Origin of the sequence: Pedobacter sp. ISL-64 (genome assembly GCF_018613605.1) — a bacterium.
Lineage (GTDB): Bacteria > Bacteroidota > Bacteroidia > Sphingobacteriales > Sphingobacteriaceae > Pedobacter.
The window spans coordinates 57,672-115,342 of the sequence record NZ_JAGGPU010000008.1 but is presented as its reverse complement, the minus strand read 5'-3'; the positions used below and the strand labels follow the sequence as shown (position 1 = coordinate 115,342).

General features: G+C 37.0%; 54 protein-coding genes (2 of these 54 cut by a window edge). 30 read left to right on the top strand and 24 right to left on the bottom strand.

Annotation, left to right across the window (positions count from 1 at the left end):
* From miaA to J7E57_RS12350, 5 genes are all read left to right on the top strand, one after another.
* Positions 1-815, top strand: the 3' portion of a protein-coding gene (gene miaA / locus J7E57_RS12370; RefSeq protein WP_215128851.1) for a tRNA (adenosine(37)-N6)-dimethylallyltransferase MiaA. Its footprint begins 109 nt before the window's first position; 815 of the gene's 924 nt are visible here — the last part of the coding sequence; its start codon lies beyond the left edge, outside the window; it ends in the stop codon at positions 813-815.
* 120 nt (positions 816-935) lie between these two features.
* Positions 936-1,454, top strand: a complete 519-nt coding sequence (locus J7E57_RS12365; RefSeq protein WP_215128849.1) for a hypothetical protein — start codon at positions 936-938, stop codon at positions 1,452-1,454.
* Between the two features lie 150 nt (positions 1,455-1,604).
* The gene (locus J7E57_RS12360; RefSeq protein WP_215128847.1) at positions 1,605-2,156 is read left to right on the top strand and encodes a hypothetical protein; all 552 of its coding nucleotides are present in this window, start codon (positions 1,605-1,607) and stop codon (positions 2,154-2,156) included.
* A gap of 95 nt (positions 2,157-2,251) precedes the next feature.
* Positions 2,252-2,782 carry a DUF3347 domain-containing protein gene (locus J7E57_RS12355; RefSeq protein ID WP_215128845.1) on the top strand — a complete coding sequence of 177 codons (531 nt, stop codon included), beginning with the start codon at positions 2,252-2,254 and terminating at the stop codon, positions 2,780-2,782.
* A gap of 133 nt (positions 2,783-2,915) precedes the next feature.
* Positions 2,916-4,205 carry a citrate synthase gene (locus J7E57_RS12350; protein WP_057934373.1) on the top strand — a complete coding sequence of 430 codons (1,290 nt, stop codon included), beginning with the start codon at positions 2,916-2,918 and terminating at the stop codon, positions 4,203-4,205.
* 321 nt (positions 4,206-4,526) lie between these two features.
* On the opposite strand, the gene J7E57_RS12345 is transcribed toward J7E57_RS12350, so the two are convergent.
* The 5 genes from J7E57_RS12345 to J7E57_RS12325 all read right to left on the bottom strand — a co-directional run bounded on the left by J7E57_RS12345 (position 4,527) and on the right by J7E57_RS12325 (position 9,680).
* A complete protein-coding gene (locus J7E57_RS12345) occupies positions 4,527-5,645 on the bottom strand; it encodes a DUF3667 domain-containing protein (RefSeq protein ID WP_215128843.1) in 1,119 nt (372 codons plus the stop codon).
* 14 nt (positions 5,646-5,659) lie between these two features.
* A complete protein-coding gene (locus J7E57_RS12340; protein WP_215128841.1) occupies positions 5,660-7,039 on the bottom strand; it encodes a nucleoside permease in 1,380 nt (459 codons plus the stop codon).
* Positions 7,040-7,226: 187 nt separating this feature from the next.
* Entirely contained in the window at positions 7,227-7,841 is a 615-nt protein-coding gene (locus J7E57_RS12335) for a bifunctional nuclease family protein (RefSeq protein WP_029275168.1), read from the bottom strand.
* Between the two features lie 71 nt (positions 7,842-7,912).
* Entirely contained in the window at positions 7,913-8,881 is a 969-nt protein-coding gene (locus J7E57_RS12330) for an electron transfer flavoprotein subunit alpha/FixB family protein (protein WP_215128839.1), read from the bottom strand.
* 61 nt (positions 8,882-8,942) lie between these two features.
* Entirely contained in the window at positions 8,943-9,680 is a 738-nt protein-coding gene (locus J7E57_RS12325; RefSeq protein ID WP_215128837.1) for an electron transfer flavoprotein subunit beta/FixA family protein, read from the bottom strand.
* Between the two features lie 131 nt (positions 9,681-9,811).
* On the opposite strand from J7E57_RS12325, the gene J7E57_RS12320 reads away from it, so the two are divergent.
* Positions 9,812-10,147: a tetratricopeptide repeat protein gene (locus J7E57_RS12320; RefSeq protein ID WP_108198752.1), complete on the top strand. Its 336-nt coding sequence runs from the start codon at positions 9,812-9,814 to the stop codon at positions 10,145-10,147.
* A gap of 40 nt (positions 10,148-10,187) precedes the next feature.
* Complete coding sequence (chrA, locus tag J7E57_RS12315) at positions 10,188-11,405, top strand: chromate efflux transporter (RefSeq protein ID WP_215128835.1); 1,218 nt, start codon at positions 10,188-10,190, stop codon at positions 11,403-11,405.
* Between the two features lie 570 nt (positions 11,406-11,975).
* On the opposite strand, the gene dnaB is transcribed toward chrA, so the two are convergent.
* Positions 11,976-13,538, bottom strand: a complete 1,563-nt coding sequence (gene dnaB, locus J7E57_RS12310; RefSeq protein WP_215128833.1) for a replicative DNA helicase — start codon at positions 13,536-13,538, stop codon at positions 11,976-11,978.
* Positions 13,539-13,738: 200 nt separating this feature from the next.
* Between dnaB and rlmB the strand changes: the two genes are divergently transcribed.
* A complete protein-coding gene (gene rlmB, locus J7E57_RS12305) occupies positions 13,739-14,506 on the top strand; it encodes a 23S rRNA (guanosine(2251)-2'-O)-methyltransferase RlmB (RefSeq protein WP_215128831.1) in 768 nt (255 codons plus the stop codon).
* 175 nt (positions 14,507-14,681) lie between these two features.
* Here rlmB and J7E57_RS12300 read toward each other — a convergent pair whose 3' ends face one another.
* Entirely contained in the window at positions 14,682-15,773 is a 1,092-nt protein-coding gene (locus J7E57_RS12300; protein WP_215128829.1) for a mannose-1-phosphate guanylyltransferase, read from the bottom strand.
* Positions 15,774-15,788: 15 nt separating this feature from the next.
* Positions 15,789-16,757: an SIS domain-containing protein gene (locus J7E57_RS12295; protein WP_215128827.1), complete on the bottom strand. Its 969-nt coding sequence runs from the start codon at positions 16,755-16,757 to the stop codon at positions 15,789-15,791.
* 91 nt (positions 16,758-16,848) lie between these two features.
* Between J7E57_RS12295 and recQ the strand changes: the two genes are divergently transcribed.
* The 3 genes from recQ to J7E57_RS12280 all read left to right on the top strand — a co-directional run bounded on the left by recQ (position 16,849) and on the right by J7E57_RS12280 (position 20,651).
* A complete protein-coding gene (gene recQ / locus J7E57_RS12290) occupies positions 16,849-19,038 on the top strand; it encodes a DNA helicase RecQ (protein ID WP_215129191.1) in 2,190 nt (729 codons plus the stop codon).
* 81 nt (positions 19,039-19,119) lie between these two features.
* On the top strand, positions 19,120-19,932 hold the full coding sequence (kdsA, locus tag J7E57_RS12285) for a 3-deoxy-8-phosphooctulonate synthase (protein ID WP_029275158.1): 813 nt from the start codon (positions 19,120-19,122) through the stop codon (positions 19,930-19,932).
* A 2-nt stretch (positions 19,933-19,934) separates the two neighbouring features.
* Positions 19,935-20,651 carry a YqjF family protein gene (locus tag J7E57_RS12280; protein WP_215128825.1) on the top strand — a complete coding sequence of 239 codons (717 nt, stop codon included), beginning with the start codon at positions 19,935-19,937 and terminating at the stop codon, positions 20,649-20,651.
* A 94-nt stretch (positions 20,652-20,745) separates the two neighbouring features.
* On the opposite strand, the gene J7E57_RS12275 is transcribed toward J7E57_RS12280, so the two are convergent.
* The 3 genes from J7E57_RS12275 to J7E57_RS12265 are packed head-to-tail and all read right to left on the bottom strand — an operon-like array spanning position 20,746 to position 23,741.
* On the bottom strand, positions 20,746-21,162 hold the full coding sequence (locus J7E57_RS12275; protein WP_215128823.1) for a DUF6526 family protein: 417 nt from the start codon (positions 21,160-21,162) through the stop codon (positions 20,746-20,748).
* A 31-nt stretch (positions 21,163-21,193) separates the two neighbouring features.
* Positions 21,194-23,080, bottom strand: coding sequence for an OmpA family protein (locus tag J7E57_RS12270; RefSeq protein WP_215128821.1), 1,887 nt, complete (start codon positions 23,078-23,080; stop codon positions 21,194-21,196).
* A gap of 37 nt (positions 23,081-23,117) precedes the next feature.
* The gene (locus J7E57_RS12265; RefSeq protein WP_029275154.1) at positions 23,118-23,741 is read right to left on the bottom strand and encodes a 7-carboxy-7-deazaguanine synthase QueE; all 624 of its coding nucleotides are present in this window, start codon (positions 23,739-23,741) and stop codon (positions 23,118-23,120) included.
* A 107-nt stretch (positions 23,742-23,848) separates the two neighbouring features.
* On the opposite strand from J7E57_RS12265, the gene J7E57_RS12260 reads away from it, so the two are divergent.
* A complete protein-coding gene (locus J7E57_RS12260) occupies positions 23,849-24,184 on the top strand; it encodes a Rieske (2Fe-2S) protein (RefSeq protein WP_215128819.1) in 336 nt (111 codons plus the stop codon).
* A 175-nt stretch (positions 24,185-24,359) separates the two neighbouring features.
* Here J7E57_RS12260 and J7E57_RS12255 read toward each other — a convergent pair whose 3' ends face one another.
* Together J7E57_RS12255 and lepA are read right to left on the bottom strand one after the other, a co-directional pair.
* Positions 24,360-25,241, bottom strand: a complete 882-nt coding sequence (locus J7E57_RS12255; protein ID WP_215128817.1) for a bifunctional 5,10-methylenetetrahydrofolate dehydrogenase/5,10-methenyltetrahydrofolate cyclohydrolase — start codon at positions 25,239-25,241, stop codon at positions 24,360-24,362.
* A 117-nt stretch (positions 25,242-25,358) separates the two neighbouring features.
* Complete coding sequence (gene lepA, locus J7E57_RS12250; protein WP_215128815.1) at positions 25,359-27,146, bottom strand: translation elongation factor 4; 1,788 nt, start codon at positions 27,144-27,146, stop codon at positions 25,359-25,361.
* 262 nt (positions 27,147-27,408) lie between these two features.
* Between lepA and J7E57_RS12245 the strand changes: the two genes are divergently transcribed.
* The 3 genes from J7E57_RS12245 to J7E57_RS12235 all read left to right on the top strand — a co-directional run bounded on the left by J7E57_RS12245 (position 27,409) and on the right by J7E57_RS12235 (position 29,133).
* Positions 27,409-28,035: an ABC transporter ATP-binding protein gene (locus J7E57_RS12245; protein WP_215128812.1), complete on the top strand. Its 627-nt coding sequence runs from the start codon at positions 27,409-27,411 to the stop codon at positions 28,033-28,035.
* A gap of 128 nt (positions 28,036-28,163) precedes the next feature.
* The gene (locus J7E57_RS12240; protein ID WP_215128810.1) at positions 28,164-28,757 is read left to right on the top strand and encodes a hypothetical protein; all 594 of its coding nucleotides are present in this window, start codon (positions 28,164-28,166) and stop codon (positions 28,755-28,757) included.
* Between the two features lie 10 nt (positions 28,758-28,767).
* The gene (locus J7E57_RS12235; RefSeq protein WP_215128808.1) at positions 28,768-29,133 is read left to right on the top strand and encodes a hypothetical protein; all 366 of its coding nucleotides are present in this window, start codon (positions 28,768-28,770) and stop codon (positions 29,131-29,133) included.
* A gap of 90 nt (positions 29,134-29,223) precedes the next feature.
* On the opposite strand, the gene J7E57_RS12230 is transcribed toward J7E57_RS12235, so the two are convergent.
* The gene (locus J7E57_RS12230) at positions 29,224-30,648 is read right to left on the bottom strand and encodes an MATE family efflux transporter (RefSeq protein WP_215128806.1); all 1,425 of its coding nucleotides are present in this window, start codon (positions 30,646-30,648) and stop codon (positions 29,224-29,226) included.
* 329 nt (positions 30,649-30,977) lie between these two features.
* Complete coding sequence (locus J7E57_RS12225; protein ID WP_215128804.1) at positions 30,978-31,397, bottom strand: acyl-CoA thioesterase; 420 nt, start codon at positions 31,395-31,397, stop codon at positions 30,978-30,980.
* 460 nt (positions 31,398-31,857) lie between these two features.
* Between J7E57_RS12225 and rpsO the strand changes: the two genes are divergently transcribed.
* Together rpsO and pnp are read left to right on the top strand one after the other, a co-directional pair.
* On the top strand, positions 31,858-32,142 hold the full coding sequence (gene rpsO, locus J7E57_RS12220) for a 30S ribosomal protein S15 (RefSeq protein WP_029275143.1): 285 nt from the start codon (positions 31,858-31,860) through the stop codon (positions 32,140-32,142).
* 179 nt (positions 32,143-32,321) lie between these two features.
* On the top strand, positions 32,322-34,457 hold the full coding sequence (pnp, locus tag J7E57_RS12215) for a polyribonucleotide nucleotidyltransferase (protein ID WP_215128802.1): 2,136 nt from the start codon (positions 32,322-32,324) through the stop codon (positions 34,455-34,457).
* 132 nt (positions 34,458-34,589) lie between these two features.
* Here pnp and J7E57_RS12210 read toward each other — a convergent pair whose 3' ends face one another.
* Positions 34,590-34,955: a hypothetical protein gene (locus J7E57_RS12210; protein ID WP_215128800.1), complete on the bottom strand. Its 366-nt coding sequence runs from the start codon at positions 34,953-34,955 to the stop codon at positions 34,590-34,592.
* Positions 34,956-35,308: 353 nt separating this feature from the next.
* Between J7E57_RS12210 and rpe the strand changes: the two genes are divergently transcribed.
* The 4 genes from rpe to J7E57_RS12190 all read left to right on the top strand — a co-directional run bounded on the left by rpe (position 35,309) and on the right by J7E57_RS12190 (position 40,797).
* Positions 35,309-35,980, top strand: coding sequence for a ribulose-phosphate 3-epimerase (gene rpe / locus J7E57_RS12205; RefSeq protein ID WP_215128799.1), 672 nt, complete (start codon positions 35,309-35,311; stop codon positions 35,978-35,980).
* Positions 35,981-36,065: 85 nt separating this feature from the next.
* Positions 36,066-38,492 (top strand): TonB-dependent receptor, encoded by a 2,427-nt coding sequence (locus J7E57_RS12200; protein ID WP_215128798.1) that lies wholly within the window; start codon positions 36,066-36,068, stop codon positions 38,490-38,492.
* Between the two features lie 218 nt (positions 38,493-38,710).
* Positions 38,711-39,784 (top strand): 3-phosphoserine/phosphohydroxythreonine transaminase, encoded by a 1,074-nt coding sequence (gene serC, locus J7E57_RS12195; RefSeq protein ID WP_131031950.1) that lies wholly within the window; start codon positions 38,711-38,713, stop codon positions 39,782-39,784.
* A gap of 62 nt (positions 39,785-39,846) precedes the next feature.
* The gene (locus J7E57_RS12190) at positions 39,847-40,797 is read left to right on the top strand and encodes a D-2-hydroxyacid dehydrogenase (protein WP_215128797.1); all 951 of its coding nucleotides are present in this window, start codon (positions 39,847-39,849) and stop codon (positions 40,795-40,797) included.
* Positions 40,798-40,905: 108 nt separating this feature from the next.
* Here J7E57_RS12190 and J7E57_RS12185 read toward each other — a convergent pair whose 3' ends face one another.
* The 3 genes from J7E57_RS12185 to J7E57_RS12175 all read right to left on the bottom strand — a co-directional run bounded on the left by J7E57_RS12185 (position 40,906) and on the right by J7E57_RS12175 (position 42,578).
* Positions 40,906-41,052 carry a hypothetical protein gene (locus tag J7E57_RS12185; RefSeq protein ID WP_215128796.1) on the bottom strand — a complete coding sequence of 49 codons (147 nt, stop codon included), beginning with the start codon at positions 41,050-41,052 and terminating at the stop codon, positions 40,906-40,908.
* A 53-nt stretch (positions 41,053-41,105) separates the two neighbouring features.
* Positions 41,106-41,630: a hypothetical protein gene (locus J7E57_RS12180; protein WP_215128795.1), complete on the bottom strand. Its 525-nt coding sequence runs from the start codon at positions 41,628-41,630 to the stop codon at positions 41,106-41,108.
* Positions 41,631-41,798: 168 nt separating this feature from the next.
* Positions 41,799-42,578 carry an S-adenosyl-l-methionine hydroxide adenosyltransferase family protein gene (locus tag J7E57_RS12175; protein WP_131031948.1) on the bottom strand — a complete coding sequence of 260 codons (780 nt, stop codon included), beginning with the start codon at positions 42,576-42,578 and terminating at the stop codon, positions 41,799-41,801.
* Between the two features lie 103 nt (positions 42,579-42,681).
* On the opposite strand from J7E57_RS12175, the gene J7E57_RS12170 reads away from it, so the two are divergent.
* From J7E57_RS12170 to J7E57_RS12155, 4 genes are all read left to right on the top strand, one after another.
* Positions 42,682-43,641, top strand: a complete 960-nt coding sequence (locus J7E57_RS12170; protein WP_029275135.1) for a PhoH family protein — start codon at positions 42,682-42,684, stop codon at positions 43,639-43,641.
* 104 nt (positions 43,642-43,745) lie between these two features.
* A complete protein-coding gene (locus J7E57_RS12165; RefSeq protein WP_215128794.1) occupies positions 43,746-44,690 on the top strand; it encodes a phosphoribosylaminoimidazolesuccinocarboxamide synthase in 945 nt (314 codons plus the stop codon).
* A gap of 43 nt (positions 44,691-44,733) precedes the next feature.
* The gene (locus tag J7E57_RS12160; RefSeq protein ID WP_029275133.1) at positions 44,734-45,111 is read left to right on the top strand and encodes an STAS domain-containing protein; all 378 of its coding nucleotides are present in this window, start codon (positions 44,734-44,736) and stop codon (positions 45,109-45,111) included.
* 69 nt (positions 45,112-45,180) lie between these two features.
* Positions 45,181-46,086: a ribonuclease Z gene (locus tag J7E57_RS12155; RefSeq protein ID WP_215129189.1), complete on the top strand. Its 906-nt coding sequence runs from the start codon at positions 45,181-45,183 to the stop codon at positions 46,084-46,086.
* A gap of 354 nt (positions 46,087-46,440) precedes the next feature.
* Here the strand turns inward: J7E57_RS12155 and J7E57_RS12150 are convergent, their stop codons facing one another.
* The 3 genes from J7E57_RS12150 to J7E57_RS12140 form a co-directional block, all read right to left on the bottom strand.
* Positions 46,441-47,394 (bottom strand): MlaD family protein, encoded by a 954-nt coding sequence (locus J7E57_RS12150; protein ID WP_215128792.1) that lies wholly within the window; start codon positions 47,392-47,394, stop codon positions 46,441-46,443.
* 168 nt (positions 47,395-47,562) lie between these two features.
* The gene (locus J7E57_RS12145) at positions 47,563-48,339 is read right to left on the bottom strand and encodes an N-acetylmuramoyl-L-alanine amidase (RefSeq protein WP_215128790.1); all 777 of its coding nucleotides are present in this window, start codon (positions 48,337-48,339) and stop codon (positions 47,563-47,565) included.
* 12 nt (positions 48,340-48,351) lie between these two features.
* Entirely contained in the window at positions 48,352-49,215 is an 864-nt protein-coding gene (locus J7E57_RS12140; protein WP_215128788.1) for an N-acetylmuramoyl-L-alanine amidase, read from the bottom strand.
* Positions 49,216-49,379: 164 nt separating this feature from the next.
* Here J7E57_RS12140 and J7E57_RS12135 point away from each other — a divergent pair, with 164 nt between their 5' ends.
* The 5 genes from J7E57_RS12135 (at position 49,380) to trxA (ending at position 55,772) form a co-directional block, all read left to right on the top strand.
* Complete coding sequence (locus J7E57_RS12135; protein ID WP_251029895.1) at positions 49,380-51,950, top strand: putative LPS assembly protein LptD; 2,571 nt, start codon at positions 49,380-49,382, stop codon at positions 51,948-51,950.
* A gap of 3 nt (positions 51,951-51,953) precedes the next feature.
* On the top strand, positions 51,954-53,198 hold the full coding sequence (locus J7E57_RS12130) for a competence/damage-inducible protein A (RefSeq protein WP_215128785.1): 1,245 nt from the start codon (positions 51,954-51,956) through the stop codon (positions 53,196-53,198).
* 56 nt (positions 53,199-53,254) lie between these two features.
* On the top strand, positions 53,255-54,607 hold the full coding sequence (locus J7E57_RS12125; RefSeq protein WP_215128783.1) for a dihydrolipoamide acetyltransferase family protein: 1,353 nt from the start codon (positions 53,255-53,257) through the stop codon (positions 54,605-54,607).
* Between the two features lie 72 nt (positions 54,608-54,679).
* Complete coding sequence (locus J7E57_RS12120; protein WP_215128781.1) at positions 54,680-55,294, top strand: hypothetical protein; 615 nt, start codon at positions 54,680-54,682, stop codon at positions 55,292-55,294.
* A 181-nt stretch (positions 55,295-55,475) separates the two neighbouring features.
* Positions 55,476-55,772, top strand: coding sequence for a thioredoxin (gene trxA, locus J7E57_RS12115; RefSeq protein ID WP_215128779.1), 297 nt, complete (start codon positions 55,476-55,478; stop codon positions 55,770-55,772).
* On the opposite strand, the gene pdeM is transcribed toward trxA, so the two are convergent.
* The gene (pdeM, locus tag J7E57_RS12110; protein WP_215128777.1) at positions 55,769-56,407 is read right to left on the bottom strand and encodes a ligase-associated DNA damage response endonuclease PdeM; all 639 of its coding nucleotides are present in this window, start codon (positions 56,405-56,407) and stop codon (positions 55,769-55,771) included. The two genes, trxA and pdeM, sit on opposite strands and share 4 nt — an antisense overlap.
* Before the next feature lie 77 nt (positions 56,408-56,484).
* Positions 56,485-57,671, bottom strand: partial view of a ligase-associated DNA damage response DEXH box helicase gene (locus J7E57_RS12105; protein WP_215128775.1) — the end only. It continues 1,291 nt past the right edge of the window; only the last 1,187 of its 2,478 coding nucleotides appear in the window; the start codon falls outside the window, past its right edge; its stop codon occupies positions 56,485-56,487.

Here is a 57,671-nt window from a genome sequence, read left to right as displayed (position 1 = left end):
GCCGTCAGATATTTAAACGAATGGATATTGGTACCGGTAAAGATTTGCAGGAGTACCATATAAACGGAAAAACAATTCCTTACCATTTAATTGATATTTTAGAACCTGGCGAACGTTATCATGTAGACGCTTTTAAAAACGACTTCTATCAAGCCTTTGAATCTATAACACAAAAGAACAAAATAACTATCCTTTGCGGTGGAACAGGAATGTATATTCACAGCCTTTTGCAAAATCAAACCTATACAGCTATTCCGGTAAATGAAAAATTAAGGGAAGAGTTGAGCTTTTCATCCAAAGAAGAACTGATTGCTAAACTAAAAAACACTAATCATCAAGACCACAGTCATGTCGATCTATCTTCTAAAAAGAGACTAATACGAGCCATAGAGATAGCAGAATATCTAAAAAACAATCAATTACCATTTATAAATAGGCCAGCGCTTAAACCCATTATTTTTGGTTTAAAGAATGAAGTCGAAATAACACGCTCCAAAATCCTGGCAAGACTCGATCAAAGATTTAAATCTGGCTTAATTGAGGAGGTAGCACAATTGCTTAAAGAAGGTATTAGTAAAGAAATATTGGTCTTTTACGGATTGGAATATAAATTTATCGTTAACTATCTGGATGGCCTATTCACTTTTGATGAGCTAAAGCTGAAACTTGGAACTGCCATTTGCCAATACGCTAAACGGCAAAATACCTTTTTCAGGAAAATGGAAAAGGACAGCATTGAGATCATTTGGCTGGATGCATCAGCACCTACAAACCTGTTACAACAGTTGGTAACTGAAAAAGTTTCACTTATTTAAAATTAATTTTTATTGGTCATATTAACGTTGGATTATGGTTAAATAGCATCAAAAAAGCCCTTTTGGCACAACCTTTGTACATGGAGAAGCATATAGTTTAACTCAAAAACAATTTTTATAATGAAAACAATTACTAAAATCATTGCTACTTCAGCAGCTGTCGTGGCTTTATTCTTTACCACAAATGCTAACGCGCAATCTTCTCAAAAATTAGGAATAGGTATTTTTGGTGGTATACCAACAAGCGATGCGTACAGCGTAGCGCTTGGTGCGGATTTACGTTACCAGTTTGATATTGATAAACAATTATCGATTCCTGTTACTGCTGGTTATACCCGTTTTTTAGGTAAAGAAATTGGTAATACTGGTGTTGATTATGCTGATTTTGGATATATCCCTGTAAAAGCTGGTGTTAAATATTTCTTTAATGAATCAGGTTCTGGTATTTATGGTTTAGCAGAGCTTGGTGCTGGTTTCGGTACAAACGAAGGTAGCGGAACATCATTTGTATATTCTCCAGCTGTTGGTTATGCATGGAGTAACGGTTTAGATTTAGGTCTTAAATATGAAGGTTTAGCTCAGAATGGAACTAGTACAGGATATGTTGGATTACGTTTAGCATACGGATTTAGCCTGTAAGTTTAATTACAGATCACATTGAAAGCCCCGACTTTGGTCGGGGCTTTTTTATTTCATAACATTCTGAAAAAAATGAAAATTTGAGAATCCACAATAGATATTTTAACGTATATAAACTAAACCCTTAATTAATAACTTAAAATATCTAAAATGAAAACAGTTACTAAACTTTTTGCAACTACATTAACGGCCTTTGCAATTTTAACATCAACGAATTTAAAGGCTCAAACCATGAGCACCACGGAGCCAATGACTACAGGAAGCGGAATGGCTTTTAAAATTGGTGTAGGGGTAAACTATGGGATATTTCCAGATAAATCTGAAATGGATTATGGTTATGGCGCAGATGTAAAACTTCAGTATGATTTAAGTCCGTTTGTAGCACTGACAGCTTCTGGTGGTTATACCCGTTTAAAATGGAAAGGTAGTCCACTTAAATTCGAATTTATTCCTTTATTAGGTGGTGTAAGGGTATTCCCGATTGAAAGAATGTACCTGGCTACTGAACTTGGCTCAGGTTTGGCCATTAAAGATGGCGCCAACATGAACTTTATCTATACCGGCGGTTTAGGTTACGAATGGAAAAATGGTCTTGATCTTGGCGTTAAATACGAAGGTTATGTAAACAATAGCGCTTCTGATCTTTACTTTATGAAAACCGGACAATTTAACCTGAGGTTAGCTTATAATTTCAAATTATAATTAAAACATCATATAATTTAAAGTCCCGACGAAAATCGGGACTTTTTTATTTATTTAACATTTTAATTGCTATTTTGAGCCGAAAACCAAATACAATGAAAAGAATATTCGGAATAGCAATACTTACCGCTTTAATGGCCTGCAATCAGGCAGAAAAAAAATCTACAGAAACTAAAGATTCAATAAAAACAGATTCAGCATCGGTTAAAAATGAGGTTTCTATAAAAGACAGGCAGAAATCTGAAATCTTTAACCAATATGTAGATCTAAAAAATGCACTGGTAAAATCAGATTCAGCAAATGCACAAAAATCTGCAGCACATTTACAAACGAGTTTGGCTGCTTATAAAGGTTGTGAGCCTACTGCAGCTGTTGCGGGCAAAATCGCGGCAAGCAATAATCTCGTTTCGCAAAGAAAAGATTTCACGGTTTTAAGTGCTGATTTAATTGCATTATTAAAGAATGCGGAAATAGAAAAAGGCACAATTTATGTTCAGCATTGCCCAATGGCGAATAAAGGAGACGGAGGTGACTGGTTATCAACCGAAAAGGAAATTAAAAACCCTTATTACGGCAAAGAAATGCTGGAGTGTGGGAGAGTTGCCGAAGAAATCAAAGCAAAATAAGATTTCAGATCCTGTTTAATTAAGCACGATTGTTACGTCATTTTGACTAATTATTCATATTAATTTAACAGATTTGTTATGCATGTATATTAATTTTATATAATTTAGAAAGCTATAAACACAATACAATAATATGTCAGATATTGCAGAGATCAAAGTTGATGGTAAGACAGTAGAATTGCCAGTAATTACAGGAACAGAAGATGAAAAGGCCATTGATATTTCAAAATTAAGAGATCTAACAGGTTTTGTTACTTTAGATACTGGTTTTAAAAATACTGGTTCTACAAAGAGTAAAATCACTTTTTTAGATGGTGAAAAAGGCATTTTAAAATATAGAGGTTATTCGATCGAAGAGCTTGCCGCAAAATCGAGTTTTTTAGAGGTCATTTATCTGATTATTTATGGAGATCTGCCAACACAAAAACAACTTGAAGATCTACAGGCTGACATAAGCAAGCATACTTTGATCCATGAGGACATGAAGAAATTTTTTGATGGTTACCCATCAAGATCTCATCCAATGGGTCAATTAGGTTCCCTGATCTTCTCATTATCTACATTCTATCCTGAGTGCTTAAAACCAAATCAAACTGCAGAAGAACAAGATTTGACCATTATCAAACTTTTGGCTAAATTCCCAACCATTGTTTCTTTCGTTTATAAAAAATCATTAGGTCATCCGCTTATTTATCCTAAAAATAAATACGATTATGTAACCAATTTCCTTTGGATGACATTCGGACAACGTACAGAGGATTATGATGTAAATCCGATTGTGGTTAATGCAATGAATAAATTGCTTATTCTGCATGCAGATCACGAGCAAAACTGTTCAGCATCTACCGTTCGTATCGTAGGTTCATCTGATTGTAATTTATATGCTTCAATTGCTGCTGGTATTGCTGCACTTTGGGGCCCACTACATGGTGGTGCTAACCAAGCTGTGATCGATATGCTTGAGTTGATTAAAGCTGATGGAGGTGATACAGAGAAGTGGATTGCAAAAGCGAAAGACAAAAACGATCCATTCCGTATGATGGGCTTTGGGCACAGGGTTTACAAAAACTTCGATCCAAGAGCTAAAATCATTAAAAAAGCTTGTGATGATATTCTGGAAAACCTAGGTATTGATGATCCGATTTTAGAAATTGCTAAGAAATTAGAAGAAGCGGCTTTAACTGATCAATACTTCATAGACCGTAAGTTATATCCAAATGTAGATTTCTATTCAGGTATTATTTACCGCGCATTAGGCTTCCCATCTGAAATGTTTACCGTTCTATTTGCTTTAGGCCGTTTACCAGGATGGATTGCGCAATGGAAAGAAATGCACGAGAATAAAGAGCCGATAGGTCGCCCTCGCCAGATTTATGTAGGTGAAACAGATAGAGAATTTGTTGAGCTTAAGGATAGAAAATAATTCATTAAACATAAAAAAAGCCACTCGATAATATCGGGTGGCTTTTTTTATGAGATTATTTTTAATAATCAATCGTCATCTCGACTGAAGCAGAGCGGAATGGAGAGATCTACTTTTAGTTAGATTTCTCCATTCCGCCACCATTGACAGAATCCATTAGTATAGTCGTCATTCTCGCGCAGGCGGGAACCTTAAAGCACTTGCATTAAGATTCCCAATCGAGTTGGGAATGACGATCTCTTGCAGCCTACCATTTGCCAAAAAGATCTGTCATTTAATTGATTTGTATGAAATAAATTACTCCTCGAAATGACGATCTAACTAAGTAGCCACATAATAAATTAAATTAACCATTACCACTTCAGATACACTGAATGCTATCCAATACATCACAAAAATCCAGAACATTTTAAAAACTATACTCCAGGGTTTTCTTTGATAAAATACTTTTAAAGCACTGTACATATACCAACAGATCCAAACTATAACACCTAGTTCAATAACAGTGGTAATAATGCCTTTCTTATCAAAAACATGCTTAATTATTGGGTCAGTAAAAATCTGCACAATGAAATAAGCAGTCATTCCGTGGATGGCAAAAATCAGGTGATTTAAATAATAAATATGATTTTTCCTGAAATTCCACATAATAAAAAGCGCCAATAAAGGCATTAACAAAAAGTATTGTTTTGGTCGGTTATGCTCTAGTGTTTCTTGAATTACTTCAGATTTTTCACCAATATTGATCGCTCTTTTTTTGATCATCCGCTCATACCAATTGTCTTGCTCGGTGGGTGGCAATTTCTTTTGCCTTACCAGATAAGCAGCATAGGTACTATCATTTCTTTCAATATGGATATCGCTAAAATCTTCGATTATATCGTTTATTGAATCTGATTTAAGTGAGGCATTTTCTACTTCAAGCCTTTTTAATTCTGCTTCTTGTTCTGCAAAACTAAGTCTCTTAAAGTCTTTTGTTTTTATTACTTTATTAAGCGATTTTGCAGTTCTATTTGCAATAGCTTTAGGCACTCCTGGAAGCATAAGTGCTTTGTTAACGCTATCAGCAACATTCTCATCCTTATGTCTTTCAACTTTAATCGATTCATGAGTATCTTTTTTTACATGTTTTGGTGAATACACAACCAAAAAATATACGATGGATACGAAGATGTACATACTCACCGGATTAATATACCTGGCTCTTTTACCAGCTAAATAATCGAGCGTAACCTGCCCGGGCTTTGTTAAAAGAGGAGAGAGGGTTTGAAAGAATTTATTGTCGAAATGAAAGTAATGCGCTATACTATGACTAATAAAGGCCCAGAAACTTTCTTTTAACTCTAAATTTGGTTGACCGCAATCGCTACAATAATGTTTTTCTACATGAGCGCCACAGTTTAGGCAATTGTGTTCTTTTCTATACTTACCAGCTGACATGGGATAAATCGAAATTATAAATGGTTAATGGCCTCTACTTCTGCTCGTGTATGTTTGTGTTTAAATATGACTACAAAAACTATGGCAATAACCAGAACATAAATGGTGAAAGATAACCAGATGTTGTGCCAGTCTTTCACATCTAATGCCCTGCTTAAATTTCCATTTTCTAATACACTGATTCCTTTATTTTTCAAAAATTGAAGGAGATGTTTATTGTCTGCTTCGCTTTTTACATATTTAGATAATGAATCAATACTGCTATAATAGGTAGTAAAATATTTATTGATCATCCAACCTGACACTAAACTTCCAAACACAGCTCCAAAACCGTTAGTCATCATCATAAATAAACCTTGAGCAGATGAACGTGTTTTTGGTGTGGTTGATGTTTCTACGAACAGGGATCCGGAAATATTAAAGAAATCGAATGCCATGCCGTACACAATACAAGAAGTAATGATCATCCATAAATTGGTAGAAGGATCGCCAAAGGCAAATAACCCGAAACGTAATACCCAGGCAAACATGGCAATTGCAATTACCCATTTAATCCCAAATCTTTTCAAAAAGAATGGAATAGCAAGAATAAACAGTGTTTCTGATATTTGAGAGATGGATAAAATGATCGTGGAATAGCGGATTACAAAAGATTCGGCAAATACAGGGAATAATTTAAATTCATCCAGAAAAACATCACCATAAGCATTGGTTAATTGCAATGCAGCCCCTAAAAACATAGAGAAGATGAAAAACAAGGCCATTTTATAATCAGCAAACAGCTTGAATGATTCTAACCCTAGTTTCTGTGCGAATGTTTTTTTCTCACTAATTAAATTTAAAGGTTTACAGGCAGGTAAAGTGAAAGAGTATATACCTAAAAATAAAGCACTTATACCAGCAATGTAAAATTGATTTGCACTTGCTTTATTCCCGGTTAAATTGGTAAGCCACATGGCGGCAATAAAACCAACTGTTCCCCAAACACGGATGGGCGGAAAGTTTTTTACAACATCGAAGTTGCTGTTTTTTAACGTTGTGTAGCTAATCGAGTTACTTAATGCAATGGTTGGCATATAAAAACACATAGACACCAATATTACCCAAAAGAAAGTGTGTGGATCTTCTACTTGAGGCAGATAGAACATGGTGGCTGCGTAAAGGATATGTAAAATAGCATATAACTTTTCTGCATTGATCCATTTATCTGCAAGAATGCCTGTTATGGTTGGCATAAATAGCGATGCAATGCCCATTGTAGAGAAAATTACCCCAAAATCTGCACCGTCCCATTGTTTGGTTCCGAACCAATAATTTGCAATCGTAATTAACCAGGCAGCCCATACAAAGAATTGCATGAAACTCATTATAGTTAAGCGAAACTTAACGTTCATAATAATAGTTTAGTTTGATTATTGAAAGTAAAAGCTGAATATAGAACTATTTTGAATGATAATTCAAAATGAACCTAAATTATTTTAAACAATTTGGCTCATTTTAGAATTTAGCTTTTTATAAAGGGAATTTGAGAAAAAATTTAGACATTTTTTTGAACGTAGAAACATTTTTTATGATACAATACTATGATGTTCCGCGTTTATTCAATTCATCTCTTAATCTTGCGGCCTTTTCATAGGCTTCTTCGGCAATCGCTTCCTGTAATTTTTGCTGAAGTTCTTCTAATGTTAAATCACCAAAACCTTGTTGCTGGGTTGAGGTAGGCAAGCTATCTGCTTCGGGCTCTTTTGCAATAGAATCCATATTTTCGAGAAAAAGGAAATCATTCCCTTCTATTACGATTCCGGCAGAAGCCAAAATAAATTCGTAAGTATAAATCATGGCGTTAAAGCGAACGGCCAAAGCAATGGCATCAGATGTTCTGGCATCAACTTCATGTGTATTTTTACCATCACTGCAGATCAACTTTGCGTAAAAAACACCATCAACCAGATTGTAAATGATAATTTCCTGGATATTGATATGAAAAGTATCAGCCATTGATTTGAATAAATCATGTGTTAACGGCCTACTAGGAGTCATTTTCTCAATTTCTATAGCAATGGCCTGTGCTTCAAATGCACCAATAATTATCGGTAAGCGGCGGCGTCCATTTACTTCTCCTAAAACAAGGGCATAAGCACCAGATTGAGTCTGGCTGTAAGATAAACCTACAATATCTAATTTAACTTTTTTCATATTTGTCGATGTCATGTTGAGCTTGTCGAAACATTTAATCTAATCCTTCGACAGGCTCAGGATGACAAAAATTATCCTTTATGTGCTTTTAATGCTTCAATTAATTTTGGTACAACCTCAAAAGCATCGCCAACAATACCATAATCGGCCACTTTGAAGAAAGGAGCTTCCGGATCTTTGTTGATTACTACAATCACTTTTGATGAACTAACGCCAGCCAAATGCTGGATAGCGCCAGAAATACCGATAGCAATATAAAGGTTAGGGCTAATGGCAATACCGGTTTGACCAACGTGCTCTGAATGTGGTCTCCAGTCTGCATCCGATACCGGTTTAGAACATGCTGTAGCAGCACCCAACAAACCAGCCAATTCTTCGATCATTCCCCAGTTTTCTGGTCCTTTTAAACCTCTGCCAGCCGAAACTACCAATTCTGCATCAGGTAATGAAACTTTATCAGTTGCCCTAACAATCTCTTTAATAACAGTTCCTAAGTCTGATTGTTTAACATCAGCAGTAAAGGCCTCTATTGCCGCATCTGTAGCATTTTCTTTAACGCCAAAAGCATTTGGATTTAAAGCAATTACTTTATTGGCCGATGTTAATTCGGTAATCGCAAATGCTTTACCTGAGAAAGCCGTTTTCTTAACCGAAAATTTACCGTCAGTATTCGGTAATTCTACGGCACCATCAGCTAAACCTGCTTTAAGTTTTACTGCAATACGTGGCGCTAAACCTTTACCAGAGAAAGAGTTGGATAAAACTACAATATCGGCACCTTCTTTTTCTGCAGCTGCAGCAATAACACTTGCATAGGCTTGATTTACAAAGGTTTTTAATTGATCGGCACTTACGTTTAGTACTTTTGATGCACCGTATTTACCTAATTCTTTTAATTCGCTGTCGGCTACATCGCCAATAGAAATTGCGGTTAAATTAGTCGATTGTTGATCGGCAATGGCTTTGGCATAAGATACGGCTTCAAATACAGATTTCTTAAATTTCCCCTCAGCTTGTTCTACGTATACTAATACTGACATATATTTATTTCTTTATCCTTAACAGGATGGTGTAAACGATTTGATTTATTATGACTTAAAACTAGATTACTTTAGCTTCACTATGAAGTAAGCCAATTAACGATTCTGTTTGATCGGCAGGAATTAACTTAACCGTTCCGCGAGGAGCAGGGGTTTCATATTTCGTAACCTTGGTTACTTCTTCAATAGCAACTGCATCTACTACAACCAATGGTTTTGTTCTGGCACTCATGATACCACGCATATTCGGGATTTTTGGCTCTGCTACGCCTTCAGCACAACTTGCAATAAATTTACCTGAAACGGTTAGCACTTCTTTACCGCCCTCAATTTCTCTTTCAATTGTTGCTGTATCACCATCAACATCTAATTTTTTAATAATCGATATAGATGGAATGTCTAAAAATTCGCCAACCATAGCGGCAACCTGATTACCATTATAATCGATAGACTCGCGACCGGTTAGAATAATATTGAAATCTTTATCTTTTGCATATTCTGCAATCTGTTTTGCCACAAAATAGGCATCTCTCGGTGCCGCATTAACCCTAACCGCATCATCTGCACCAATTGCAAGCGCTTTTCTAATGGTTGGATCGTTGCCTGCTTCGCCTACATTAATAACCGTTACCGTTCCTTTACCACCTTCGGTTAACTCAATTGCCCTTGATAAAGCGATTTCATCGTATGGATTAACAATATATTGCACTCCTGACGTATTGAATTCGGTATTATCATTAGTAAAAGTTATTTTTGTCGTTGTGTCTGGCACATTACTGATACAAACTAATATTTTCATATGTTAATAGTGGTTTTTATTGCTATGAAGCTATCGCAAGCCGAAATTTTTAGCTCATGATAATTTCATATGTTATATGTTTATTATATAAGGTCTTTCTGCAAATTTAATTAAAAAAGCAAGGAAATAAAATGTCATCAACCCGTTTAAGTAAGTTATTGGAATTTTTAGAAAGCGATCCTAACGATCCTTTTATACTATATGCCTTAGCCACAGAGTATAACGCACAAAATGATAAGGAAAAAGCTTATTCTTTTTACCTTCAGTTAACCGATAAACACCCGGATTATGTTGGCACATATTACCATTTGGGGAAATTGCTTGAAAAAGATGATCAAAAAGAGAAAGCTATAGCCATTTATCAGAAGGGAATGCAAGTAGCACGCAACAAAAGAGACATGCACGCTTTTTCTGAACTACAGGGCGCATATAATACAGCTGCCGGATTAGATTATGAAGACGATTAACCCCCAAACCCCTAAAGGGGCTTTTAGTCTACTATAATAAATGCAGACAAAACCTATTGCCACTAAAAAACAATGGCTGTTTATCAGAAATGTGATCTTTTTTACATTTACTTCTTTTGGAGGGGCACAGGCACACCTGGCCTTACTGCTTAAATATTTTGTACAGAGTACCAAGTTTATATCTGAAGAAGAGCTGTTAGAACTAAATGCATTAGCCCAGGTATTACCAGGACCAGCGTCGACACAAACATTAGTAGGGATAGCGTGGAAGGTTGGCAAGCTTAAGTTGGCCATCATCACCTTTTTGATCTGGATTTTACCCACAGCAACCATAATGACCTTTGCTGCAATCAGTTATGCTTTACTAGATCAAAAACAAAAATTTAACGATATTTTAGAATATATCCAGCCAATTGCATTGGGTATTGTAGCTTATGGTGCATGGAAACTTGGTAAAAAGGTTTTATCCTCTCAGGTTTCTATATTCCTTGCCATTGCTTCGGTTATTGCCACATTAGTTTTAAGAAATGCTTATGTGTTTCCATTGTCGATATTGATAGGCGGAATGATCTCTTCAGCCATCGAAACCCCAAAAGAGGAAGCAGAGTTAAGGGTTAAACTTTTTTCAAATATCAATCCTAAAAAACTGGTCTACTTTCTAGGTGCTTTGCTTTTATTTGCCTTGGTAGGTGCAATTATAAACAGAACATCGCCCTTTAGTTTACCGATTCGTTTGCTCGAAAACTTTTATCGTAACGGAATATTGGTTTTTGGGGGCGGACAAGTGCTTGTTCCTTTAATGTTTACCGAGTTTGTAGAGATGAAACATTATTTGCCTTCATCTGGATTTTTATCAGGTTTTGCATTACAGCAGGCCTTACCTGGTCCAACATTTTCTTTTACGAGCTACTTAGGCGCATTAAGCATGAAGAATTTTGGCTACGGATTATGGGGCCAAATTTTAGGAGGATTGATCGGGGTTATCGGCATCAACTTACCCGGACTAATCCTCGTTTTATTTATTGTACCGTTTTGGGACGATCTGAAAAAGATCTCACGGATCCGTCATAGCCTTTCAGGAATCAATGCCGTTAGCGTTGGATTTATTATCGCCGCTTTTGTGCTACTCTTAATACCAATGGGCTTTAACTGGATATTTTTAGGGATTATGGTCGCTACATTTTTGTTGTTAAATTTTACTAAAGTTAGTCCACCTGTTATTGTATTGGCAGGTATATTAATTGGGTATTTATTTTAGTATAAGATAAATATCAAGTTTATAGAAAAATTGTTAAAATTTGGAAAGCAAAGGCAGTAAACTTTGGGCTAATGCAGTCCCGCTATCGCTGCTGCTCCGATGAAACCTGTGAAAAAAGCAAGCACACAATAAAAAATAAAATATACAGTGCTTAAATCGGGAGCATTCGTTTTATCGGGTTTAGATTGGTTGGTTCACTGCTACTTCGATTTTCCGTACCAGTGCCTATATTTTTACACTTTATTGCAGCTGAAATACTTGTTTGTTATACTTAGGATAATTTATTGTATAAATTATAAATGACAGCGTTTTTTTTGATAGGATGTGAGGAATCGTCATTGCGACGAGGAACGACGAAGCAATCTTTCACGCTAGTGACCCTTGTCATAAAGATTGCTTCGTCGGCTGAAAAAGCCTTCTCGCAATGACGATTTTTCTATTGGGTCTGTCAATGCTAGCAGAGTAGAAGGTAAAAAAGATTAAGGCGTAAAGCACTTCAGAAAAGCTAAAATCTTCAACTATAAATAGAATAATTTTTTACTCAGATTAACTGATAGTCATTACCAATTCCTAAAACGGTGGATCGTCATCATTATAATCGTCCATTTTTGAAGGACGGATAATCACGTTGCTTTGTTTTTCAAAATCCTGTGATGGATACATACCAGCTGAAGGATCAGCAGCAAATGAATTTGGCGGTGCGTTAAAATCATCTTCCAGATCCACGAACTTCACAAACTTACCAATAAATTTTAGTGGTACAATTCCGGTTTCACCGTTACGGTGTTTTGCAATAATAACCTCGCCAATACCAGCCTGCGATCGCCCTTGTTCGTCTTCGGTAATTCCGTAATATTCAGGACGGTATAAGAACAATACCATATCTGCATCCTGCTCAATTGAACCAGATTCACGTAAATCGGATAACATCGGCCGCTTTCCTTGTAAACCTGGTCTACTCTCTACCGCACGACTTAACTGCGATAGTGCGAGCACCGGAACATCAAGTTCTTTCGCAACAGATTTTAGTGCTCTCGAAATACTACCAATTTCCTGCTCACGGTTACCACCACCTTTTCCTTCGCCTTTACCATGCATTAACTGCAAGTAATCGACAATTACCAATTGAATATCGTATTGTGATTTTAATCTTCTGCATTTTGCCCTGAACTCAAAAATATTTAGTGCAGGCGTATCATCAATTAATAGGGGAGCTTCGGTTAAACGGCCAATTTTACTGTGTAACTGCTGCCATTCCCATTCCTGTAAATTTCCTTTCCTGATTTTTTCCTGCTCAATTTCAGCTTCTCCAGAAATTAAACGATTAACGAGCTGAACTGAGGACATCTCCAATGAGAACACTACCGTCGGTTTTGCAAAATCGACGGTCGCATTTCTGGCACAGGTTAGTACGAAGGCCGTTTTACCCATCGCCGGACGTGCAGCAATAATTACTAAATCTTGCTTTTGCCAACCACCGGTTATTCTATCCAATCCTGTAAAACCTGTTGGCACACCAGTTAAACCATCTGTTTTAGTACGAAGTTCTTCAAGTGTGGCTAATGATTGTTTAATGATATCGTCCATTTTCTGTGTATCTCTACGCAGGTTATTCTGGGCAATTTCGAAAAGTCCTTTTTCTGCCTGATCTAAGAGATCGAAAATATCAGTTGTATCTTCGTAGGCGTTTGTAATAATTTCGGTTGAGATTCTGATCAGTTCGCGCTGAATATATTTCTGAGAAATAATACGTGCATGAAACTCAATATTCGCTGCTGAAGCAACCCTATTGGTTAAATTGGTAATGTAGTAAGCGCCTCCAACTATTTCCAGAGTACCTAATGTTCGCAGTTCTGCCGTTACGGTTAAAATATCAACCGGGCGCGATTTTTGAAATAAAATATGAATCGCTTCAAAAATTTTCTGATGGGCAATGTTATAAAAAACCTCTGGTTTTAAAACATCAATTACAGCAGAAAGTGCATCTTTTTCGAGCATTAATGCCCCAAGAACTGCTTCCTCAAGATCTAATGCCTGAGGGGGGATTTTCCCTTGCGAACTTATGGTATTACTTAACCTGCCTTTTCTAGCAGTCATACTGTTCTTTCCGCCTTGTTCATTATCGATACTCATTCCACAAAAGTAATTAAATTTTGATGCGGTTGTTCGAATTAGTTACTAGCTGTTTGTTAACAAATTGAAGCATAATCAGATTAAATTTTATTGGATTTATGATGCCGCAGAAATTTTTAAACAATTAAATGTTAATAAGGAGCACATAGTTTAGGGCTAAAACATTTTATTTGAATACTTTTGCCTAACAATTTCAAAACATGGATAATTTTAGAAGACCGCAACGAGCAAAAGAGAATAATGAGTTTGTATTCGGCATCAGGGCCGTAATAGAAGCCGTTAAAGCAGGAAGAGACATTGAAACCATTTATCAGCAACGCGGTTTGGGCGGGGAACTTTTTCTGGAGTTAAAAGCCCTTCTTAAAGATACTTTGATTCCTTTAAATTCGGTTCCGATTGAGAAGCTGAACCGCATGTCGCAGAAAAATCATCAGGGCGTAATTGCAGTTATTTCTCCAATTACCTATCAGAATATTGAAGACATTGTTCCAGCTGTTTTCGAAAAGGGCGAAGTTCCATTAATTTTGGTTTTAGATAGTGTTACCGATGTGCGTAACATGGGTGCAATTGCACGTACGGCCGCCTGTGTAGGGGTGCATGCCATTGTAGTTCCTTTAAAAAATGCTGCGCAGATCAATGCTGATGCCATTAAAACCTCGGCAGGTGCCTTATTCAGTATTCCGATTTGTCGCCATGCTAACCTGCACAAAACCTGTTTATTTCTGCAAGAAAGTGGTTTGCAGGTTGTAGCCTGCACCGAAAAAACCAGTGATTTTATTTATGCGCCAGATTTTACCATGCCTACGGCAATTGTAATGGGATCGGAAGATGAAGGAATTTCTAACGATCTTTTAAGGGTAGCCGATCATTTAGCTAAAATACCAATGGCCGGAAAAATCGAATCGTTAAATGTTTCTGTTGCTGCCGGGGTAATTTTATACGAAGCGGTTAGACAAAGAACAGTTTAGGCAAGCGAGTTAATAATATCAATAGCTATTAAAGCTTCATCCCGTCGAGCTTCGTCTTCCTGAACCCGATAGCTATCGGGTTGTTTCAGGATCTTTCACGATAAACTAGGATAAGAAATATAAAATGGATGATGAAAACTATGCTACATCATCCATTTTACATTTCATGTATCTATTAAATGAATTTATTTCCAAATCTCGATTTAACTTCAGCTACGAATTCTTTAACCTTTTGCTCTTCATTTCTTGGGCAGATCATTAGCATATTATTGTTTTCCACAACAATGTAATCGTGCAGCCCCTGTAAGATAACCAATTTATCTTCTGGAACATTTACCATACAGTTTGATGAATCGAACATCAGTACCTGTTGTGACGGGATAACGGCATTACCCACATAATCTTTCTCTGCCATCTCATAAATAGAGGCCCAGGTTCCTAAATCAGACCAGCCGAAATCAGATGGAAGTACGTAAACATTTTCTGCTTTTTCCATAATCCCAAAATCTATTGAAATGTTGGTGCATTGGAAATAAGCATTATTGATAAATTCTTTTTCGCCAGCTTTATTCAACTCAGATCTGCCGATATTAAATATCTCGTACATGTCTGGAAGGTGTTTCTCGAAAGCATTCAGTATCGCCCTGGCCGACCAGATAAAGATCCCTGCATTCCACAAGAAATCGCCACTTTGCAAGAATGATTTTGCCAATTCTAAATTTGGCTTTTCGGTAAAGGTTTTAACCTTATGCAGATCAGTATCGGTGTTGAGCACGTAATCTGTATGCTGAATATAACCGTAACCTGTATCCGGGCGGTTTGGTTTAATACCCAAAGTGATTAAACAATCATTTTTCGAGGCAGCCTCTAAAGATTGCTCTATAGATGCTATAAAGCCATCAATATCTGCGATGGTATGATCAGAAGGAGCAACAACAATCGTTGCATTAGGGTTTAACTCAGCAATTTTTAAACTTCCATAAGCAACACAAGGGGCTGTATTTCTCATTAAAGGCTCAGCCAAAATCTGGTTATCTGTTAATTGCGGTAATTGCTCTTTAATTAAATCTGAATAAATTTCGTTGGTAACGATAAATATATTTTCAGGAGGACAGATGTTTAGAAATCTTTCGTAAGTACTTTGAATCAGGGTTTTTCCAACGCCGAAAAAATCGATAAACTGTTTTGGATATTCCGTTCTGCTTACTGGCCAAAAGCGACTTCCGACGCCACCGGCCATAATTAATGCATAATAATCTTTATTCATTTTTTATTTTAAAAATTACACTATGCCTTCGTTAAGGAGATCGTGTAAATGGATAATGCCAAAGTAAGTATTTTGTTCTAGAACTAGCAACTGTGTAATGTTATTTTGCTTAATAATATCTAAAGCATCAACCGCCAAAGCATCAAATTGTATGCTCTTTGGCGTTCTGCCCATTATATCTTCGGCTTTTAAGTTTGCAATAGAATTGTTATTTTCTAACATCCGCCTTATATCACCATCGGTAATGATGCCAAGAACTTTATCATCGCTATCAACAACAACAACGGCACCCAAACGGTTTTTACTAATTTCTATTAACACATCTTTAACCGATGCGGATGGGTGTATAGAAGGTTTCTCATTAGACAAAGCCAAATCCCGGGCTTTTAAATAGAGTTTTTTACCTAATGATCCGCCTGGATGATATTTCGCAAAGTCGGATTCATTAAAATCTCTGCACTCCAATAAACAAATAGCTAAGGCATCGCCCAATGCCAATTGCGCCGTTGTACTGGTAGTGGGGGCCAAATTATGCGGACAGGCTTCTTTTTCGAAAGAAGTGTTCAGAATCAGATCGGCCTGTTCGGCTAAAAAAGAATTCAATTCACCAACCATCCCGATGAGAAGATTGCCAGATGTTTTCAACAAGGGGGTAAGCACTTTTATTTCTGGTGTGTTTCCACTTTTAGAGAGGCAGATTACAATATCATCTACCTGGATCATCCCCAGATCGCCATGAATAGCATCTGCGGCATGCATAAAAATAGCAGGGGTACCTGTTGAATTAAAAGTAGCTACCATTTTTTGCGCAATAATTGCACTCTTTCCAATACCAGTAACAATTACCCGTCCTTTGCCATGTAAAATGCTTGATACGACTTTTTCAAAATCGCTGTTAATATTCTTTGCAACATTTAATATTGCTGCTGCCTCAAGCTCTAATGTGCTTACAGCCGATTGGATTATTGATTTTTTACTTTTCAAAGAGAAAATAATTGTCTGTTAATACTTGAAATTCTTGTAAAATTATGTTATTTTGGATACAAAAATAGCATCGCATATTTTATTACACAAAATGGACGTGAAAAAGTCGTTATTTGATAACCTACAAAATTTCTTCGGGTTTGACAATTTCAAAGGTGATCAGGAGTCGATCATTACAAATATTTTAGAAGGCAATAACACATTTGTTATTATGCCAACAGGCGGAGGGAAGTCTATTTGCTATCAGTTACCCGCTTTAATGAGCGAGGGAACAGCAATTGTAATTTCTCCACTAATTGCCTTGATGAAAAACCAGGTTGACCAATTAAGGGCCTTTGGTGGAAATGACAGTATTGCTCACTTTCTTAATTCATCCCTAAATAAATCTGAAATTACTCAAGTTAAATCTGATCTTTTAAGCGGTCAGACTAAATTATTGTATGTTGCGCCAGAGTCTCTGGCGAAGCAGGATAATATTGAATTTTTAAATCTGATTAAAATCTCTTTCGTTGCCGTTGATGAAGCGCATTGTATCTCTGAATGGGGGCACGATTTCAGGCCAGAATACCGTAAGATTAAACAGGTTATCGCAGGATTGGGAAATAACATTCCAATTATTGCATTAACCGCAACTGCCACGCCAAAAGTACAGCAGGATATTATGAAGAATCTTGGAATGACGGAAGCAACATTGTTTAAGTCGTCATTCAACAGGCCCAACTTATTTTACGAAATCCGACCTAAAAGAGACATCACCAAAGAAATTATTAAGTATATCAAATCTAATCCGGGCAAATCTGGGATTATTTACTGTCTTAGCCGTAAAAAGGTTGAAGAAGTGGCAGAGGCATTAAATCTGAATGGAATTAGTGCCTTGCCTTATCATGCGGGGTTAGACCCAAAGGTTAGAGCTGAAACGCAGGATAAATTTTTGATGGAAGATGCTGAGGTTATTGTTGCAACCATTGCCTTTGGTATGGGGATCGACAAACCCGATGTTCGCTTTGTGATTCACCATGACGTGCCTAAAAGTATGGAGGGTTATTACCAGGAAACTGGCAGGGCCGGACGTGATGGTGGCGAAGGGGTATGTATTGCTTTCTACGCTCAAAAAGACGTAGACAAGCTGGCTAAATTTATGAAAGATAAACCAGTTTCGGAACGTGAAATTGGCACGCAGATATTAAAAGAAGTGATCGATTATGCTGAATCTGGCGTATGCCGACGTAAGCAGATCCTTCATTATTTCGGTGAAAACTTTAACGAAACGGGCTGTAACTGCATGTGTGATAACTGCAAAAAGCCTAAAAAGCAATTTGATGCAGAAAGTCAATTGTCAACCGTTTTGAAATTTATCGAAAAATCAGGCGAAAAATTTGATGATGCACACTTGTTAAACGTATTTTTAGGTTTAGAAACCGCTCAAACAATTGCTTACGAACACAGCAAGATTCCTGAATTTGGAATCGGTAAAGAAGAAGGCGAGCTGATGTGGAAATCGATTATCCGCCAGGCTGTTCTAAATAATTACCTTTTTAAGGATATTGACAATTACGGTTTATTAAAGTTAACCAAACAGGGAAGAGATTTTATTATCAACCCCTATAGCCTTAAATTCATACTAAACGAACCAATAGAGAACGGTGCTGATGACGATGACGATGATGTAAAACAAGGTACAGGTGCTTTAGATACCCATCTTTTATCATTGCTTAAAGAGCTACGTAAAAAAATTGCGAAGCAAAAAAGTGTTCCACCATTCGTAGTTTTCCAGGATCCATCTTTAGAGGAAATGTGTACACATTACCCGGTTACGACGGAAGAACTTCGCCAGATTTCTGGTGTAGGTTCGGGTAAAGCAATGAAATTCGGGACACCTTTTATCGAATTGATCAAAAAATATGTCGAGGATAACGATATCGAACGTCCAATCGATTTGATTATTAAAACTCAGGCCAATAAATCGCAGATGAAGGTTTCGATCATTCAAAATATCGACAGGCAGATTGGTTTGGAAGATATTGCCGATTCGAAAGGCATCACCTATGAAGAAATTCTGAAAGAAGTAGAATCGATTGTAAACTCTGGTACTAAACTTAACCTAAACTATTTCATTGATGAAGTAATTGATGATGATAGACAGGATGAAGTATTTGACTATTTCAGAGCTGCTGAAAGCGATTCTATTGATGAAGCCCTTAACGAGTTAGGCGAAACCGATTACACCCGCGAAGAAATTCAATTGATGCGGATTAAATTCATGTCAGAACTAGGAAATTAAAAATTAGGTGTGAGATAGGAGAAGCTAGATTTGAGACAAACTCAGATCTCACTCTCATGTCTCATATCTCAGATCTCAACTATGCTTAACTATTTAGATAAATTAAAAAATACAGATTCGGGAAATTTCTTTTTAATGGCTGGTCCATGCGCTATTGAAGGCGAGGATATTGCCATGAGAATTGCCGAAAAGATTATTACAATTACTGATAAACTTCAGATCCCATATATTTTTAAAGGTTCGTACCGAAAAGCAAATAGGAGCAAAGGAAGTTCTTTTACAGGCATTGGTGATGAAAAAGCTTTGCGCATTTTAGAAAGGATTGGTAGAGAATTTGGTGTGCCAACAGTTACCGATATCCATGAAAGTGGTGAGGCCGCAATGGCAGCTGCTTATGTAGATGTATTGCAGATCCCTGCATTTTTATGTCGCCAAACTGATTTATTAATTGCTGCCGCCGAAACTGGAAAAGTAGTAAACGTTAAAAAAGGTCAGTTCCTTTCTGCAGGTTCTATGAAATTTGCCGTTGAGAAAGTAAAAGAAGCCGGAAACAACAAAGTTATTTTAACAGATAGAGGTAATACTTTTGGTTATCAGGATCTGATTGTTGATTACCGTGGTTTACCCGAAATGCAGGGTTTCGGCGTTCCGGTAGTAATGGATTGCACACATTCCCTACAACAACCTAATCAAAGTAGTGGTGTTACTGGTGGTAAGCCAGAATTGATTTCGACTATCGCTAAAGCAGCAATTGCAGTAGGAGCAGATGGTTTATTTATTGAAACACACCCTGATCCTGCAAATGCAAAATCAGATGGTGCCAATATGTTACATTTAGACCTGTTGGAAGAAACTTTAACCAAACTGATCCGAATCAGACAAGCTATACTTTAATTTTGACTAGCCCGAAAGTATTTCTTACTGCAGAATGGCGTAAACTGGCTTTGGCACAATATGCTGTAGATAAAGAAATACTTTCGAAATACCTCCCTCCACAAACCGAACTAGATGATTGGCATGGTAAATATTATGTGAGTTTAGTCGGCTTTATGTTTGTTGATGTTAGGCTGCGAGGCTTTAATATTCCATTTCACACTAATTTCGAAGAGGTTAACTTAAGATTTTATGTTAAATTTAAAGATGGCAGTACCTGGAAGCGTGGAGTAGTTTTCATCAAAGAATTTGTACCCAAGCCTGCCATCACCTTTGTAGCCAACACCATTTATAAGGAGAATTATCAAACATTTCCGATGAAACATGTTTGGATTGAACAAGAACATCAGCTTGAGGTAGATTATCGCTGGAAGAACCGAACCTGGCATAATTTTTCACTTATTTCTTCTTCAAAAGCAGAAGAAATACGGATTGGTAGCGAAGAAGAATTTATTACAGAGCATTATTGGGGTTATACTAAAATTGGAGCGAATAAAACATCTGAATACGGTGTTGAACATCCGCGCTGGCAAACTTATTCGGTAAAAGATTATAAAATTGATGTCGATTTTGGAATTAACTACGGAAATGATTTTTCTTTTTTAAACGATGCTAAGCCTGATTCTGTATTCTTAGCTGAAGGCTCAGAAATAAGGGTGCTAAAAGGGAAGAAGTTTTAATCTAGATCGCTTACTCCATGCGTCACCCTGAATTTATTTCAGGGTCTCTATCAAACGGAAGATGCTGAAACAAGTCCAGCAAGACGATATTTTTTTATATCCTATGATAGTCTCCGCGCCAGTTTTTAATGGCTTTCTTAATCTCATCGGGAGATAACTTATCAACCACTGTTTTATCAACTAGGGCTATAAATTCTTCATCACTAGCAAAACGCAAAGCCATAATTTGCCCCATTCTCAGCTCACTCGGAAGTGCTTTACCAGCAAGAATGTAATAACGTAATTTTTCTTCGGCTCTTGCAGCTCTATCCTGTGCCTTAAGTGCAAACATCCGGGCCATTACAGCTATAATGGCAATCAGGAAAAATGCAAGCACAAGCAAGCCCGTAATTATAGTAGGTACGGCTATGCAACAATAAATGGCAAAACCTAATCCTAAAACCGCTAAGGGTATTGTAAAAAAATGAAAAGGTGGATAAAATCTCTTATGGTTTCCGTAATGCTGTGACATCTTGAGTTTTTTTAAGTAATACTTTATATGTTTATATTTTAGTAATTACAAACGATGTTCTACGATTGTTTTTTCTACCTGATTCCGTTTTATTATCAGCGATCGGTTTACTTGCTCCAAAGCCCTTAAAGGTAAGCCTTTTAGCATCAATACTATTTTTGATCAGGTACTCGTAAACTGCATTGGCACGGTTAAAAGACAACTTTTCATTCAACTTATCATCGCCCACATTATCGGTATGCCCCTGAATCTCAATCTGTACATTTTCGTTTTGGTGCAAAAAATCGATAAGCAAATCCAGTTCACGGATAGAGGCGGGCAAAAGATTAAACTTATTGGTATCAAAGAAAATGTTTCTTAAGGTTACATTTCCACCTTGCTTTATTTTTTCGATGTAAACTTCAATCTGGTAAGGTTTATTGATATCTCCTGCCTTGAGCTCAAAGTTTTCAGAGTAAAACATGTAACCTTCGGCATTTACATTAAACAGATAATTACTCCCAACAGGCATTACCGCTAAAAACTGACCAGTTTCTGGATCAGTATAATCGTCGAAAACAGTTTTATTACTTTTCAGATCAACCACCTGAACATTACTTTCGATCGTTTTTTTAGTATCTCGGTCCCTTACAATTCCTTTCACATAAGAAACCTTCAGCGGTTTAGCTACTTCAGGAATTCCAAAGCTATAAATATCCTGTAAGCCAAAACCTCCTTTTAAATTCGAAGAAAACAATCCGAAATTTCCATCGGCACTTACTACCAAACCACTTTCATCTTCGAAAGAATTGATCGGATAACCGATATTAACTGGCTTTTGCCACTTGCCATCATTATCCATTCTACTATAATAAATATCTTTGTTTCCAAAACCTGGCCAACCATCAGAAGAAAAATAGAAAGTTCTTCCATCAGCATGTAAAAATGGTGTATTTTCATCATAGACCGTGTTGATATCAGGCCCAAGATTAATGGCAGGTCCCCATTTGGCTTCATCGGTAATACTGCTTTTCCAGATATCATAACCTCCAGATCCGCCTGGTCTGTTGCTTATAAAATACAAAGTTCTTCCGTCAGGACTGATTGCTGGTTGTGATTCCCAATATTCTGAATTAACGGGCTTCCCAACGTTGTAAGGTTCGCCCCAATCTTTTCCTTCTCGGTGTGAAACATAAATATCACACCTACCTAGGCCATCTGGTCGGTTGCATCCCGTAAAAAAAAGGTACTTCCCATCAGGCGAAATGGTTTGGGCCCCTTCATTGTATCTGATAGTATTTATTTTGCTGGATAAGGGAGTAGCGGCATCCCATTTATTATTTTTAACCTGTGATGTCCAAAAATCTTCATTACCATTTAGCTGACGTGTAAAAACCAGGGTTTCGCCATCAGCTGTTATTGCAGGAAAGTATTCAGCATCTGTTGTATTTACACCTTCACCTAAATTTGCTGGGCTATATTTTACGGGTTTATTGATTGTTATGGCAGCAAAATCACAATCTAAAAGATATTTCTTTGCTCTTCTTGCTCTATCGGATGAAGAATCTAATATCAAAAATTCACTAAAATGCTGTTTCGATTTTAAATAATCCTGAGTCGCAAATTCGGTTTCAGCCAAGCCATAAATTACAGCCGGAGCTACAATTTTATTGATCAATATGGCTTTTTCGTAAGCGGCTTTGGCTTCAGCATACTTTTTTTGTGCTTTATAAACGCCAGCAAGCACAATGTAGGCATTCTGAAATAACGGATCAGCTTCAACCGCACTTTTTAATACCTGTTCGGCAGCAGCATAATCTAATTTATCAATAAATGGGCCGGATTTTTCAAAAAAAACCTGTGCTTTTTTATTTAGGGAACTTTGCCCAAAACAATAAATACTCAGTATGCTAAAGAAGAGGCCTAAACGAAATTTCATTACATTAACATTTGGTTATAAAGCTAATGTATTGTTTTTAAGGAATATTTAAAAATTTGTGCGTTTGCAAAGAAATTTCCCATTTTGGGTTTGCCATTACATAATCAATAATCAATGGTGTAATTTCTTTTGATTTAGACCATTCTGGTTGCAGATATAATTTACAGGTAGGAGACACCATAGCCGCGTATTCTTCAGCCCATTTAAAATCACTTTTATTAAAAACGATCACTTTTAATTCGTGCGCAAAAGGTGTAATATCTGGTCTTGGTGCTTTAAATTTCTTTGGTGATAAACAGATCCAGTCCCAATTTCCAGAAAGTGGGTAGGCACCAGATGTTTCTATAAAGGTAAGAATACCTCTTTCTTTTAGTTTGTTGGTTAAATAATCCAGGTTATAAATCAAGGGTTCGCCACCAGTAATTACAACAGCCTTACCCGGAAATTTATCGGCGTTTTCAACAATTATATCCGAAGCCGTAAGTGGATGCATTTCGGCATCCCAGCTTTCTTTCACATCGCACCAATGGCAGCCTACATCGCAGCCCCCTAAACGGATAAAATAAGCTGCTTTACCAGTATTAAATCCTTCGCCCTGTATGGTATAAAATTCTTCCATTAAAGGAAGTAATGTGCCGTCTTCTGGTATGTCTTGTTTCATTTTTGAGGATGCAAATATCCTAAAAAAATATGGTGATGCTGTTCCTCTTTTGAAATTTAATGTAAAGATGAAATAAGACTGATATTTATTTGCCGTATTTTAGCTGCATGAAGTGGTTTAAGGCGCTAAATAATAATCAAATTCCCCGTCCTGATACAATTAAAACAATAGAAGTTGCAGGAAAACAAATTTGTTTGATTAACAATGAAGACAAAATTACCGCAACCCAATCGCATTGTCCGCATGCTGGCGGTCATTTTAGTGGTGGTTGGTGCAAAAACGGGCATCTGGTTTGTCCAATCCATCGTTACGAATACAGTTTAACCACGGGAAGGGGAGCAGAGGGACAAGGTGATTATATCAATATCTATCCAACTGAGTTGCGAGAGGATGGCCTCTATATCGGTTTTGAAGAAAGCTGGTGGAGTAAACTTTGGAGTTGATTTTTAACCACAGCCTAAAAGGATGAACATAGATGTATTATATTGGTTCATTAGTCATTAGTTCATTGGTAAAGCAAATTGGCTATTGTATGTTGGGTATTGGCTAGCCACTTTTCAATTAACAAAAAAGCGATTCAATCTTCTTGAACCGCTTTTCCTTCTTTAGTCTTTAAGCTTAAGAATATATCTCTTTTCTAGCTGATGCTAACGTGTTTTTTAATAAACCAACAATAGTCATTAAACCCACACCACCAGGAACAGGCGTAATGTAAGAAGCTTTGGGTGCTACGCTTTCGAAATCCACATCACCATATAACTTAAAGCCGGATTTGGTTTCAGCAGAAGTTTCGCGGTTAATACCTACATCGATAATAATGGCACCAGGTTTAACCATATCGGCAGTAACAAAATTCTTTTTACCAATAGCAGCAATCACAATATCTGCTTGGAGAACCTGTTCTTTTAAATCTTTTGTGCGAGAATGGGTAAGTGTTACTGTACAATTGCCTGGGCTGGCATTGCGGGCCATTAAAATGCTCATTGGGCTACCCACAATGTTACTCCGGCCAACAACCACACAGTGCATTCCGGTAGTATCGATATTGTATTCCTGCAGCATCAATAAAATACCATAAGGTGTAGCTGGGATAAAGCAAGGCAGGTTGCGCATCATTCTACCCAAATTTACCGGGTGGAAACCATCCACATCTTTACGGTGATCGATCTTTTCGGTAACTTTCTCCGGATCAATGTGTTTTGGCAAAGGCAATTGAACAATTAATCCGTCTACATCATCATCCTGGTTAATTTCTTCAATTTTCGCCAATAATTCAGCTTCAGTTACTGAGTTATCATATCTATGTAACGATGATTTAAAACCGACTTTTTCGCAGTTTTTCATCTTACTGGCCACATAGGTTTCGCTTCCTCCATCGTTACCAACTAAAATAGCAACTAGGTGTGGCTTGCGACCACTTTTATGTAAAAATTCGGCAGCTTCTTCTGCAATTTGAACTTTAACTTTTTCTGATACGTATTTACCGTCTAATAATTTCATTCTAAAAGTATCGAGTAGTGAGAATCAAGTATCAAGACCAATGGTCAACTCAATCATCACTGTGCTTTAACTATATTTTTATCTTAATACCTAATACTGGCATCTTGATACTATGTATTAATCTAATTTCAAAACCGCCATAAATGCACTTTGTGGAATCTCTACGTTTCCAACCTGGCGCATACGTTTTTTACCTTTTTTCTGTTTCTCCAATAGCTTGCGCTTACGGGAAATATCACCACCGTAACATTTAGCCGTTACATCTTTACGTAAAGCACTCAATGTTTCGCGGGCAATAACTTTAGCACCAATTGATGCCTGTATTTTAATCTCGAATTGTTGACGAGGGATTAACTCTCTTAATTTCTCACAGATTTTCTTTCCAAAATCGTAAGCATTGCTACGGTGAATCAGTGAAGATAACGCATCAACAGGCTCATCGTTTAACAATAAATCAAGGCGTACCAAATCAGATTTGCGGTAACCAATTTGGTGATAATCAAACGAAGCGTATCCCTTGGAAAGTGTTTTTAACCTGTCATAGAAGTCAAATACGATTTCGGCCATTGGCATTTCGAAAACCAACTCAACCCTGTCTGATGTTAGATATGATTGATTAATAATCGCTCCCCGCTTTTGGATACAAAGCGACATTATTGGACCAACAAAGTCAGCCTTGGTAATAATATTTGCTTTAATGTAAGGCTCTTCAACTGAATCCAATTTACTTGGATCTGGCAAATCAGATGGGTTATTTACAATAAACTCATCACCTTTTGTAGTGTGTGCAATGTACGATACGTTGGGAACCGTTGTAATTACAGTCATATCGAACTCGCGTTCTAAACGCTCTTGGATAATCTCCATATGCAGCATTCCTAAGAAACCACAACGGAAACCAAAGCCTAATGCTGCAGAACTCTCAGGTTCGAAAACGATAGACGCATCATTCAACTGCAACTTGTGCATGGCTTCGCGCAGCTCCTCAAATTCATCCGTATCAACAGGGTAGATACCTGCAAAAACCATTGGTTTCACCTCTTCAAAACCTTGAATAGAATCCAGCGATGGTCTGGTGACAGTTGTAATCGTATCACCCACTTTTACCTCTCTGGCTTCTTTAATTCCAGAAATAATGTACCCCACATCTCCGGTTTTTACAACATTACGTGGTGACATATCCAGTTTCAGAATTCCAACCTCATCAGCCAGATATTCTTTGCCAGTATTAATGAATTTTACTTTGTCGCCTTTTTTAATTTCGCCGTTTACTACTTTATAATAAGCAATAATTCCCCTGAATGAGTTAAAAACAGAGTCGAAAATCAAAGCTTGCAAAGGTGCTTCCGGATCACCAACCGGAGCTGGAACGCGGTCTACAATGGCCTGGATAATATCAGGGATACCCATTCCGGTTTTACCCGATGCAGGAATAATATCTTCTCGTTTACATCCGATTAAATCAATAATCTGGTCTTTTACTTCCTCGGGCATTGCCCCAGGTAAATCCATTTTATTTAAAATCGGAATAATTTCAAGGTCGTGTTCAAGTGCTAAATATAAGTTCGAAATGGTCTGTGCCTGAATACCTTGCGAAGCATCAACGATAAGTAATGCACCCTCGCAGGCAGCAATGGAACGCGAAACTTCGTACGAAAAATCTACGTGTCCAGGTGTATCAATCAGGTTGAAATTATATTCAATATCACCAACTTTATAGTTCATTTGTATGGCATGACTTTTAATTGTTATGCCTCTCTCACGCTCTAAATCCATGTTATCGAGCAATTGTGCCTGCGCCTCACGCTTTGAAATTGTCTCGGTATATTCTAATAACCTATCAGCCAAAGTACTTTTACCATGGTCAATATGTGCAATAATGCAAAAATTACGTATATGCTTCATCTTTGCGCAAAGATATGCTTTTTAAGGTAATTTTTAATCTAGAAAATATCTACTCCAAGCACTTTGATTTGAAAAGCAAATACAGTGACTTTCTGCTACTGCAGACCTGCTTTCCACTTTACTCTGTTGCACTCCGTGTACGTTCCAATCCAGGTTTATTTTATCAGAGATAGTAGTGCTTTTGTTACTTTTCCGGCAAGATGCCTCAGTAAGTAACAAATCAAGTATAACGAAATCTAAAACAGAACTAAAATCAAACATCTTGCTCAGCTTAACCAACATCAATAAAAAATATGGCAGCCATGAAGTATTGAACTTTGGCGAATGGAAAATCGATAACGGAATCCATTGGTTAAAAGGAGGGAACGGAACTGGTAAATCGACCTTATTTAGGATTATATCAGGACAGATTCCATTCAAAGGCGAAGTAACACTCAATGAAATAAACCTTAAAAATGAACCCATAAAATTCCGTTCGAAAATTAGTTTTGCCGAAGCCGAACCACAATATCCCTTATTTGTAACAGGGCAGGAGCTGATCAGTTTTTATGTTGAAACAAGAAAAGCAGAAGGGAAACAAGCCGAAGACCTTGCAGCCTATTTCGAAATGGCAGCCTTTCTTGACAATAAAATTGGTAGTTATTCGAGTGGGATGCTCAAAAAGCTTTCTTTGATCTGTGCATTTATTGGTAGCCCTGATGTGTATATTTTAGACGAACCGTTGATTACCATTGATGTGGCTTCGGCAGATAAATTGTATCAGTTGATCACGGAAAAAGCAGTACAGGGAAGGAGTTTTCTTTTATCATCACACCAGGAAGTTCGCACCGATAAACTAAAATTGGATACCGTATTTCAGATCGTTGACAAACAAATCATTCAACTATAATGCTGAAGTTACTGATCAATAGCTTAGCCAAAGAATTTTACCAGCAACACGCAGGATTTTTTCTGGTAGGCATTTATATTTTATTCGGTGTGGTAGAGCCTTCGCAATTAATTGGCTACCAAAAAGCCTTGTTATTAGCAGGTATTTCATCGCCTGTTGGAATTGCTATTGTATTTGTTTCATGGTTTTTATACGCTACAAAAGTTCATTTCTTTATTAAACAAAAATTAGCATCAGCCAAGTATAATTTTATTAAAGAAACAGCTGCTCTGAAGAAAAATATGCAGCTAAAAATGTGGCTAAGATTATATTTTACCATTCTTATACCGGTTATTATTTATGTTTTTCTGCTTATTGGTTTAAGCATCAAATACAGTCTTTTTATTAGTGCCACTTGTATCCTGATTGTTTTTTCGGCTTTAATTTTTGGCTTATCGTGGCTAACTTATCAATCGGTAACATTAAGTTTTTTAATTAATGAAAGGGAACCGGTTCGTTTTGGAATAAAATTTAAAAAACCATTCTTCAGCTGGCCGTTATTCCATTTACTCAAAGAACAACCCTTAATGTTATTGATGTGTAAGCTGTTGTCATTTGTTTTCTTTAAAGCAATGGCTGTGGATGTTTGCCGATGTTGGCTACGATATACGTATATTATTAGTTGCTTTATTGGCATCTGTTTTGTGCCATGCGGTTTTGATTTTTACTTTGCTAAAATTTGAAACTGAATACATGAATTTCAGCAAGAGCCTTCAGCTATCAACCTATAAAAGAATATTCAACTGGTTATTAATTTTCGCCATCATATTAATCCCCGAATGGATATTTTTGATTTCAGCCGCTCACTTTAACCTCTGTGCTATAGCCAATGGGCTTCTGTTTAGTTTATCCGGGCTATTTTTCCTATTGGCGTTAGTGTATATCGTTCGGTTAGATATGGACAATTACCTCAAATGGTTGCTGTTTTTCTTTTTTATTGCCATGTGGTCAATCCTTGCGCATTATTATCTTTTGTTCAGTTTGGTGTTGTTAGCCGGTTATATTTTATACTACTTGCATATGTTTAATAAAATCGATCTGAAGGGGATGGAAGAATAAGAATTTTAACCACAGATGTTCATAGAGAATACAAATATAAATTCATCTGTGCTCATCATTGATCTGTGGTTAAATTCTGTTATAGATTACCTAAACCATCGTTTTTTTCCATTTACCCTTTTTAAACAAGATATAGGCAGCTATCGCAATACCTGCTTCAGCTGTTGGAATGGCAATAAAAACACCTGTTGGGCCCATTTCTAAAAATTTGGCTAAAAAGTAAGCCAAAGGAATCTGGAACAACCAAAAGGCAAAAACATTAATTTTCGTAGGTGTCCAGGTATCGCCAGCACCATTAAACGCACTACTGAATACCATTGCAGCTCCATAAATCACAAAACCAATGCTTAAAATTTTTAAAGCTTCGCTTGCAACGGCAATCACATTTTCATCTGACGTAAAAAATGCCGCGAACAAATGCCCGCAGGTTAAGAACAGCACACTTACAACTGCCATGAAAATAATAATGTATTTCAAGGTTTGGAATACCGATTTTTCAGCGCGATCTATATGGCCTGCGCCCAAATTCTGGCCAACCAAAGTAGCAGCCGCGTTACTTAATCCCCAGGCTGGTAACATAAAAAACATCATCAGTCGCAGTGCTGTTTGGTAACCTGCCGATCCTGTATCACCTCCGGTAGTGGCAACAAGTTCTGCTAAAAACACCCAGCTACAGCTCGCAATTACGAACTGGAAAATAGCTGGAGCGGCAATCTTAACGATAGCTTTAATCTGGGCAAAATCAGGCAAGAAGTGACTAATGCGTATTTTTAATATATTTTTACCACTAAACAAATTGTAAACCTGATAAGTAACGCCTAAACCACGACCAATTGTTGTGGCAATTGCTGCGCCTGTTAAACCAAATGCCGGTACTGGCCCAAAACCATTAATAAAAATAGGGCAAAGGATGATGTTCGCAATATTGGCGATCCACAAACTCCGCATTGCGATGGCCGCATTACCTGCACCACGAAAAATCCCGTTGATTAAGAATAAGAGTACAATAATGATACTTCCACCCATCATAATCCGGACAAATGGAATACCTTGATCAGCTGTTTCGGTTGAAGCTCCCATAAGCAATAGAATATCTCTGGCGTAAATTAAACCCAGGATACTAATTATAATGTTAACGAAAACCGCAATTACAATCGTCTGCATACCGGCTTTTGATGCCGCTTCTGGATTTTTCTCGCCAATTCTCCTCGCAACGACCGCTGTTGCAGCCATACTCAACCCGATGGCCAATGAGTAAATAATGGTTAACACGGATTCCGTTAAACCAACGGTTTGTATAGCATGGCTACTGTTTTCTAAATGACCTACAAAATATAGATCGACTAAGGCAAAAACCGACTCCATAGCCATTTCCAGCATCATCGGAATGGCCAATAAAATAATTGCGCGTTTAATACTAATTGAAGTTAAATCAACCTCATGACCTTTTAAAGATTGAACGAGGATATCGAAAAAAGACGAAAGTTTGCCCTGCGTCTTTGTTGACTGTGACATATAATAATAAAGTAAAGTGTGATGTATAAACCAATGATACGCCTTTATGCGTACATATCTAAAAATTGTAAGGGAGGGAATCCTCGGTTATTTAGAACCTCAAACGGATTGCAGATACTATCATGGCTCTGGTCTTTTTGATGCAACAAAGATAGATAAAATTTCGAATTGTCAAATTTAGATGACTAATTTTTGTTGAAGTGATTAATTTTTTATTGTTGATCCATGGTCTGTGTCTCATAGACCATCCAGATTGGATTTACGACTGTTTTTTTTCACGGAGACACTTACTCGGGGATCTATAATCCCTAAATCGGTGTAATCATCTTCTATATACTGTAGGCTTTAATCATTTCTTCCGAAACCTTTGTTCCACGACCAGTAGTTAAATCAATCAATACGTAATCAAAAATACCATCTGAAGCCACTTTTCCAGTTTTTCGATTAATGATTTCGAATTGAACCGAACAGCCTTTATCGTTCATCGTTAAAATACCGGTCCTGATCAGCATTAAATCATTCATCAGCAGGGGACGTTTGAAATTAATATCGACATGACTTACTACCCAGCCCAGGCCCTGTTTGGTAAAATGTTCCCAAGGCATACCGTAGAATTTTTCCATTTGCTCATAACGAGCTGCCAGTACATAATCTAAGTATTTACTATTATGTACATGGTTAAACATATCGATATCATCCGGGCGGACACGTAATTCACTTTCGAAAATGCTGTATTGATTCTTTTCCAAGGGTAAATGTTTTTGCAAAAGTATTAATAAAGCTTGATTGTAAAGTATTGCATGCAAAATGTGGAAGAAAATGTAATCCGCAAGCTAAACTTATAGGCGAATTTACACTCATAATATTTAACGTAGTTTTTATGGCTATTGGTTTTGAAATCATGTCCTTTGTTCTTAAACCCGATATTGCCAGATAGCCCCGACCCGATTTTTCATCGGGGAGGACTATGGGCTATTAACGGGACCACAGGCCGCCATAAATGCAGTACCTACATTTCAAAAAGAACAACTTAATTTTAGAGTACATTAATCTATATGGCTATAGCCCTTTCTAACTGATGAAAGAACGTACTTTGCCGAAAAGTGAGATAAACCATAACTTTAAGCTTTCCTATTGTTTATAAATAAAAATAGCCTTATCTTTGCGCCACAATTAATTAATTTTTTATTGCTTTAATATTATTCAAGAATGTATTTAAGTCCAGAGAAAAAAGCTGTAATCTTTAAAGAACACGGCAAAGTAGAAACCAACACTGGTTCTGCAGAAGGTCAAGTAGCGTTATTTACATACCGTATTGCGCACTTAACAGAACACTTAAAGAAAAATCGTAAAGATTTCTCTACTCAGTTGTCACTTCAAAAATTGGTAGGTAAACGCCGCGGTATTTTGGCTTATCTATACAAAAAAGATATTGAGCGCTATCGTGCTATCATCAAAGCTTTATCGCTTCGTGATATCATCAAACAAAAATAAGCGCAAGTTTATCAATAAAAGCCATTCTTTAGGGAATGGCTTTTTAATTCCCTGTTAATTTTTTTTTAACAGGTTTTATTATAGATAGGCTTTTTTAATCCTATCTTCGTTTGCAAAAACAAATACATATATAAACAACGGTGTGTAGAAAGAGGAAAACACACCATAATTCTATTTAAATGAATGTAATAAAAAAATCGTTCGATTTGGGCGATGGCAGAATTGTAGAAATTGAAACTGGTAAATTGGCTAAACAAGCTGATGGTTCGGTTGTAGTAAAAATGGGCGATACCATGTTGTTAGCAACTGTAGTATCAACCGTTGGTGCTAAACCAGGTACTGATTTTTTACCTTTATCGGTTGATTATCAGGAAAAATATGCGGCTACAGGCCGTATTCCAGGAGGCTTTTTACGTCGTGAAGCAAGATTATCTGATTACGAAGTGTTAATCTCTCGTTTAGTGGATAGAGCTTTACGCCCAATGTTCCCAAGTGATTATCACTCTGATACGCAGGTGATGATTTCTCTAATCTCTGCTGATAAAGATATAATGCCGGATTGTTTGGCAGGTTTAGCGGCATCTGCTGCATTATCAGTTTCTGATATTCCTTTCAATGGTCCAATTTCTGAAGTACGTGTGGCTAAAATTGATGGTAAATTAATTATCAATCCGAAAGCTAGCGAACTAGAACGTGCAACTTTAGAGTTTATGGTTGCTGGCTCAGCTAACGATATAGGCATGGTTGAAGGTGAGTGTGATGAAATTCAGGAAGATGAAATGGTTGAGGCTTTAAAATTTGCACACGATGCAATTAAAGTTCAATGTGCTATTCAGGTTGAATTAACTGAGGCTACAGGCAAAACGGTTAAACGTGAATATAGCCACGAAGACCACGATGCTGACTTAAAAGCTAAAGTTTATGCTGATACTTATGATAAAGTTTACGCTGTAGCAAAAGCTGGTGGCAATAAAGATGTTCGCAAAGAAGGTTTCACAGCCATCATTAACGAATTCTTCGAGGCAATGCCAGAAGATACTGCAGATTTAACTAAAGCAATGGCTAAACATTATTATCATGATGTTCAGTACGATGCCATCAGAAATCTATTGTTAAATGAAGGTATCCGCTTAGATGGTCGTAAGACTACAGAAATCCGTCCAATCTGGAGTGAAGTTGGTTATTTACCTGCTGCTCACGGTTCGGCTGTATTTACACGTGGCGAAACACAATCATTAACTTCAGTTACTTTAGGTAGCAAAGATGATGAGCAAATGATTGATGGTGCTTTCTATAATGGTTATAACAAATTCTTATTGCACTATAATTTCCCTGGTTTCTCAACTGGTGAGGTTAGACCAAACAGAGGCGCTGGCCGTAGAGAAATTGGTCACGGTGCTTTAGCACAACGTTCATTGAAAAAAGTATTGCCTCAAGGTGAAGCTAATCCATATACAATCCGTATCGTTTCTGATATTTTAGAATCTAACGGTTCTTCATCAATGGCAACTGTTTGTGCGGGTACACTAGCACTTATGGATGCAGGTATTAAAATCAAATCGCCAGTATCTGGTATTGCAATGGGTTTAATCACCGATGAGAAAACTGGTAAATATGCAATCCTTTCTGATATTTTAGGTGATGAAGATCATTTAGGTGATATGGACTTTAAAGTAACTGGTACTGAACACGGTATTGTTGCTTGTCAGATGGATTTAAAAATCAATGGTTTATCTTACGAAGTTTTAACTAAAGCTTTATTACAAGCTAAAGATGGTCGTTTACACATCTTAAACGAGATGAAGAAAACCATTAGCTCACCTGCCGAAGATTATAAACCACATGCACCACGTATTGTTTCTTTAACTATTGATAAAGAATTTATCGGTGCAATCATCGGCCCTGGAGGTAAAATTATCCAGGAAATGCAACGCGAAACCGGTGCTTCAATCTCTATCGAAGAAGTTGATGGCAAAGGTATTGTAGAAGTATTTGCAGATAACAAAGCAGCAATCGATGCAGCGGTTACCCGTATCCGTAATATCGTAGCTAAGCCAGAAATTGGTGAAGTTTACCAAGGTAAAGTAAAATCAATTATGCCATTTGGTGCATTTGTTGAAGTTATGCCAGGTAAAGATGGTTTATTACACATCTCTGAAATTTCATGGGAACGTTTAGAAACTATGGACGGTGTATTAAAAGAAGGTGATAAAATCGAGGTTAAATTGTTAGACATCGATAAACAAGGTAAAATGAAACTTTCTCGTAAAGTTTTATTGCCAAGACCAGAAAAACCAGCAGCGCCACAAGCGTAATAATCAATACGCATGCTGAACTTGATTCAGCATCTGTTTGATAGAATCTGAAATAAATTCAGAGTGACGCACAAATAATAAGACCCTTTCAGTGTAAAACTGAAAGGGTTTTTTGTTAGGTAATATGTCTTTTTAACAAGGAGTCGCTGCCCCCATAACAATACCATTGATGACAAAATAAGAATTGCCTGTTGTAATATTTGTTATTATTCCATTCGGCCATGGAGTTGTTAAATGTGAATTCGTAAAAATTGGTGTGCCAGTTATAATTTTATCCGTTGAATTAGCTACAAAAACAGCCACAACCTCTGCACAATGGTAATCACCATAATCACTCCCGGCCATTGCAGTGATGAGAATGCCTGGTCCGGGTGGACGTACTGTTTTTTTAATAGTACCAACTTTGAGAAGTGTTTTAGGTTTATTCATGGTAAAACCAAAAGCTACGCTCATGATAAGAATCGCGAGCCCAGCAAAAATTAATTGTTTTGTTTTCATAAGATATAGTTTTTATTTTTTTTACTAAAATAACTGATTCTTTTTTCAATAAAGCTATTCTTGAAAAGCAGAACAGATAGTATTATTTTGATCGACATGGTTTTTGTTGCAACCTAATTTGTTTAAAATGATTTTGTAACTTGCATTCTTACTATAAAAGCAGCTAAGTTTACAGAAATATTGGACATTTATCCGATATATATGTACACGCTTCGTCATGCTGAATTTATTTCAGCATCTTTCTTGTTGTTAGGACCCTGAAATGAATTCAGGGTGACGATCGTTTTTAGATTTTGCTGATACAAATTATGATAACAATTTATTTACCGAATTAAAAGGATTAAAGCTTAAATATGAAATACATTATTGCCCCATCCATACTTTCTGCCGATTTTGGCAACTTGCAACGCGATATTGAAATGATTAATCAAAGTGAGGCCGATTGGTTCCACGTTGATGTGATGGATGGTGTTTTTGTGCCAAATATTTCTTTCGGTTTCCCGGTAATGGCTGCTGTAAAAAAGCATGCTAGTAAACCATTAGATGTTCATTTAATGATTATTGATCCTGATAAATTTATCGGAGATTTTGCCAAAGCAGGAGCGGATAGAATCACGGTACATTACGAAGCCTGCACACATCTGCATAGAACCATTCAGTTAATCAAAGCATCAGGCTGCAAGGCCGGTGTGGCTTTAAACCCGCATACTCCGGTAACCTTATTGCAGGATGTAATTGCAGATCTTGATCTGGTACTTATTATGTCGGTTAATCCCGGTTTCGGTGGACAAGCTTTTATCCATAATACCTACAAGAAAATAAAGGATTTAAAAGCTTTGATTAAAGGGGTAAATGAAGACCTAATAATTGAAATCGATGGTGGTGTTGGTTTGCAAAATATTGCTACATTAGTATCAGCAGGTGCCAATGCTTTTGTGGCTGGAAATGCAATTTTCGCAACAGATAATCCAACGGAAACCATTTCTAAAATGAAAAGCTTGACAACTAGCGCTATAAATATTTAAATTGTTAAATGTTTTATTGCTAAATTGTTTTTAGGGTGGGGCGCATACAGTCTTTATACCTGATACTTTTGTCTTGATACTAAAAATGCTCAAATTTCGGCTAACCCTTCTCCTTTTAATTGCTGGTTGCAGTTTTGCTGTGGCGCAGCCTTTAGTTAGGGTTTCAGGAATAGTTTATAGCGATGAAAAGTTACCCTTGGCACAGGTTACGGTAATCGTTTTAGGGCAGGCACAATCAACTGTTACTGATGAATTTGGTGTATATACCATTTATTCAAAATCAAAAACGTTTAGCATTAAATATTCGCTTTTGGGCTATCAGCCACAAACCGTAAAATTTAGTGAGCGCTCGGGGGCTCGGATTATCAAACAGGTAAGTTTAATTGCCAACATCAATGAATTAGAGCAGGTTAATATAACCAACAAACAGAACCAGTTAAGTAACACCACCACTATTAATATTGCCGATGTTTCTTCAATGCCATTGGTTTCTGGCAATTTTGAAACCATGCTCAAAACCCTGCCAGGTGTATCTACAAATAACGAATTAAGTGCCCAGTACAGCGTTAGGGGAGGTAACTTCGACGAAAATCTGATTTACATCAATGATGTGGAAATTAACCGGCCAGTGTTGATCCGCAATGGGCAACAGGAGGGATTAAGTTTTATCAATTCAGACTTGGTGAGTAAAGCAAAATTCTCTGCAGGTGGCTTTGAAGCAAAATACGGCGATAAACTTTCTTCAATCTTAGATATTAGATACGATAAACCGGATAGCAATCAAGCCATTTTTAGTACCAGCCTTTTAAACACCTCATTAACAACCAAAAAGACATTCAAAAACAGCTTCCTTTTGGCTGGTTTACGCTATAAAAACAACTCTAGTGTACTGATTAAACAAGATGAAAAGGGGAGTTATAGCCCAAATTTTGCCGATGCTCAATTGCTGTATCAATATGATTTTTCATCAAAATTCAATATCAATTTTTTGGGCAGTTTTAATCTTGGTCAGTTTAAATTGGTGCCCACCAATAGAGAAACACAGTTTGGAACTTTAAGTACAACACTAAGGTTAAATGTTGATTATACCGGACAGGAGATTGACGATTACCAAACTGTAGGAAGTGCTGTTACCGCTACTTATTCTCCTAAACCAAACCTGGTGATCAAGTTTATCAATAGCTATTTCAACACCATTGAAAGGGAGCGTTTCGATATTAATGGAAGTTATACCTTCGATGAATTAGACAATACTTTTTCTCCTGAAAATTTCGGTGTGATCAAGAAAAACAGGGGCATTGGCAGCTATTATAATTACGGAAGAAATAGTTTAAATACCCAGATTTTCGCTTCTGAAATAAAAGTAGATCAGAATTTTAATAATCATGTTTTTTCCTGGGGGATAAAATTTGATAAGTCTAATTACGACGATCAGTTGAATGAGTATAATTATACCGATTCTGCCGGCTTCATTTTGCCCAACAATTCGAAAAATATCACGTTACAAAATGTAATCAACATACAAAACAATATCGATATTAAAAACTACAGTACTTACATTCAGGATAGCTATTCGCTTTCCAATTCTGCAGAGTTGCAATTAGGAGCGCGCGCCACATATAGTTCGTTAAGCAAACAGCTATTGATCAGTCCGAGGATGTTAATTGCTTACAGGCCCAATTCAAACAATAAAATTTTAAGGTTTTCTGCCGGTGTTTATAAACAGCCACCCTCATACCGGACCATTCGTGATTTTTCCGGAGTATTAAATATCGATCAAAAGGCACAGAGTTCTTATAACACTTCTCTGGGTTATGAATACGCTTTCGATGCTTTTGGAACGCGGCTAAAGTTTACTTCTGAGGCATATTTTAAATATTCTGACCGACTGATTCCGTATAAAATAGATAACCTGAGAATTAAATATCTGGTGAATGAAGTCTCGCGCGGTTATGCTTATGGCGCCGATTTTAGTATAGGCGGTGAGTTTGTTAAGGATCTGGTTTCTTATTTCAGAATGTCGGTTATGCATGCCAATGAAGACATTATCGGAGATAGTTATATCCAGAATGGAACTACAATTTATCCTGGCTATCTAAAAAGACCAACTGATCAGCGTTTGAATTTCTCTATATTTTTCCAGGATAAATTATTAAATAGTCCAACTTATAAAGTACACTTAAACGCACTTTATGGCTCAAGATTACCGATTGGTCCATCACAAACACCACGGTATTTAGATAAGTTTTTTATCCCATCATACAAGCGGGTAGATATCGGTTTCTCTAAAGATTTCCTTGATGACGCCGCTTTGCACAAACCCAAATTTTTGGACAAAAATTTCAGTTCGGTTATTCTATTCTTTGAGGTTTTTAATATGTTGAATATCGACAATACAGTTTCCTACTTATGGCTTAAGGATGTAGATAATGTGCAATATGCCATTCCAAATTATTTAACAGGCAGGCAGTTTAACCTCAAGTTGATTGTGAAGTTGAAGAATAAGCCATAAACTACTAAACCTATCAGTTTTTAAAAATTAATAGGTTTGACAAAAATCAGTCTTTATCTTTTTGTCTTTCTGATTAACGAATTCTTTTGCAAAAACTGCAACAAAATGCTCAATTTTGTCGAGATTTTTAACAAAATTTAATTTTTTATGATACGATTTTGTGGGCATAACTGCTTTAAAAATTTTACATTTACGCCCATAAAACATTATATAATAAGATGAAGCATAATTTTGGCGCAGGCCCTTGTATTTTACCTCAAGAAGTGTTTAAACAAGCAGCTCAGGCTGTTTTAGATTTTAACGATGGATTATCAATTTTAGAAATTTCGCACAGGACAACCGAATTTGAGGCAGTTGTTGCTGAAGCTGATAAGTTGGTAAAGGAATTATTAAATGTGCCGTCGGGTTATTCCGTTTTATTTTTACAAGGTGGTGCAAGTTTACAGTTTGCAATGGTTCCGATGAATTTATTGGGCGATGGACAAACAGCAAGTTATTTAGACACTGGCGTTTGGGCAACCAAAGCATTAAAAGAAGCTAAATTTATCGGTAATGTGAATGTAGTTGCCTCATCTAAAGATGCGAACTATACTTTCATTCCAAAGGATTTTGAAATCCCTGCTGATAGTGCTTATTTCCACTATACTTCAAACAATACCATTTACGGAACTGAGCTTTTCGAAGTACCTAAAACAAACATTCCGGTTGTTTGCGATATGTCTTCTGATATTATGAGCCGTGTAATCGATGTTTCTAAATTTGATTTAATTTATGCCGGAGCTCAAAAAAATGTAGGCCCTGCTGGTTTAACTATCGCTATTGTTAAGAATGAAATTTTAGGAAAAATTGACCGTAAAATTCCATCTATGTTGAACTATCAATCGCATATCGATAACGATTCGATGTACAATACACCTCCGGTTTTCTCAATCTATGTAGCTTTATTAAATCTACGTTGGTTAAAATCGAAAGGTGGTGTTGCTGAGATTGAAAAAGAAAACAAACAAAAAGCTGAAGCACTTTACAGAGAAATCGACCGTAATCCATTGTTTAAAGGAACTTGTGCAGTTGAAGACCGCTCTAGAATGAACATTTGTTTCGTAATGGAAAACCCAGAATTGGAAAAACCATTCTTGAAATATGCTGAAGAGCAAGGTATTGTGGGTATTAAAGGGCACAGAAGCGTTGGTGGTTTCCGTGCATCGATGTATAATGCATTGCCAATTACAAGCGTACACGCTTTGGTAGATGCCATGCAGGTATTTGAAGAACAACAAGCAAAAGCAAATTAAGAATTAATTATAACTGCAGATTATCAACCTAATCGTTTTAATCTGTGTAATCATAAATAACAATGATTAAAATATTAGCAAACGATGGGATTGATCCGATCGGAAAAGAATTATTAGAAAAAGCAGGTTTCCAGGTTGATACTGAAACCGTTCCTCAGGATAAATTAGCTGAAGCATTAAAAAACTATGATGCCATTACTGTACGTAGTGCAACAAAAGTTAGAAAAGAATTAATTGATGCTGTACCCAATATCAAATTAATTGGTAGAGGTGGGGTGGGAATGGATAATATCGATGTTGAATACGCACGTAGTCAAGGTGTTAATGTTGTAAACACACCAGCTGCATCTTCATTATCAGTTGCCGAATTGGTGTTTTCTCACTTATTTACAGGTATCAGATTCTTACAGGATGCTAACCGTAAAATGCCTGTAGAAGGTTCTACTCAATTCAATAACTTGAAAAAAGCTTATGCTAAAGGAACTGAATTAAGCGGTAAAACCATCGGTATTATCGGTTTCGGTCGTATCGGTCGCGCTACTGCAAAAGTGGCTTTAGGCTTAGGTATGAATGTTTTGGCTTACGATTTATATCCTTCAGAATCTGAAATTACTTTAAAATTCCAAGGTGGAAAGTCAGTAAGTATTCCAATTAAAACGGTTTCATTGGAGGAGGTAATTACAGGAAGTGATTTCTTTAGTTTACATACTCCATTTGCTGATAAACCGATTTTAGGTGCAGAAGAATTTGCTAAAATGAAAAACGGAGTAGGTATTGTAAACTGTTCACGCGGTGGAACAATTGATGAGCCAGCTTTAATTGAAGCGCTAAATTCTGGTAAAGTTTCTTTCGCTGGTTTAGATGTTTTCGATAACGAGCCTACACCATTGGCAGAAATTTTAACCCATCCAAAAATCTCTTTAACACCACATATTGGCGCATCAACCAACGAAGCACAAGAACGTATTGGTACGGAACTGGCAACGTTGATTATTGAGCATTTTAAAAAATAAACATTATTGCCGTCACCCCGAACTTGTTTCGGGGTCTTTCAAAACAGATGCTGAAATAAATTCAGCATGACGAGTTTTATAAAAGACCAATCTAAGATTGGTCTTTTTTTAATCTAACGCATTCGTTAGCACCCAATAACGGTAACCCAAAATCGCCTTCTGAAAAGTAGTAAGCTTATTCGGATCTTTTTTATACAAACTTGGTAAAAGCGCCTTATTTATCTTCACCAAGATTTTAAACAGTCCTTTTTTCATAATTTGTCTATTGCTTTTACTGGTTGCAAAGCGGCTAAAATCCGATTGGAATTTTAAGAGCTGATTTTAGCAGTTTTATATCCCTGAAGTTTTTTACTGAAGAAATAAAATCCACCTGCCATTACTAAAATCAAAAAGGCGATGATGTAGGTTGATAAACCTCCTTTATTCTTTTTCTCTAAATCTTCTTTGAGCTGCGCGTTCTGATCCTGTAGTTTTCTAATGGTTTGCATATAACGTTCCAAGCGTTCCTGAGAATTATCCGCCACAGCTACTTTCTGCTGGTTCTGCAAATCTTTATAATCCATCAATACTTTCAGCTCTTTGAAAATATTGTTGTCGGTTAAAACTACCTGGCGAAGAATTTCATTGGAATTTTTAATATCACGTTTGGTTTGCCATCCGAATATTCCAGTTCGTTGATTTAAACTTTCATCATACTGGCCAAACTTGGTACTTCTTTCTGCAAGTAACGAATTTACTTTAGCACGCTGAGCAGTATAGGCAGTGGTATCTTGCTGTGCAAAGACATGCAGGTTCAGCATTAAAAAAGAGAACAGATAAAAATATTTCTTCATGCGGTATAAACGTGAAAAGGGTAGTAGTTGTTTTGTTGTATTTCGTCACTCTGAATTTATTCCAGAGTCTTTTCAAGATAGATGCTGATCCCGAAAATTCGGGACAGCATGACGACCACTTTTTATTATTTGCTAAATCTAGCCTCAGTGTTTCTGCTTTGACCACATCTAAGGATGAAACTCCACCCGTACAATATCACCTAAATGCAAACCTAATAAACCACTGGCTTTACCTTTATTAATCGCAATTTCCAAGTGGTTACTAATCCCGAACAGGCAAAGTTTTTCGCCTTCCTGTACTTCATTGTAATGCCAGCTCAATTGCGTAATGGTTTCGCTTTTTCTAAAGTATAAAGTAAAGTCCCTGTTCTTCTGTATTTTGGTGAAAAGATCTTTAGTAATGTTGGTGATTACATTGCAAAAAGTATCAATATATACCACACTACCACGGATCACATCTCGTTCTATCACAGGGTGTAAAAGCATCTTCTGTTCAATTTCTGCTACAGGTAAACCGATGTCTTTCAGTTTGCCACCTTTGGCTAAATGCGTTGCTGCTTTAACAAAAATATCAACCAGGGGAAAGTGTAGATATTTCAAATCCTGCATAATGTTCAGCTCTACCACATCTTCTGGAACATCGTCAAAAAGAAGGGAAAAAATACCATTATCAGCCCCTACAAAAAAGTGATCACGGTGCTTTACAGCAATATATTTGGTGTTTTCACTGTATACAGAATCGATACCGATTAAGTGCACCGTATTCTTCGGAAAGTAAGGATAAGCGTTTTTTAGCACAAAGGCTGCGTACGAAATATTGAATGATGGAACCTCGTGAGTAATATCAACTAAATTAACATTAGGCATAAGACTCAACAGACTACCTTTAAGGGCACTCTGGTAAAAATCTTTTGAACCTAAATCTGTTGTTAAAGTAATTATCCCCATTAAAAATTCATTATTATTGCTTATTCTTGTGTACGGGCCTAAGCGTCTGCAAATATTCAAATTTTAATTAATATACCCCGATAACTTTTTAAAATACTACAGTTTGAACGAATTAAAATTAACTCTGGATACCGTAAATCCTGCTCACTTTTGGGGGCCGAATAACGAGAATTACGAAATGATTAAAGGTGCTTTCGCGAAGTTGAAACTGGTAGCGAGAGGTAGTGATGTTAAGGTTCTCGGTGATGAACAGGAACTTAAGGCTTTCGAGGATAAGTTTAACCAGCTTATTGCACACCTCGAGAAATATAGCTCACTCACCAATAACGACGTAGAATCTATACTAGGTGCAAAAGCAGCCGGTGTAGTAAAAAAAGATGTAGAACAACCTACCGGAGGCGGTGGAGAAGTAATTGTTTTTGGTACCAACGGCCTTTTAGTTAAGGCAAGAACCGCTAATCAGCGCAAAATGGTAAGCAGTATTGCTAAAAATGATATCCTATTTGCAATTGGGCCCGCTGGAACCGGAAAAACATATACCGCCGTTGCTTTGGCTGTTAGGGCATTAAAGAATAAAGAAATTAAACGGATTATTTTAACCCGTCCGGCGGTCGAAGCAGGGGAGAACCTTGGTTTCTTACCTGGCGATTTAAAAGAAAAAATCGATCCATATTTACGTCCACTTTACGATGCCTTGGATGATATGATTCCTGCAGAGAAATTGAAATTCTACATCGAAAACCGTACGATAGAAATTGCGCCACTGGCATTTATGCGCGGACGTACTCTAGATAACTGTTTCGTTATTTTAGATGAGGCGCAAAATGCCACCGATATGCAGTTGAAAATGTTTTTAACCCGTATGGGACCAACAGCTAAATTTATTGTCACTGGCGACGTTACACAGATCGATTTGCCTAAAAAACAGATGTCGGGTTTATTTAACGGCTTAAGGATCTTAGAAGATATTAAAGGCATCGATATTATTTACTTAAGCGGTGAAGATGTGGTAAGACATAAACTAGTGAAAGATATCCTGAAAGCTTACGGCGATATTCAATAGAAGAGTCCCGAGTCAATAGTCTATAGTCTTGAGTCTAAATCGACTGTGGACTATGGACTAAAGACTTTCCGACTTTCGGACTTTTTTCCTATTTTTATCCCCTCATGAAAGCACTAAAAGAAACTCATTTCAATTTCCCAAATCAAAGTAATTTTTACAAAGGTAAAGTTCGCGATGTATATACTATTGCCGACCAGTTTATGGTAATGGTGGTGTCAGACCGTATTTCTGCTTTTGATGTAGTATTACCTGAAGCCATTCCATTTAAAGGACAGGTATTAAATCAAATTGCAGCTAAATTTTTAGCAGCTACCCAGGATATCGTTCCTAACTGGGTTTTAGATGTGCCAGATCCAATGGTTACGATTGGCCGTATCTGTGAGCCTTTTAAGGTTGAAATGGTAATTAGAGGTTACTTGGCCGGTCATGCATGGCGCGAATATAGCGCAGGAAAACGTTCAGTGTGTGGTGTTTCTCTACCTGATGGATTAAAAGAAAACGATAAACTACCTCAGCCCATTATTACTCCAACCACAAAAGCTTCGGTAGGGCATGATGAAGACATTTCAAAAGAAGATATTTTAGCAAAAGGCATTGTTTCTATAACAGACTACGACAAATTAGAAGAATATACTTACGCACTATATCAACGCGGAACTGAGATTGCTGCAAAAAGCGGATTGATTTTAGTGGATACGAAATACGAGTTCGGCACTGCTGATGGCGTAATTTATTTGATTGACGAAATACATACACCAGATTCTTCACGCTATTTTTATGCAGAAGGATATCAGGACCGCCAGAATAATAATGAGCCACAAAAGCAACTTTCAAAAGAATTTGTGAGAAAATGGTTAATCGAAAATGGTTTTCAGGGGAAAGATGGTCAGGTTGTGCCAGAAATGACACCTGAAATTGTAAATTCAATTTCAGAACGTTACATCGAACTTTACGAACAAATTGTAGGAGAGACCTTTATAAAAGCTGATGCTGATGCAATTTCTAGCCGTATTGAAACCAATGTTTTAAAGGCTTTAGAAACACTTTAAATTCGAAAGAAATTTATACATTAGTAAAATAAAGATTAGAGAGATGAAATTTTCAGTAGATAAACACGATAAATATGTAACCTTAAAGTTAGAAGAGCCTAAGTTTACAAACGATAATGCTCCGGGGTTGAAATCAGAATTCTATTTGCTCAACGCAGAAGGATTTCAAAATATAATTGTTGATTTAAGTCATGTTACCGAGTGTAGCGATGCGCAGGATTTAAGCTGCTTATTGGTTGGCGATAGGCTTTGCAAATCGGCAGGTGGGTTATTTATTGTAACCGGAATTAATGATGAATTGGCATCGATTATCGAATTATCAAACATATTCCAATCTGTAACGTTTGTTAATACAATAGACGAAGCAACTGATTTTATCTTCATGGATGAGTTGGAGAAAGAGTTTAGAGGCGCTAAATAACAAATATTTAAATAACATTCCGGCCTCGTAGTTTCTAAAAATCTACGAGGCTTTTTATATCTTATCATGATGAAATTTGAAGTTACAATTTTAGGAAGCAGTTCTGCAACTCCTGTATTTAACAGGAACCCATCGGCTCAGCTTTTAAATTGTAATGAAAAATATTACCTCATCGATTGTGGTGAAGGCACACAACAACAATTGACCAAGTACAACCTTAAAGCCGCCCGCATCGATTATATCTTTATCAGCCACTTACATGGCGATCATTATTTCGGGTTAATAGGCTTGCTTTCCAGTTTGCATTTAAACGGCAGGATAAAACCCATACAGATATTTGGCCCCAAACCTTTATTGGAAATTTTAGAGATTCAGTTCAAATATTCTGATACAGTATTAAGATATCCAATTGAGTTTTTCCCGATTGAAGCCGATGAGTCCAGACAGATATTCGAGAATAGTGATTTAACAGTTAAAACTATTGTTTTAAATCACCGTATCCCTACAACGGGTTTTATTTTTCAGCAGAAGAAACGACAACGGAAACTCATTAAAGATAAGACTGATGAAGTGCCTATGGCGTATTATACGGCTTTAAAAAAGGGAATTGACGTAGAACTGCCAAATGGCGATATTTTACGCAGTGAAGATTATACCACCGAAGCAGATGCACCAAGATGTTACGCCTATTGCTCTGATACCTTGTTTGATGAGCGTTACTTTGCTACCATAAAAAATTGTGATACCTTATACCACGAAGCTACCTTTATGCACGATTTATTGGATAGGGCTAACGAAACACATCACACAACCGCTTTACAGGCAGCAGAGGTGGCCAAAATCAATGGTGTAAAGAAATTACTTATCGGCCATTTTTCTTCACGTTACAAAACCTTACAAATGCTTTTAGAAGAAGCACAATCTGTTTTTGAAAATACGGAGTTGGCTGTTGAGGGGAGGACTTTTCATCTTTAGGGATTTTTATCTTTTTTACCGCAGAACACGCAGAGGATTACACAAAGAATCACAGAGTTGGGTGCAAAGAAAAAGTTAAATACAATTTGCGTCTATCTTCTTAAATCTGCGGGAACCTATAGCAGAAATTTTTCCCGCGGATAATGTAAATCGGCGATGAATTAATTCTATCCCATCTTATGTTTCCCATCATTTAAAGCCCCTTCATTGCATTCAGGATGACTAAAGAATAAGCCGTCAATTTTCCGTGCCCTCTGTGCTTCCGTGGCAAAAAATAGGCATATTAGAACTTCACAACCATAAAAAAAGCCTTACAATTTAAAACTATAAGGCTTTCGATTTTATAAAAATTAATTACTTGTCTTTTTTGTTGCCACCTCCAAATACCGAGAAGTGTACATAACGTTTAGGATTGGCTTTCAAATCGATCATTAATTCATCAAGATTTTTTGAAGCATTATTTAAATTCTGATACATTTTATCATCGTTTAACAACAATCCTAAACTGCCTTTCCCATCTTTAATTCCTGAAATTACACTTTGTAAATCAGCAATAGCATTGTTTGCATTATCCAAGGTTTGTTTAAAGTTAGCTGCTGCAAACTTATCGGTAACGGTATTAATGTTGGTTAAGATATCGCTGATTTTTTGATTATTGTTATTAAGGTTGGCCGTTATACCTTCAACATTTTTAAAAATCGCTTCAATACGTGCGCTTTCTGAACCTACTAAACCATCAACTTTTTTCGATGTGGTTTCTAACGAAGCCAATGTACCAGCAATACTGTTAAAGCTTTTATCAACGTTTTTCTGGAAGTTAGGGTTCAGAATAGAGTTTACACTACTCAGAATAGAATCCATTTTACCGATAATTAATTCCGCTTTCTTTTGAACCGGTTGTACCTGTTCCATTAAGCCCTTTTCTACATTTGCGTTTAAGGTGTAACCATCTTCGGCCATCTTTTTTGAATTACCTAACGACATTACAATGGCCTTACTGCCTAAAAGATCTGTACCTTCTAAGCGGGCAATACTATTTTCGGGAATTTCATATTTGCTGTTTACACTTAAGGTTGCAATAATACTACCGTCTGGCTGTAGCTCCAATTTGGCCACCCGGCCAATCTGATAACCATTGATCAGGATAGGTTTTGAAACACTTAAACCATCAACCCTTGTATATTTTGCATATAATGTAGTTTCATTTGAGAAAATTGAATTTCCTTTTAAAAAATTATATCCAATTATTAATAAAGCAATGGCAAATGCAGCTAAAATACCTACTTTGGTTTCGTTCTTAATCTTCATGAGTGTTTTATTTAATGGCTACAAGCGCTGAAGGTATCTTTTCTTCACTTGTTAGAGCGTAATTAATTCTTGTGCTAAACCCTATAAATACACAAAGGCTGCACTATTTGTTTGGTATCTGTTTTATATTTTTTCCAAAGGTAAAATAAACATCATTTATAATGCCACTTATTTAACCTCAATATTTTTTTTGTATGTTTTTATTGCTTCCAAAATAGAATTGGCAATTTCATTCTGTCCATTTTGGGAATTAATATATTTTTCTTCCTCTGTATTCGAGATAAAACCTACTTCTGTTAAAACGGCCGGCATACCACAGCGCTGCAATACCAAAACGCCCTGTTCTTTAACACCACGACTTAATCGCTCATCCCGCTTGATATAACTGTTCTGTATTAGCTTGGCAAAATTAATGCTTTTGTCCCGAAAGGCATTTTTTAAAAGCGATAAAAGAATGAAACTACTCGGATTACTTGGATCATACCCATCGTACTTACTTTTGTAATTCTTTTCCAATTTAATATCGGCGTTCTCACGTATGGCAGCATCCTGTTCTTTTAACCGGTGCGATCCAGCAACCAATGTTTCTACTCCTTTGATATGCTTGTTGCCTGGAGGCATTGAATTGCAGTGTACCGATATAAAAAGATCGGCATTAGCTTCGTTCGCTATTTCTGCCCGCCTGTACAAGTCAACATCTATATCTGTTTTCCGTGTGAAAATTATTTTAATATCCGGCATTTGCTCCTTTAATAAGGCACCTAATTTTAATGCAACCTTCAACGCAACATCTTTTTCTTTCGAAAAATTACCAGAGGCTCCGGGTTTTCTGCCACCATGACCAGGATCAATAACAATTGTTTTGATCTTATAACCCTGAGCAGGCGCTTTTTCAGCAACTAGTAACGAAAATAAAAGTATTGTAATCAGAAGTTTAATCTTCATGCAGGAGGGATATTAAAATGATGTTTCAGCTATACGTTTATAATTTTTAATTGCTTTAATAATTCCATTTACAATTTCATTTTGCCCTTCAGGAGAATTCATATAATCTTCTTCATCTGAATTACTCACAAAACCAATTTCAGTTAACACAGCAGGCATAGCTGCACGGGCCAATACCGCAAGGCTTTTCTCTTGTACGCCTCTGTTGATTCGGCCTGCATTAACATATTCTTGTTGAAGCATCGAAGCAAACTTTAAACTCCTATCTCTATTGGTTTGTTTCATTAACGATAACATGATGTCACTTTCGGGGGTATTTGCAATAAACCCTTCATAGTTTTTCTGATAATTTTCTTCCAGAAACATCGAAGCATTTTCTCGTTTGATCACCTCATCCTGCTCACCTAAACGGCGAGTTCCCGACACGAAGGTTTCTGTTCCCCTCGTTGAAGTGCTTTTAGAAGTAACGGTTCTATAAACAGGTACTTTTCTGCCTCTAACTTTTTTATAGTAATCTACCACCCTCGATACCCTAACCGGCATATCATTTAAGTGGATAGAAATAAATAAATCGGCTTTTGCATTATTTGCAATATTGATACGCTCGTATAAAGGAATAAATACATCCGACTCGCGGGTATAAATAACTTTGATATCTTTCAAACTATCTTGAAGCGCCCGGCCAAGGTTCAATGCCGTTTTAAGCGCCACATCTTTTTCCTTCGAATACACGCCGTGGGTTGCACCATCTTTACCACCGTGACCGGCATCGATCACAATTGTTTTAATTTTATATTCTTGCGCAAACACCTGATTATCAACTGAATTTGATAACACTAAATAAATAATAATTGTTAAAATGGATTTAAGATACATCAATGGTATATTTTTCACTAATTTTGAACGTTTTTGATTAAACATTTGTGCAAAAATAACATTCAAATACGAATTTGAAACTTCTTAAGAGCTCTATTTTACTAATATCTGTCATTTTATTAACACTTGTTGTTGGTAAAGCTAACGCATTTTCTCATTTTTCATTGCAACAAATCATCCAACAAGACACAACCAAAAAGGATACGACTAAAAAGACAGGTAAAAATAATAGCAGTATCGACCAGAAAGTAGAATACAAAGCAGAGGATTCGGTAAAAATGAGTGCCGATAAAAGCATTGTATATTTATACGGTAACGCAAGGGTGGTATACGGTGATTTTGAGCTAGATGCGGCTTATATCAAATACGATAAAAAGCAAAATTCCATATTTGCACGTGGTGTTAAAGATCCGAAAACTGGTAGATATACCGGAAAACCAATCTTTAAATCGGGTGCTGATGGAACAGCCATAGCCGATTCTATTTTTTACAATTCAGAAACAACCCGGGCTAAAGTATATGGTGTTTTTTCTGAACAAGAGGGAGGTTTCTTCTCTGGTGGACAGAGTAAAAAGCAAATAGATGATGAGCTGCACATTAAAAATGTAATGTACAGTACCTGTAATCTTCCACACCCGCATTTTGGATTAATGATTTCTAAAGGGGTGGTAACAGAAAAACAGATTATTACCGGGCCGGTTTACATGATTATCGAAGATATCCCCACTTTTCTGGGGCTACCTTTTGCTTTTTTTCCAAAACCTAACAAACGAACATCGGGTGTAATCCTTCCCACACCAGGCGAAGATGCAACTAGGGGTTTTTTCTTACAAAACGGTGGTTATTACCTCGGATTGAACGATTATTGGGATGCCAAACTTTTAGGTTCCATATATACTAATGGTTCTTATGAAACAAGTTTGTTAAGTAATTACACCAAAAGATATAAGTACAATGGTAACATTAACTTAGCTTACTCTAGTTTTAAAGATGGTTTAGAAGGTACTGAGGCTTTTAAAAACCCGACCAAAAACTTTAGTATCAATTGGAGCCATAGCCAAAATGCCAACGCCAATCCAGGTACCACATTTAGTGCCAGCGTGAGATTGGTATCAACAGGAAAAAGAGGATACTATAAAAATACTGCAGCAGGTACTACATACGACATTAATACCATCGCAACCAACTCAACAAGTAGTAGTATCAGTTATGCGAAGGCCTATTCGAACGGGATGAACTTCTCTTTGGCTGCATCAAGTGATCAGACTTTAAGTACAAGAGCGATATCGTTAAGATTGCCAGAAATGACATTCAACGTACCAACATTTAACCCATTTCGCCCTAAGGATGCAGTCGGCGAACAAAAATGGTATGAAAAAATAACGGTTGGTTATAGCTTACAGGGAACCAACAGAATTGATACTTTTGATAGTTTGTTGTTTCAAAATGATGGTTTAAAGCGATTAAGAAGCGGATTTTCACATAGTATTCCGGTAAATATGTCTTTTACTGCCTTAAAATATTTAAACTTTAGTTTGGGTGGCACCTATAATGAGGTTTGGAATTTCCAGAGTGTAAATAGAAGATATACGCAGTTTGCCGATAATACCTATACTTTTAGAGAAGATACCCTCAGTGGGTTTAAAAGAGCGGGCAGCTACAGCCTATCAACCAGTATGTCGACCAAAATTTATGGCAGAAGAGATTTTAATCCAGCAGGTAAAATCCAGGCGTTGAGGCATGTAATGACTCCGAATGTTTCCTTCTCTTATTCTCCGGATTTTACCAAAGCAGGAGCAGGGCCATATAGACCTGCAATAGACCAAAATGGTAATCAAATTTATACCAGTGGACAACCTTTAAAATATTCCATTTTTGATGGTATGGCACAGCCGGGCTCTTTTGGCGGCCCTAATGCTTCCATTGGTTTTGGGTTAGATAATACCGTGGAACTGAAGGTGAGGAATAAAAACGATACGACCGGAACAGGATCAAAAAAGATCCCAATTATTCAAGGTTTGAGTTTTAGTGGTTCATACAATTTCCTGGCCCCTTCTTATAAATTATCAACCATTGGTTTTAGTGGCCGGTCGCAGTTTACCGATAAACTGGGTATAAATTATAATGGAACATTAGACCCATATGCTTTAAAAGACACAACGGTTAACGGTCAAATCATTAAAATAAGAGAGGATCGTTTATTTTTCCAGAAGAACAAATTCCTGCCACGTTTAACTAACTTTGGCTTCTCATTCGATTATAGTTTAAATCCAGAGGCATTAAAACGTAAAAACGAGGCTAATGATAAATTAGGCGAAGCAGCCAATAAAAAAGGATTAACCGATATACAGTCAGAACAATTAGCGGCTATAAGTCGTGATCCAAATGCTTTTGTTGATTTTAACATTCCCTGGAATTTCTCTTTTTCTTACAGTTTTCAATATTCGAATGACGGGAACAACAATACAATTTCGAATACACTAAACTTTAATGGCGATGTTAACTTAACACCAAAGTGGAAAGTTACTTTTAACTCAGGTTACGATTTTAAGAACAATGGCTTAACCCCAATGAATTTAGCTATTTACCGCGATTTACATTGCTGGGATATGAGTGTAAACTGGGTTCCATACGGTGCTTACAAAAGTTATTCTGTTACCATAAAAGTTAAGGCATCAATACTACAGGATTTGAAATTGAGCAAAAGACAAGGTTTTTACAGCACATACCAATAAATTATGCTAGCCGAAATTATTACCATTGGTGATGAAATTCTCATTGGCCAAATCGTTGATACCAATTCTGCCTGGATGGCTAAACAGTTAAATTTAATTGGGGTTTCCGTTAAGCAGATTACTTCAGTTTCTGATGATGAGCAACATATTATTGAAGCCCTCGAACTTGCCGAAAAACGTGCAGATATTGTTTTAATTACTGGTGGACTAGGCCCGACCAAAGATGATATTACCAAGAAAACCTTGGCAAAGTATTTCAATATGGGCTTTCGAAATGATCCCGGAGCATTGGAAATGGTTCGTCAGATTTTCGAAAAATACAAACGTCCTTTATTGGATATCAATATTCAGCAAGCTGATGTTCCGGATGGTTGTGAGGTTATTGTAAATAAAAATGGTACTGCGCCTTGCATGTGGTTTGAACAAAATGACACCATTTTTGTATCGATGCCAGGTGTGCCTTACGAAATGATGTACCTAATGGATGACGAAATTCTACCCAGAATTACGAGCAGATTTAAGCTGCCGTTTATTGTACATAAAACTATTCTTACGGCAAATATAGGCGAATCATTTCTGGCCAAAGAGATCGAGGAAATTGAAGATAGCTTGCCAGCACACATCAAATTGGCTTATCTGCCAAAATTAGGACAAGTGCGTTTGCGCTTATCGGCCAAAGGCGATAACGAAACAGCGTTACTTAAGGAAGTTGAGCTTTACGCCAAACAGATCATTTCAAAAGTAAATAAGTTTGTAGTAACAGATGAAGATATTCCCTTGGAAAAAGCGATCCTGAATCTCATGAAAAGCAAGGGTTTAACTTTATCTACAGCAGAAAGCTGTACTGGTGGATACATAGCACACCTGATTACGCAGCACCCAGGTTCTTCTTCGGTTTATTGGGGCGGGGCGGTAGCCTATGCATACGAGCTTAAAGAATCTATTCTTGGTGTAAAAGAAAGTACTTTAAATACCTTTGGCGCCGTGAGCGAACAAACCGTTGCAGAAATGGCTGACGGTGCAATTAAACATTTCAAAACAGATTACGCTATTGCGGTTAGTGGCATTGCCGGTCCAGACGGTGGGACAGAAGACAAACCAGTTGGCACGGTATGGATCGCAATTTCTTCAAAACACAAAACTGTAGCTAAGTTGTTTAATTTCAGTAACAAACGTATTCAAAACATCGAACGTTCTGCAGCATCGGCATTAGCCATGTTATTAAATCTCCTTAAAGAAACAGTTTAGAAAGAATAAAAACTGTATTTTTGTAGCATTACCAATATAAAATACTGTAATTTAATATGGCTCAATACGAACTATTGTTACCAAAAATGGGTGAAAGTGTTGCGGAAGCAACGGTGATTAAATGGGTAAAACAACCAGGTGATTCTATTGATTTAGATGATACCATTCTGGAAATCGCTACTGATAAGGTAGACTCTGAAGTTCCTTCTCCGGTTGCCGGTAAATTGGTAAAACAGTTATTTGCTGCAGATGAAGTTGCCCAGGTGGGCGATGTAATTGCCATTATTGAAACTGAAGGTGGAGAAACCTCTACAACAGAAGCTCCGGTTGTAGAAAAGCCAATAGCTGAAGAAAAAACTGAAACTATTCCTGGAATTGCACAACTGCCATCAGAAAACACTACTGCAGCAACTGATTTCAGCTCGTCTGACCGCTTTTATTCTCCTCTGGTTAAAAGTATTGCTGCACAAGAAAATATTTCGTTAGCAGAGCTTGATGCGATTAAAGGTTCTGGTGCTGATGGACGGTTAAATAAAGATGATCTATTAGATTATATTGCCAATAAAAATGGAGCATCACCAATTTTAACCAAAACAGTTATCATAACAGCGCCCACTCCACCAACAAACCAAACGGCTGAAAATAAAACAAGTTCAGCAGCGCCAGTTGTAAATAAAACATCAACAACCAGTGTTGGTGGTGGCGACGAAATTATAGAGATGGATAGAATGCGTAAACTGATTGCCGATCATATGGTAATGAGTAAAACAACTTCACCGCATGTAACTTCGTTTGTTGAAGCCGACGTAACCAATATGGTTTTATGGCGCAATAAAGTAAAAAACAGCTTCGAAAAGCGTGAAAATGAAAAGATAACCTTTACGCCAATATTTGTAGAGGCAGTTGCTAAAGCGATAAAAGATTTCCCGATGATCAATGTTTCGGTTAACGGCACGCAGATTATCAAAAAACGCGATATCAATATTGGTATGGCCGCAGCTTTACCAAGTGGAAACCTAATCGTTCCTGTAATTAGAAATGCTGATCAGTTAAATTTGGTTGGCTTAACAAAAGCAGTTAATGATTTGGCTGCGAGAGCGAGAAACTCTAAACTAAAGCCTGATGAAACGCAAGGTGGCACTTTTACGTTAACTAATGTAGGTAGTTTCGGAAATGTAATGGGCACACCAATTATTAACCAGCCTCAGGTGGCTATTTTAGCCGTTGGCGCCATTAAAAAGAAACCAGCTGTTTTAGAAACCGAACATGGTGATGTGATTGCGATTAGACATATGATGTTCTTGTCTTTATCTTACGACCACAGGGTTGTAGACGGTTCTTTAGGGGGAATGTTTGTGCGTAGAGTAGCAGATTATTTAGAAGGCTGGGACCTGAACAGAGAAATTTAATCAGTTTATAATTAACTTTTTTCAGTTGGTGTAAGGTCAACAATTAACAATTTACCAGTTTAACAATCAAGAATGTTAGCTTCAAATTTAAAATTGATAGTTTCGGATAACGTATTGCATGCCAAATGGTTAAATACGCTATCTTATATGGAAAATGCAGGTGCAAAGAAGATTTCAGCTTCAGAGCATAAAGAAAATGTAAACCTGATTATTCTTAAACACGCTGCAGAAGAGCATCGTCATGCTTATTATTTAAAAAAGCAGATTTCGAAGATTGACGAGACACTTTGTAAAACTTACTCGAATGCTGAGTTGTTATCTCCAAATCATACAAAATACTATTTGCATGCTTTAGATATTGCGGTTTGTCGTTATTTAAAAGCTGTATTTAACCTTTCCGGTTACGATTTAAAATTCGCTGCCTATTTATTTGTTACCTATGCGATTGAAGTGCGTGCCGATGAATTGTATCCAATTTATCAAGCGGTTTTAGATGAAGCTAAAAGCAAAGTAAACGTAAAATCGATTATTTTAGAAGAGGAAGGCCACTTAGAAGAAATGATGAACCAACTGGTTAGTTTTTCCGATGATTGGGAAAATCATGCAGCTGAGGTAATCAAAATCGAAAAAGCTTTATTTGAAAGTTGGGTTGCTGCCTTAGCCGCAGAATTGCCAATAAGCGCTTAATTGAATAATTAATCAATCAAATTCGTCATCTCGACTGAAGCATAGCGGAATGTTCCAAAGGAACTCCTTCGGAGGAGAGATCTATTATAGATTTCTCAACTACGTTGCACTTCGTTCGAAATGACGATTTTCGTTAAAAACCAATCCAGTTTATCTTTGTTTCTAAATAAACACAAATATCATGGCTAAGTTTTCAGATTTAATTAACGGTGATAAACCTGTTCTTGTTGATTTTTTTGCCGAGTGGTGCGGTCCTTGTAAAATGATGAAGCCAATTTTAGAGCAGTTAAAATCTCAGGTTGGCGATGCTGTTTCTATCATTAAAGTAGATATCGATAAAAATCAACCAGCTGCTACTTCTTTTAATATTCAGGGCGTACCTACTTTAATTCTCTTTAAAAACGGAAAACAGGTGTGGAGACAAAGTGGTGTTTTACAGGTATCGCAGTTGAAACAGGTAATTGATGCTCACGCCTAAACTTCTACCACACTTTTAGGCGTTACTGCAAAAATGCGTTCGTTTACTTTCGGATAAACCGTATAAAGCCCGGTAAATAAACTAAAAGCGGGCAAAACGGCGTAGTCTTTACCAAAATAGAAGCATGGAAATTTTAATCTTTGCTTGGCTTTGCCCACAATGGTTACCCCCGGATGGATATGGCCGCTGATGGGGTATAACTCTTCTTCCATACCATTTGGAGCATCATGAATAAAGCAAAATGGCCCCAGGCAAAAACTAGGTTCATGTATTTCGATATTCATCGTAGCATAATTGGCGTCCGAAAGCCTATCGTGGTTCCCCTTTACCAATAGAAAGTTAAGCTCCTGGTATTGTTTTCTCCATACAGAAAATTCATCAATATCGGTATTCAAACCATGATGAAACATATCTCCATTAATTAGCAATGTTTTAGGGTTGTATTGTTTAATCAACAAACTTAAGCGTTGAAGATCTGTTTGGGCAATGGTAGAAGGTACTTGCAAACCGGCCTGACGGAAGTGCGCAGATTTACCCAAATGCAGATCGCTTAGGGCCAAAAGCTGATGTTTAGGTAAAAACAAAGCCCTTTCTTTATTTAAAATCAATTCTTCACCCTGGCTTGTAATGGTCATTTATTTTATGCTATGTCATCCTGAGCTTGTCGAAGGGCTTTTGAGGCGTTTCGACAGGCTCAACTTGACAGGTAATTTTACTTAATTTTTTCCGATTCTGCCTTCATCCTTACAATCCGTTGTTCCAATTCTTCTGAGCTCATATTTTCACGCAGGCTATCTACCTTAATCGGGAAGGACAGGGGTGTAAAACTTTTAGGATTGGTGATTACAATTGCTCCATGCTGAATTCGATCCAATGCTGCCGCCAACCTTGGCTCTTCCAGTTGTTGGTAAAAAACTTCATCATATGCCTGTCGCAAAAGTAAATTATGTTTATCATAATCGCTAAAAACATTAAAAAACAAACCAGCAGATGACTGGAGGTGCTTATTGGCTACATATTTACCAGGGTAACCCTGAAAAACGAGTCCGGAAATGCAGGCAATATCTCTAAATTTCCGTCTTGCCATTTCAGTTGAATTGATACTCAACGTAATATCTTCGGTCAAATTTACAGGCGAAAAAACCTCGTAGGCAATCGATTCGTCCATAGGAATTTCTGTTTCGCTCAAAAGTTCAAAACCATAATCGTTCATGGCAATAGAAAAACTGATGGGCAACAATTTACTTAAACGATACGCAACCAGGGCAGCCAAAACCTCATGTACCAAACGCCCTTCAAATGGATAGGCAAAGAGATGAAAACCTTCTTTGTTATTAATGAGTTCGATAAGTAATTCATCATTTTTAGGTACATGAGAACGTTTTTCCTGTAATAGAAACAGAGGATACACCGCATCTAATTCTTCATCCTGATGTGTTTTATCCAATGCTTCATTGTATTTTTTCCGCAAAACCGACCCTAAATTGGAAGAAAGGGGTAAGCGGCCACCATTCCAGCTCGGAGAGATCGCATTTTTCTGTTTACTTACCCTCACCACAACAGTCATATCTTTTACCTGGATAAATTCTAAAACCCTGCCAGCCAGACGGAAATTATCGCCAGCTTTTAACCGGGTAACAAAATATTCTTCAACCATTCCGATGTAACCACCGGAAATGAATTTAACCTTTAACATTGCATCACTTACAATTGTTCCAATATGCAACCGGTGTCGCATAGCCAATTGTCTGCTCTTTACTTTCCAAAGCCCATCTTCGTCCTTAACTACTTTCTTAAATTCGGTGTAGGCACTTAAACTATCTCCACCTGAGGTAATAAATTGCATTACCCAGGTCCATTCTTCGGGAAGGATAAGCTTAAAAGCATGGGTGTTCTTAA

Excerpts from the sequence above, each read along its gene's own strand:
- J7E57_RS12330 (WP_215128839.1), bottom strand. The coding sequence starts at position 8,881 with ATGTCAGTATTAGTATACGTAGAACAAGCTGAGGGGAAATTTAAGAAA.
- J7E57_RS12140 (WP_215128788.1), bottom strand. The coding sequence starts at position 49,215 with ATGTATCTTAAATCCATTTTAACAATTATTATTTATTTAGTGTTATCA.
- J7E57_RS12300 (WP_215128829.1), bottom strand. The coding sequence starts at position 15,773 with ATGAATAAAGATTATTATGCATTAATTATGGCCGGTGGCGTCGGAAGT.
- J7E57_RS12150 (WP_215128792.1), bottom strand. The coding sequence starts at position 47,394 with ATGAAGATTAAGAACGAAACCAAAGTAGGTATTTTAGCTGCATTTGCC.
- J7E57_RS12165 (WP_215128794.1), top strand. The coding sequence starts at position 43,746 with ATGAAAGCACTAAAAGAAACTCATTTCAATTTCCCAAATCAAAGTAAT.
- dnaB (WP_215128833.1), bottom strand. The coding sequence starts at position 13,538 with ATGAGTATCGATAATGAACAAGGCGGAAAGAACAGTATGACTGCTAGA.
- kdsA (WP_029275158.1), top strand. The coding sequence starts at position 19,120 with ATGCTTAACTATTTAGATAAATTAAAAAATACAGATTCGGGAAATTTC.
- J7E57_RS12180 (WP_215128795.1), bottom strand. The coding sequence starts at position 41,630 with ATGAAGAAATATTTTTATCTGTTCTCTTTTTTAATGCTGAACCTGCAT.
- J7E57_RS12230 (WP_215128806.1), bottom strand. The coding sequence starts at position 30,648 with ATGTCACAGTCAACAAAGACGCAGGGCAAACTTTCGTCTTTTTTCGAT.
- pnp (WP_215128802.1), top strand. The coding sequence starts at position 32,322 with ATGAATGTAATAAAAAAATCGTTCGATTTGGGCGATGGCAGAATTGTA.
- trxA (WP_215128779.1), top strand. The coding sequence starts at position 55,476 with ATGGCTAAGTTTTCAGATTTAATTAACGGTGATAAACCTGTTCTTGTT.
- pdeM (WP_215128777.1), bottom strand. The coding sequence starts at position 56,407 with ATGACCATTACAAGCCAGGGTGAAGAATTGATTTTAAATAAAGAAAGG.
- J7E57_RS12160 (WP_029275133.1), top strand. The coding sequence starts at position 44,734 with ATGAAATTTTCAGTAGATAAACACGATAAATATGTAACCTTAAAGTTA.
- rlmB (WP_215128831.1), top strand. The coding sequence starts at position 13,739 with ATGGATAATTTTAGAAGACCGCAACGAGCAAAAGAGAATAATGAGTTT.
- J7E57_RS12275 (WP_215128823.1), bottom strand. The coding sequence starts at position 21,162 with ATGTCACAGCATTACGGAAACCATAAGAGATTTTATCCACCTTTTCAT.
- J7E57_RS12355 (WP_215128845.1), top strand. The coding sequence starts at position 2,252 with ATGAAAAGAATATTCGGAATAGCAATACTTACCGCTTTAATGGCCTGC.
- J7E57_RS12145 (WP_215128790.1), bottom strand. The coding sequence starts at position 48,339 with ATGAAGATTAAACTTCTGATTACAATACTTTTATTTTCGTTACTAGTT.
- J7E57_RS12325 (WP_215128837.1), bottom strand. The coding sequence starts at position 9,680 with ATGAAAATATTAGTTTGTATCAGTAATGTGCCAGACACAACGACAAAA.
- J7E57_RS12265 (WP_029275154.1), bottom strand. The coding sequence starts at position 23,741 with ATGAAACAAGACATACCAGAAGACGGCACATTACTTCCTTTAATGGAA.
- J7E57_RS12270 (WP_215128821.1), bottom strand. The coding sequence starts at position 23,080 with ATGAAATTTCGTTTAGGCCTCTTCTTTAGCATACTGAGTATTTATTGT.
- J7E57_RS12210 (WP_215128800.1), bottom strand. The coding sequence starts at position 34,955 with ATGAAAACAAAACAATTAATTTTTGCTGGGCTCGCGATTCTTATCATG.
- J7E57_RS12360 (WP_215128847.1), top strand. The coding sequence starts at position 1,605 with ATGAAAACAGTTACTAAACTTTTTGCAACTACATTAACGGCCTTTGCA.
- J7E57_RS12365 (WP_215128849.1), top strand. The coding sequence starts at position 936 with ATGAAAACAATTACTAAAATCATTGCTACTTCAGCAGCTGTCGTGGCT.
- J7E57_RS12255 (WP_215128817.1), bottom strand. The coding sequence starts at position 25,241 with ATGAAATTATTAGACGGTAAATACGTATCAGAAAAAGTTAAAGTTCAA.
- J7E57_RS12120 (WP_215128781.1), top strand. The coding sequence starts at position 54,680 with ATGTTAGCTTCAAATTTAAAATTGATAGTTTCGGATAACGTATTGCAT.
- lepA (WP_215128815.1), bottom strand. The coding sequence starts at position 27,146 with ATGAAGCATATACGTAATTTTTGCATTATTGCACATATTGACCATGGT.
- J7E57_RS12130 (WP_215128785.1), top strand. The coding sequence starts at position 51,954 with ATGCTAGCCGAAATTATTACCATTGGTGATGAAATTCTCATTGGCCAA.
- J7E57_RS12340 (WP_215128841.1), bottom strand. The coding sequence starts at position 7,039 with ATGAACGTTAAGTTTCGCTTAACTATAATGAGTTTCATGCAATTCTTT.
- J7E57_RS12350 (WP_057934373.1), top strand. The coding sequence starts at position 2,916 with ATGTCAGATATTGCAGAGATCAAAGTTGATGGTAAGACAGTAGAATTG.
- rpe (WP_215128799.1), top strand. The coding sequence starts at position 35,309 with ATGAAATACATTATTGCCCCATCCATACTTTCTGCCGATTTTGGCAAC.
- recQ (WP_215129191.1), top strand. The coding sequence starts at position 16,849 with ATGGACGTGAAAAAGTCGTTATTTGATAACCTACAAAATTTCTTCGGG.
- J7E57_RS12125 (WP_215128783.1), top strand. The coding sequence starts at position 53,255 with ATGGCTCAATACGAACTATTGTTACCAAAAATGGGTGAAAGTGTTGCG.
- J7E57_RS12345 (WP_215128843.1), bottom strand. The coding sequence starts at position 5,645 with ATGTCAGCTGGTAAGTATAGAAAAGAACACAATTGCCTAAACTGTGGC.
- chrA (WP_215128835.1), top strand. The coding sequence starts at position 10,188 with ATGCAGACAAAACCTATTGCCACTAAAAAACAATGGCTGTTTATCAGA.
- J7E57_RS12235 (WP_215128808.1), top strand. The coding sequence starts at position 28,768 with ATGAATTTCAGCAAGAGCCTTCAGCTATCAACCTATAAAAGAATATTC.
- J7E57_RS12190 (WP_215128797.1), top strand. The coding sequence starts at position 39,847 with ATGATTAAAATATTAGCAAACGATGGGATTGATCCGATCGGAAAAGAA.
- J7E57_RS12155 (WP_215129189.1), top strand. The coding sequence starts at position 45,181 with ATGAAATTTGAAGTTACAATTTTAGGAAGCAGTTCTGCAACTCCTGTA.
- J7E57_RS12320 (WP_108198752.1), top strand. The coding sequence starts at position 9,812 with ATGTCATCAACCCGTTTAAGTAAGTTATTGGAATTTTTAGAAAGCGAT.
- serC (WP_131031950.1), top strand. The coding sequence starts at position 38,711 with ATGAAGCATAATTTTGGCGCAGGCCCTTGTATTTTACCTCAAGAAGTG.
- rpsO (WP_029275143.1), top strand. The coding sequence starts at position 31,858 with ATGTATTTAAGTCCAGAGAAAAAAGCTGTAATCTTTAAAGAACACGGC.
- J7E57_RS12185 (WP_215128796.1), bottom strand. The coding sequence starts at position 41,052 with ATGAAAAAAGGACTGTTTAAAATCTTGGTGAAGATAAATAAGGCGCTT.
- J7E57_RS12175 (WP_131031948.1), bottom strand. The coding sequence starts at position 42,578 with ATGGGGATAATTACTTTAACAACAGATTTAGGTTCAAAAGATTTTTAC.
- J7E57_RS12200 (WP_215128798.1), top strand. The coding sequence starts at position 36,066 with ATGCTCAAATTTCGGCTAACCCTTCTCCTTTTAATTGCTGGTTGCAGT.
- J7E57_RS12260 (WP_215128819.1), top strand. The coding sequence starts at position 23,849 with ATGAAGTGGTTTAAGGCGCTAAATAATAATCAAATTCCCCGTCCTGAT.
- J7E57_RS12335 (WP_029275168.1), bottom strand. The coding sequence starts at position 7,841 with ATGAAAAAAGTTAAATTAGATATTGTAGGTTTATCTTACAGCCAGACT.